This is a genomic window from Paenibacillus terrae (genome assembly GCF_000943545.1).
Lineage (GTDB): Bacteria > Bacillota > Bacilli > Paenibacillales > Paenibacillaceae > Paenibacillus > Paenibacillus terrae_A.
This window is the reverse complement of record NZ_JTHP01000058.1, coordinates 1-42,508: the sequence shown is the minus strand read 5'-3', so window position 1 is coordinate 42,508 and position 42,508 is coordinate 1. Positions and strand designations below refer to the sequence as shown.

General features: G+C 45.0%; 45 protein-coding genes, 2 pseudogenes and 1 riboswitch. Of the genes and pseudogenes, 39 read left to right on the top strand and 8 right to left on the bottom strand.

The annotated features are described in order from the left end of the window. Positions 1-380: 380 nt before the first annotated feature. Complete coding sequence (locus QD47_RS22840) at positions 381-665, bottom strand: helix-turn-helix transcriptional regulator (protein WP_082067274.1); 285 nt, start codon at positions 663-665, stop codon at positions 381-383. Between the two features lie 43 nt (positions 666-708). Here QD47_RS22840 and QD47_RS32210 point away from each other — a divergent pair, with 43 nt between their 5' ends. From QD47_RS32210 to QD47_RS22825, 6 genes and pseudogenes are all read left to right on the top strand, one after another. Beyond that, on the top strand, positions 709-870 hold the full coding sequence (locus QD47_RS32210; protein ID WP_161797193.1) for a hypothetical protein: 162 nt from the start codon (positions 709-711) through the stop codon (positions 868-870). A gap of 764 nt (positions 871-1,634) precedes the next feature. Continuing rightward, positions 1,635-1,759: pseudogene (locus tag QD47_RS33400) on the top strand (group-specific protein); the annotation flags it as partial. A gap of 145 nt (positions 1,760-1,904) precedes the next feature. Next, positions 1,905-2,537: a hypothetical protein gene (locus QD47_RS22835; RefSeq protein WP_044648286.1), complete on the top strand. Its 633-nt coding sequence runs from the start codon at positions 1,905-1,907 to the stop codon at positions 2,535-2,537. Beyond that, positions 2,515-3,051, top strand: coding sequence for an accessory gene regulator ArgB-like protein (locus tag QD47_RS22830; protein ID WP_044648285.1), 537 nt, complete (start codon positions 2,515-2,517; stop codon positions 3,049-3,051). The genes QD47_RS22835 and QD47_RS22830 overlap by 23 nt, the downstream gene beginning before the upstream one ends. Next, positions 3,048-3,194 (top strand): cyclic lactone autoinducer peptide, encoded by a 147-nt coding sequence (locus QD47_RS31075; protein WP_014281452.1) that lies wholly within the window; start codon positions 3,048-3,050, stop codon positions 3,192-3,194. Before QD47_RS22830 ends, QD47_RS31075 begins: the two co-directional genes overlap by 4 nt. Before the next feature lie 17 nt (positions 3,195-3,211). Then, positions 3,212-3,610 carry a LytTR family transcriptional regulator DNA-binding domain-containing protein gene (locus QD47_RS22825; RefSeq protein WP_044648284.1) on the top strand — a complete coding sequence of 133 codons (399 nt, stop codon included), beginning with the start codon at positions 3,212-3,214 and terminating at the stop codon, positions 3,608-3,610. A 698-nt stretch (positions 3,611-4,308) separates the two neighbouring features. Here the strand turns inward: QD47_RS22825 and QD47_RS32625 are convergent. The 3 genes from QD47_RS32625 to lexA all read right to left on the bottom strand — a co-directional run bounded on the left by QD47_RS32625 (position 4,309) and on the right by lexA (position 5,934). Next, on the bottom strand, positions 4,309-4,485 hold the full coding sequence (locus QD47_RS32625) for a hypothetical protein (RefSeq protein ID WP_162833922.1): 177 nt from the start codon (positions 4,483-4,485) through the stop codon (positions 4,309-4,311). Positions 4,486-4,748: 263 nt separating this feature from the next. Continuing rightward, positions 4,749-5,051 (bottom strand): hypothetical protein, encoded by a 303-nt coding sequence (locus tag QD47_RS22820; protein ID WP_044648283.1) that lies wholly within the window; start codon positions 5,049-5,051, stop codon positions 4,749-4,751. A gap of 256 nt (positions 5,052-5,307) precedes the next feature. Continuing rightward, positions 5,308-5,934 carry a transcriptional repressor LexA gene (gene lexA / locus QD47_RS22815; protein WP_013310545.1) on the bottom strand — a complete coding sequence of 209 codons (627 nt, stop codon included), beginning with the start codon at positions 5,932-5,934 and terminating at the stop codon, positions 5,308-5,310. Between the two features lie 191 nt (positions 5,935-6,125). Here lexA and QD47_RS22810 point away from each other — a divergent pair, with 191 nt between their 5' ends. The 4 genes from QD47_RS22810 (at position 6,126) to QD47_RS22795 (ending at position 8,434) form a co-directional block, all read left to right on the top strand. Further along, positions 6,126-6,494, top strand: coding sequence for a LysM peptidoglycan-binding domain-containing protein (locus tag QD47_RS22810; RefSeq protein ID WP_044648291.1), 369 nt, complete (start codon positions 6,126-6,128; stop codon positions 6,492-6,494). 107 nt (positions 6,495-6,601) lie between these two features. Further along, positions 6,602-6,808 (top strand): DUF896 domain-containing protein, encoded by a 207-nt coding sequence (locus QD47_RS22805; protein ID WP_044648282.1) that lies wholly within the window; start codon positions 6,602-6,604, stop codon positions 6,806-6,808. A gap of 129 nt (positions 6,809-6,937) precedes the next feature. Beyond that, on the top strand, positions 6,938-7,447 hold the full coding sequence (locus tag QD47_RS22800) for a hypothetical protein (protein ID WP_044648281.1): 510 nt from the start codon (positions 6,938-6,940) through the stop codon (positions 7,445-7,447). Positions 7,448-7,639: 192 nt separating this feature from the next. Continuing rightward, the gene (locus tag QD47_RS22795; protein ID WP_200893495.1) at positions 7,640-8,434 is read left to right on the top strand and encodes an HAD family hydrolase; all 795 of its coding nucleotides are present in this window, start codon (positions 7,640-7,642) and stop codon (positions 8,432-8,434) included. Between the two features lie 111 nt (positions 8,435-8,545). Here the strand turns inward: QD47_RS22795 and QD47_RS22790 are convergent, their stop codons facing one another. Then, positions 8,546-9,088, bottom strand: coding sequence for a cupin domain-containing protein (locus QD47_RS22790; RefSeq protein WP_044648279.1), 543 nt, complete (start codon positions 9,086-9,088; stop codon positions 8,546-8,548). 231 nt (positions 9,089-9,319) lie between these two features. Between QD47_RS22790 and metH the strand changes: the two genes are divergently transcribed. The 26 genes and pseudogenes from metH to QD47_RS22655 all read left to right on the top strand — a co-directional run bounded on the left by metH (position 9,320) and on the right by QD47_RS22655 (position 37,023). Beyond that, positions 9,320-12,760: a methionine synthase gene (metH, locus tag QD47_RS22785; protein WP_044648278.1), complete on the top strand. Its 3,441-nt coding sequence runs from the start codon at positions 9,320-9,322 to the stop codon at positions 12,758-12,760. Between the two features lie 79 nt (positions 12,761-12,839). After that, positions 12,840-13,772: a ribonuclease Z gene (rnz, locus tag QD47_RS22780; protein ID WP_044648277.1), complete on the top strand. Its 933-nt coding sequence runs from the start codon at positions 12,840-12,842 to the stop codon at positions 13,770-13,772. A gap of 507 nt (positions 13,773-14,279) precedes the next feature. Continuing rightward, the gene (locus QD47_RS22770; protein WP_082067273.1) at positions 14,280-15,086 is read left to right on the top strand and encodes a TIGR01457 family HAD-type hydrolase; all 807 of its coding nucleotides are present in this window, start codon (positions 14,280-14,282) and stop codon (positions 15,084-15,086) included. A gap of 74 nt (positions 15,087-15,160) precedes the next feature. Beyond that, positions 15,161-15,979 (top strand): Fpg/Nei family DNA glycosylase, encoded by an 819-nt coding sequence (locus tag QD47_RS22765; protein WP_044648275.1) that lies wholly within the window; start codon positions 15,161-15,163, stop codon positions 15,977-15,979. After that, positions 15,969-16,817, top strand: coding sequence for a deoxyribonuclease IV (locus QD47_RS22760; protein WP_200893496.1), 849 nt, complete (start codon positions 15,969-15,971; stop codon positions 16,815-16,817). Before QD47_RS22765 ends, QD47_RS22760 begins: the two co-directional genes overlap by 11 nt. A 73-nt stretch (positions 16,818-16,890) precedes the next feature. Beyond that, positions 16,891-17,229: a cyclic-phosphate processing receiver domain-containing protein gene (locus tag QD47_RS22755; protein WP_044648274.1), complete on the top strand. Its 339-nt coding sequence runs from the start codon at positions 16,891-16,893 to the stop codon at positions 17,227-17,229. Further along, positions 17,226-17,540, top strand: coding sequence for a thioredoxin family protein (locus tag QD47_RS22750; RefSeq protein ID WP_044648273.1), 315 nt, complete (start codon positions 17,226-17,228; stop codon positions 17,538-17,540). The genes QD47_RS22755 and QD47_RS22750 overlap by 4 nt, the downstream gene beginning before the upstream one ends. Continuing rightward, a pseudogene (locus tag QD47_RS22745) lies at positions 17,537-18,311 on the top strand (ABC transporter ATP-binding protein). Before QD47_RS22750 ends, QD47_RS22745 begins: the two are co-directional and overlap by 4 nt. 22 nt (positions 18,312-18,333) lie before the next feature. Beyond that, on the top strand, positions 18,334-19,392 hold the full coding sequence (locus QD47_RS22740; protein WP_044648272.1) for an SAM-dependent methyltransferase: 1,059 nt from the start codon (positions 18,334-18,336) through the stop codon (positions 19,390-19,392). A 185-nt stretch (positions 19,393-19,577) separates the two neighbouring features. Further along, positions 19,578-21,071: a serine/threonine protein kinase gene (locus QD47_RS22735; protein ID WP_044648271.1), complete on the top strand. Its 1,494-nt coding sequence runs from the start codon at positions 19,578-19,580 to the stop codon at positions 21,069-21,071. 38 nt (positions 21,072-21,109) lie between these two features. Then, positions 21,110-22,096 carry an SAF domain-containing protein gene (locus QD47_RS22730; RefSeq protein WP_044648270.1) on the top strand — a complete coding sequence of 329 codons (987 nt, stop codon included), beginning with the start codon at positions 21,110-21,112 and terminating at the stop codon, positions 22,094-22,096. A gap of 22 nt (positions 22,097-22,118) precedes the next feature. Beyond that, entirely contained in the window at positions 22,119-22,832 is a 714-nt protein-coding gene (locus QD47_RS22725; RefSeq protein ID WP_044648269.1) for a hypothetical protein, read from the top strand. Further along, a complete protein-coding gene (locus tag QD47_RS22720) occupies positions 22,829-23,686 on the top strand; it encodes a hypothetical protein (RefSeq protein WP_044648268.1) in 858 nt (285 codons plus the stop codon). Before QD47_RS22725 ends, QD47_RS22720 begins: the two co-directional genes overlap by 4 nt. Further along, complete coding sequence (locus QD47_RS22715; RefSeq protein WP_044648267.1) at positions 23,687-25,522, top strand: ATPase, T2SS/T4P/T4SS family; 1,836 nt, start codon at positions 23,687-23,689, stop codon at positions 25,520-25,522. Continuing rightward, positions 25,512-27,596, top strand: coding sequence for a hypothetical protein (locus tag QD47_RS22710; protein ID WP_044648266.1), 2,085 nt, complete (start codon positions 25,512-25,514; stop codon positions 27,594-27,596). Before QD47_RS22715 ends, QD47_RS22710 begins: the two co-directional genes overlap by 11 nt. A 49-nt stretch (positions 27,597-27,645) precedes the next feature. Further along, the gene (locus tag QD47_RS22705) at positions 27,646-28,125 is read left to right on the top strand and encodes a hypothetical protein (protein WP_014281476.1); all 480 of its coding nucleotides are present in this window, start codon (positions 27,646-27,648) and stop codon (positions 28,123-28,125) included. Between the two features lie 41 nt (positions 28,126-28,166). Continuing rightward, a complete protein-coding gene (locus QD47_RS22700; RefSeq protein ID WP_044648265.1) occupies positions 28,167-28,562 on the top strand; it encodes a hypothetical protein in 396 nt (131 codons plus the stop codon). A gap of 1 nt (position 28,563) precedes the next feature. Further along, positions 28,564-29,118: a hypothetical protein gene (locus QD47_RS22695; RefSeq protein ID WP_044648264.1), complete on the top strand. Its 555-nt coding sequence runs from the start codon at positions 28,564-28,566 to the stop codon at positions 29,116-29,118. Then, positions 29,105-30,094 (top strand): hypothetical protein, encoded by a 990-nt coding sequence (locus QD47_RS22690; RefSeq protein ID WP_044648263.1) that lies wholly within the window; start codon positions 29,105-29,107, stop codon positions 30,092-30,094. The genes QD47_RS22695 and QD47_RS22690 overlap by 14 nt, the downstream gene beginning before the upstream one ends. Positions 30,095-30,299: 205 nt before the next feature. Further along, positions 30,300-31,853 (top strand): ABC-F family ATP-binding cassette domain-containing protein, encoded by a 1,554-nt coding sequence (locus QD47_RS22685; protein ID WP_044648262.1) that lies wholly within the window; start codon positions 30,300-30,302, stop codon positions 31,851-31,853. Between the two features lie 88 nt (positions 31,854-31,941). After that, positions 31,942-32,050: riboswitch (TPP riboswitch) on the top strand. A gap of 281 nt (positions 32,051-32,331) precedes the next feature. Then, positions 32,332-32,946 carry a thiamine phosphate synthase gene (locus tag QD47_RS22680; RefSeq protein WP_268794269.1) on the top strand — a complete coding sequence of 205 codons (615 nt, stop codon included), beginning with the start codon at positions 32,332-32,334 and terminating at the stop codon, positions 32,944-32,946. Between the two features lie 64 nt (positions 32,947-33,010). Further along, positions 33,011-34,159, top strand: coding sequence for a glycine oxidase ThiO (gene thiO / locus QD47_RS22675; RefSeq protein WP_044648261.1), 1,149 nt, complete (start codon positions 33,011-33,013; stop codon positions 34,157-34,159). Further along, positions 34,156-34,359, top strand: coding sequence for a sulfur carrier protein ThiS (thiS, locus tag QD47_RS22670; protein WP_044648260.1), 204 nt, complete (start codon positions 34,156-34,158; stop codon positions 34,357-34,359). Before thiO ends, thiS begins: the two co-directional genes overlap by 4 nt. Positions 34,360-34,361: 2 nt before the next feature. Further along, complete coding sequence (locus tag QD47_RS22665; protein WP_044648259.1) at positions 34,362-35,129, top strand: thiazole synthase; 768 nt, start codon at positions 34,362-34,364, stop codon at positions 35,127-35,129. Next, positions 35,126-36,184, top strand: coding sequence for a thiazole biosynthesis adenylyltransferase ThiF (locus QD47_RS22660; RefSeq protein WP_044648258.1), 1,059 nt, complete (start codon positions 35,126-35,128; stop codon positions 36,182-36,184). Before QD47_RS22665 ends, QD47_RS22660 begins: the two co-directional genes overlap by 4 nt. 143 nt (positions 36,185-36,327) lie before the next feature. After that, positions 36,328-37,023, top strand: coding sequence for a response regulator transcription factor (locus tag QD47_RS22655; RefSeq protein ID WP_044648257.1), 696 nt, complete (start codon positions 36,328-36,330; stop codon positions 37,021-37,023). A 71-nt stretch (positions 37,024-37,094) separates the two neighbouring features. Here QD47_RS22655 and QD47_RS22650 read toward each other — a convergent pair whose 3' ends face one another. Further along, complete coding sequence (locus QD47_RS22650) at positions 37,095-37,592, bottom strand: C40 family peptidase (protein ID WP_044648256.1); 498 nt, start codon at positions 37,590-37,592, stop codon at positions 37,095-37,097. A gap of 280 nt (positions 37,593-37,872) precedes the next feature. Then, on the bottom strand, positions 37,873-38,514 hold the full coding sequence (locus QD47_RS22645; protein WP_044648255.1) for a thiamine diphosphokinase: 642 nt from the start codon (positions 38,512-38,514) through the stop codon (positions 37,873-37,875). A 149-nt stretch (positions 38,515-38,663) separates the two neighbouring features. On the opposite strand from QD47_RS22645, the gene QD47_RS22640 reads away from it, so the two are divergent. Next, a complete protein-coding gene (locus QD47_RS22640) occupies positions 38,664-39,128 on the top strand; it encodes a low molecular weight protein-tyrosine-phosphatase (protein ID WP_044648254.1) in 465 nt (154 codons plus the stop codon). A 156-nt stretch (positions 39,129-39,284) separates the two neighbouring features. On the opposite strand, the gene QD47_RS22635 is transcribed toward QD47_RS22640, so the two are convergent. Continuing rightward, positions 39,285-40,019, bottom strand: coding sequence for an alpha/beta hydrolase (locus QD47_RS22635; protein WP_044648253.1), 735 nt, complete (start codon positions 40,017-40,019; stop codon positions 39,285-39,287). A 255-nt stretch (positions 40,020-40,274) separates the two neighbouring features. Between QD47_RS22635 and pdhA the strand changes: the two genes are divergently transcribed. Next, entirely contained in the window at positions 40,275-41,342 is a 1,068-nt protein-coding gene (gene pdhA, locus QD47_RS22630; protein WP_044648252.1) for a pyruvate dehydrogenase (acetyl-transferring) E1 component subunit alpha, read from the top strand. A gap of 110 nt (positions 41,343-41,452) precedes the next feature. Next, positions 41,453-42,433 carry an alpha-ketoacid dehydrogenase subunit beta gene (locus QD47_RS22625; protein WP_044648251.1) on the top strand — a complete coding sequence of 327 codons (981 nt, stop codon included), beginning with the start codon at positions 41,453-41,455 and terminating at the stop codon, positions 42,431-42,433. Positions 42,434-42,508: the final 75 nt, after the last annotated feature.

Sequence of the window (42,508 nt, the reverse complement as noted above, 5' to 3'; positions counted from 1 at the left end):
GTAGCCGATCCACAAAATTGAAACAGATATATTCGGAGGTTCAGTTCACTTCACTTCAAAGGATCTGAATTCATCTGCTCCATGTCACACAATAAACTCAAAACACTTAAAAAGCTGTGGAAATGACCCGTTAATTTTGCGGGTCATTTTTACTATCACATTTAAGATTGAGAGTCAATAATCAGTTAGACTAGGATAAACCAGATGAATTCGATGAATTTCGACATATTATCTGTTTTTATTTATTTTTTATATGGTAAAGTTGGGAAACAAGTAGAACTTATGGATAGAAAAAAGGGGGCTGAAGTATTGGAGTTTATAAAAGTAGATTGGTGTGTATAGTCCAGACTATACAACATGCCCAGAAGAGATGCCTGTGGTCAGGCGAAGTGCCACTCATACAAATCCTCAGCATGGCATCCTAGGACGCGGCATATAAGAACTGCTGCTTCGTAAGACATCTTTTCTCTGTTGTTTGCCCAATTGGATAATTGTTGGCGCGAGTATCCGATTTTTCGGGCAAGCTCGGATTGAGTAGTACCAGCTTCATTAATACGGACCTTTAACAGGCATCTCCCCCGGACAATATTAGACACTGTCTTGGTCTCCTTTTTAGAAGGAAGGGGGAAAAGTATTTCGTTCGGAGTATACAGGATAATGGTCATACAGTAAAGATAAACACACCATAGTTTACGGGGGAGAACGGACATGAAAAAGCATTTTTTTGAATTTACTCAGGATTGGGATTTAGATGAAGAGAATACGAAAATGTTTATCAGATCGGTGATTATTACACATGGAATAGATGTGCCAGTTACAGTCGAAGTTTCGATCAATTCTAGAGTCGACACATTTGTTATTAATGAATAAAAAAGACTCAATGCGCCTATCAATCGCATTGAGTCTGCCCACAAAAACACCCACAAATTACCCACAAATAGCATATACGTTATGCTATTTCGGAAAAATTAATTATCTTTTATTATTTAATTATCGGTGTTTAAGTACCACATGATAATTTAGAAATCCATAGAACTTAAATCGCACCCAAGTACATCAATGGGAACGTGATCAATATCTGACGCTTTACTAAAACATAGAATTCCTTGGCGCTCTAAGCGTTGAGGGATTTTTAGTTTGGGGACAGTGAGTAAATATTATAAATCCGATATATAGTTGCCCCCAAAATGTCCCCAAACTTTTTATGGATTTTGGAATTGGTCTACCATCAGTGCGACACATTACCAGATTTAGATCGTACCTATACCTTTTGTCCAAACAAGTGGAATCCCATCACATCAGTAACCCATTTTTCATTCGGGGTGCCATCGCATTGAAAGAGTAATTGCCAATGAAAGAATTACATTGAGGACATTGCCCGAAATTTTAAGTGCAGCAGATATTGCCAATATTTAGGTATTTCAAAAAGATCGTGTATATGAATTACTCAAGATAAAAGAGGATACCGAATTTTTCAATTGGAGGTACTAAAAGAATTGCAAAGGAAGAGTTTGTGAATTGGATCGAAGCCCGTAAGCAAGAACATCGGTGTATTAATGCCATGTTGTCTTGTCTCTTTTGGCTGATTGTGTTTGATGATTTTTTTGATCGTTTGTAACATCCTAAATAATCATTGGGGCACGATATTGGACACGTTTTTCCATGATTCCAGGTTTTCGAAAAGAAAAATTGGCGGTAAATGGTATTTTCCAGCTCGTGAAATAAGAGCTTTTTTGAAAAATGGCTCTTAGAGCAATAAACACATTGTAAGGAAAAGAGCGAAAAATATTTACCTAATATAATACATAAAATATTCCAAATAAACAGGTAATTGTATTGCTATACTGTTATAGCAAATATAGAATTATAGTGTTGGTTACAATGAAGTGAAGGGGATATGTGTTATGTGGGAGCCTATACGGTTCTTGCTATTTTCTAATGTTGAAACATTTGCGGCGTTTGTTTTAATGCTTACTATTTTCAGAATCCGAGCTTTAGATTTTATCTGGCCTGCATTGTTTATCGGCCTGATCATGAATTTGCAAAGTCTGGTGTTAAGAGAAGAAATGTCGTTGTCTTTTTTTGCTCCGACTATAAACATTATATTATTCACATTATTGATAACTACTGTTGTAAGGATGCCTATTATTTGGTCAGCTATTATATCCATTACAGGTACGTTTTTGTATACGCTGTTCCAAGCAATAATTATAGTAATGCTCTTTGGTACATTGACATCAGACATGGAGACCTCTCCAGAGGGATCGTTAGCTCAAGCGGTAACCAGTGCATGGGTATTAGCTATATCATGGTTACTATTTAAATTCAAAATAGGCTTTACAGCAGATTATGAAAGCTTGCGTTTTAGGTGGGAACATGTACTTGTTGTTATTTTAATAATTGGGATACTAGCCGCTAGCACATTTATGTTCTACGTCAATAATTTTCCTTTGAGTATTTTATTTATAGCTTTGGCATCTGGAATGTTCCTGTACTATGCGCTAAAAACGGAGCGTGATTATTATAAAAAATCTTGATTCTATCGCTCTTGATATTGCAACTCATATCAAAACAGTTGTACCGGATCATCCAGCTTCTATTGCGGTTTTAAAACATGGAATAGCCGTTGTGATTAATACAGTTTCAATCATTTTGTTAACTATTGGTATTTCATTTATTACGGGTAAGGTGCAGGAAACTGTACTGGCGATGATATCTTTTTCTATACTGCGTCAAGTTGTAGGAGGAATACATTTAAAGAGCAATATAGTATGCATTGTTGTATCTACAGCTTTACTTACCGCCCTGTCCTTTGTGAATCTAAACTATAATTGGATAGTTATTACTTCGATATTAAGTATAATACTTGTCTTAGTTTATGCTCCGTCTAGAATAGACGGGAAGACTCGTATACCTAAACGGTACTATCCATTGTTAAAAATTTGCGGAGTTGCAATAATAACACTTAATTTGTGGCTGGCTTTTCCGGTGGTAGCGGCTAGTTTTTTTGTTCAGAGCTTAACATTAATAGAGAGGAGGTGCGAAAAATGAAAAGTCCTAAATTTAGTAAATTTAAGATTGGCATGTACTACAATGCTGCCATATTACTAACTTCACTTGCAGTTGTATCAGTGAGTACAGCGAGTTTGTCTTGGATTCACAGTCCCGAACCACCTGAAGAACTGTTGAAATAAAGTGGGAGATATATGAAATGCTAAACTTAACTGTCTCAGCTGATGATTCTCGAGGTATTAACAAGGGCGAAAACATACCAGTGGACAAGGTTCTTTTCATATCTAAAGGACGTAAGAGGGATCAGATTCTAGTTCACACATTCGAAAAAACATATTACATGATCGGCACCCTAAGGCATTGGGAAAGCTTCCTAAATAATAATGGGTTCCATTTCTTGAATGTGGACAGAAGCAATACTCTGAATGTGGAAAAGGTGAAAATTGTTAATGGCATTTTCAAAGACGCTTACTTTGAATGTGAGATAACAAAAACATCGAAGAGGTGTCCGATCTCTTATCACCGATTTGACGAGGTTATAGAGGAAATGGGTTTCATTAATTCGAACATAATCTTCACTGGAGTTGCTACTAGATAGCGGCTCTTTTTTTGTCAAAAATACTCGGCTTATATTGTCGAATCATAAGAGACATTCAGCACCCTGATTTTTGTTCATATGTCCCTAATTTTAGGAATTGATATAGGTAAGAGTTTCGAATTTCATAATCAAGGGAAAAAGAATGGGAGAAGGTGATGGGTTGTGTTGAGTTAACATTTTCGCTCCTTATATTTATAAAACGAGGAAAAGTATTTCGTTCAGAGTACATAGGATAAATGATCATACAGTAAAGATAAAGACACAATAGTTCACAGGGGAGAATAGACATCAAAAAGCATTTTTTTTGAATTTTCTCAGGATTGGGATTTAGATGAAGAGAATACGAAATTTTTATCAGTATTCACTTACTTCAAATGTTAAAATTCTGTTGAAAATGATAAAGTCCTACTGACTGCTAAAGGGCCCCTTATTATTGGTTCAATTTCCGTTTTACACTATAATGCGGCACAAAAAAGCGGGAAGAAATCCTTCCCGCTTTTCGCTTAAAAACAATCATTAACGTCTGCGTTGTCTATCATTTACGCTAAACAGATTAATAGCCAGTGCATTACCTCTAGCGCGCGCAATGGCTCTTTGATTTGAACGGATCGATAATCCTCTTCTTCTCACATGACGTTTGAAATGTTTTTTACACATGATATCACCTCCTTTCACAGGAAAAGAAGGTACGATGAATCTTAGAAGCGTTTATGATTCCGCTTACGGTTGCGCTTGGAAATTTTGATGTTCAATGCATTGGTGGCTAGTGCGTTACCGCTTCTTGTTTCGGCAGCAGCGGCTTGGAAGACTTTTACGACCAGAAATTTGTTCTTACCAATACGATGCTTATACGTTTTGACTCTATTTTTGATCATCTGCATATCTCCTTTGCTAAGGTCTACTTTATTCATATGTCAGTAGCACTAACAATGTATCAGCATAAATCTATTAAAACCAAAAAGAAGCTATTACCTATGACCCTGATATTCAGAAACTAATAAAGTATAAAGGTAAGGAATGCAAAAAAACTCATGCTTACCTGCCTTATCCTTACCAACTTTACGTTGTAGGAAAAGTTACAGCAGATCGGCACGAGCAAAATGATAAAAAGTGAAGATAACAAACGGGGAGAAGTATATTACTTACTATAAAGGGCTTTAAGCTTTTTCTGGTAATATGTTTCCTGCTCAAGAATGTGATTCATTTGTTCAGAAAGCTCTTTATATTCTGGACTGTCCTCTGGGTAGTTATTTCTTTCGGAAAGTACAGCTTCAAGTTGCTTTTCCAATGATTTAAAATGGATAATTATTTGTATGTAATGAATGCGATCAAAGGTTGTTCTGGTTGAATTCTCCTTAGCATACACATAATCCATTGTTGGAGCTGTAAAACCTATTACGATAAAAGTCACAATAAACACTGAAATTATAATTTTTTTCATTTAATCTCTCCTTAGTAAAACTATAAATATTAATATACCATATTTATCTAAAATAATTACAAAGTATTTTTGATCCGCCAATAAGCAGAACAGTAATTGCAGATTGCAGATATATACCGATTAATCTATGGCTATCAAAGGAAAAAGAATAGCTGTGAGGGACATTTTGTGTACATAATATTAACACAAAACCGGCTTGCCATGGGCAGCCGGTTTTGTTGTAGGGGGAAGAATAACGGGGCTGAAAAATGAAAAATCAGTGGAAGTCCCGAAAGAGTCCTACAACCTTGCCCAAAATACTGACGTGCGTCAGACGAAGCGGTTCAAAGGCCGGATTTTCCGGTTGAAGTCGAATATGATCTTTTTCCTTGTAAAAAGTTTTAACAGTAGCCTCGTCCTCGTCTGTCATGGCCACGACAATATCGCCGTTATCGGCTGTCTGCTGTTGACGTACGATGACATAATCTCCGTTGGCAATACCAGCTTCAATCATGCTTTCTCCTACAACAGATAACATGAATATTTTATCCTCACCAACAAAATGTTGGGGAAGAGGAAAGTAATCTTCAATATTTTCTGTTGCTGTAATAGGCAGACCAGCTGTAACTTTGCCGACGACCGGAACACGACTAATTGAGTAATTAATCAAGTTGCTGTTATCCGATTCGTCTTGGCCGAGTAACTCGATGGCCCGCGGTTTCGTTGGATCACGACGAATCAGTCCCTTTTTCTCCAGACGATCCAAATGACCGTGAACCGTAGAACTGGAGGCCAATCCGACAGCCTCACCTATTTCGCGTACAGAAGGGGGATAACCCTTTAGACGCACTTCATTTCGGATAAATTCAAGAATGGCCTGCTGGCGGCTTGAAATCTTAGACATACCGTATCAACCCCATTTAGTAACGTTTGGGAAAATTATAGCATAGAACCTCCGTTCGTACAAACACAAGTTCTAAATAATCCCTAAAAATAATCACGAACTTTTGTTCTCTTTTCTATTGAACAAAACAAATGTTCGTGTTATATTGTGAAAAAAACATAGGAACAAACGTTTGGAGGACGCAGCCAATGATGAAATATAGCACATATCAAAGTATTTTTCCAATGAATTTAGAAAAGATGCAAAATGTCCGGAATGAGAGAGAGGCGCAGCTTGTACGGACCATTTCCAACAGTCTCCTGCCCAAACTTCTTATTCTGGTTATCGTTGCCTGGATTGCGGGTGCAGGTGTACTGACGGTATTCGCGGCTCCTTCTGTTTCGAATGAAGAGGTGACCAAACTTATTGTACAACCTGGGGATACATTGTGGCAGATTGCCTCCAATCATAAACCGGAACGAATGGATACACGTGTATATATAGAAGGAATTGTTCGGATTAACGGACTGGAAGATCGGGGAGTGCAGGCAGGCCAAGTTTTAAAGCTTCCGCATTTCTGATCTGTCACGATTAGAGCTTGTCAGAGGACGTAATGAGGGAACCTTGACAAGCTCTTTTCTACATGTCAAAGTGTATTATATCTTTGCTTATATGGAGGGGACAGAATTTGGATATAGACAGCTTGGTACAGCGCATCAATGAATTGGCTCGCAAAGCAAAAGCCGAAGGATTGACGGAAGAGGAAACAACAGAGCGCGCCAATCTTCGGGAAATTTATTTGGATAACATTCGCCGTAATTTCCGGCAGCAACTTGATACGATTGAAATTGTGGACGAAGATACGTCGAAGGGAAATGGTGGGCTGACGCATTAATGTCGCTAAAGCGGCTTAGCCCGCGTAATTTGCTTTTCGTTTTTTTAAGGTATCTATTTTTGGTATCTATATAGATTAGGATTGGTGGCAATTGTTTTTAAGCAATATATTTGGGAAGGGAATTGAGAGATGGCCCGGTCATTTGAAAGAAAAGTTCGCAAAAACACAGCGCATTTGAATAAATCGCGCAAAAAACAAGGCATCCAAACCATTAGTGGTGCCGGTTCTGCAATGGATATTTTCCGTGGACGTAATATTACTGTGCCAATCATGCTGGCTGGACTTGCAGTTCTGTACATGCTTATGAGTTATTTTTTAACTAAGACTGGCATGCGCGGAATGGATTGGCTTGTATTCGGCTTGTACTTGATGCTGGCTGTTATCTTTTTTATCCGCCGTCCTTATTTGAAGGTAGGAAAGAGTGCTCTGTACATGCTGAAAGGCGGCAGAGAACGTCCAATGACGGCAGAGGATATGAAAGCCATCAAAATTGAAAAGGGTTACGTAACAGTTGAAAGAAAAGGTAAGGGTGGAAATTTTATTTTCACAAAATCACTGGGCCGTTATGATACGGATGGCATTGCAGAGCGGCTTGAGAAGTTTGCGCTATCTAATCAGGTTCAAGTAGACAAAAAATAACGACTTTTTTGGTACGAATCGTTTAAATTGTCTGTGGGCCTGTAGCCTCTGTAAATAAGGTCGCATGATGTTATTTCATATAACACATTGCGGCCTCTTGATTAATATGGGCACATAACGATTGGAATGCTTGTAGACGCAACAAGGCAGAACAAGCGTACATATAAAGTGGAAAGAGAGTGGATAATTCAGATGACGATTCAGGCGGTTATGTTCGATCTTGATGATACACTTCTGTGGGATGAGCGCAGCGTAGAAGAGGCATTTGACGCGACGTGCCAGACAGGTTCCCTGGAAGCAGGCGTTGATTCGAAAGCTTTGGAAGAAGCAGTCCGCAAGGAAGCGCGTGCTTTGTATGAGTCTTATGAAACCTTTAGTTTTACTCAATTGATTGGCATTAATCCGTTTGAGGGATTGTGGGCGAATTTTACGGCAGGAGAGCAGCCTGAGTTCCGGCAATTGGAACAGTTGGCCCCTGCTTATCGAAAGGAATCTTGGCGTAGAGGTCTCCAACAGTTGGGGATAGATAATGAAGAGTTAGCGCAAAAGCTGGCAACCCAATTTGCCTTGGAAAGACGTACCCGTCCCCATGTTTATGAAGAAACGTTTGAGATTCTGGAGCAATTGAAAGGGCAGTATAAGCTTCTTTTGTTGACAAACGGCTCCCCTGATCTACAGCAGGAAAAGCTGGATGGGGTTCCGCAGTTAGCTCCATTTTTTGATCACGTTGTTATTTCAGGTTCGTTTGGTAAAGGTAAGCCGGACCCGTCTATTTTTCAGCATGCTTTGGGGCTTCTCGGTATTGAGCCTGAACATGCTTTAATGGTGGGGGATAAGCTGACGACTGATATTCAAGGGGCTCTGGCGGCAGGTGTGCACTCCGTGTGGGTGAACCGCAACGCCAAAACCAATACTACAGAAATCAAGCCAAAGTTCGAAATTAAGCATCTGTCCGAATTGGATGGAATTATTCAAACGTTTAAGTAAGTGCTTTTCGGCTCTTATTATAGTAACAAGCCCAAAAAACTCCCTCCGCTCAGGTATCTCAGAGCAGAGGGAGTTGCTTTATCCACATTAGGATGGATTCGTATTATAGTATTATGCCTTAATAAACGATGGATCTTCAAACGGTTCGGCAATCCACCCATTTTCTTCGATGAACAAACGTACTGCGACGATCTTCTGATTTTCCATTAAGGTAAAGAAGTGAGGAATATTTTCTGGTACGGAAATAACGTCACCAGGTGAAAGCTCAACATTAAAATATCCGATTTCTTCAGGACCTTTAATGATGAAAATGCCTTTACCTGCTACAATAGCACGGATTTCATCTTCGGTATGGGTATGAATTTGCTCAAACTTGGCAAGCAGCTCGTCCAAATTCGGCGTTGCTTCGGACAAGGTGATAACGTCCCATATTTTATACCCACGGCGGGCGGCTAAGTCCTTGATTTCGGCTTCAAAAGTGCTTAGAACAGCCACTTTTTGCTCATCTGTCAGGGTGAAGTTTTCTTGCAGCTCCCCGGACAGCTTGGAATCATCCCAATGCTCGTACAATACCTCTTGACTCTCCAAAAATTCACGTACCTTGTCTTCATCGCTAATTCGTACATTCGTATTGCGTATTAAGATTTCAGCCATAGGTTATCCCTCTTTTCCACTTGGTTTAATGTTGTATACAGAATATCATGTCTTGAATCGTTGTACAATATAGGTTTGCAAACATTTTATACTACAAACTGTAAAAATGAATATCGAGAGTCGTTTTTGTGCAGAAGAAGCCGTATAAAACGTATGTTTTTACTTCAATCTATCTAAATGATACGGTTTCTGCTAAACTAGGATTTAACGTTTTGCGGGGGTGAAGAGATTTTGGATAAAGTTAGCTTACAGGATGCATTACAACGAAGAATACTCATTCTTGATGGGGCCATGGGCACCATGATCCAGCAAGAGGATCTTTCCCCCGACGATTTTGGCGGGGAAGAGCTGGAGGGCTGCAACGAGATGTTGGTCTTGACCAGACCTGATGTCATTCAAGGGATACATGAAGCATACTTGGAGGCCGGATCAGACCTGATTGAAACGAATACTTTTGGAGCGACATCCGTTGTTTTGGCGGATTACGATATACCGGAGCGTGCCCGTGAGATTAATCTCGTTGCAGCTAGATTGGCGCGTAACGCAGTGGATAAGTACAGCACACCGGACAAGCCTCGTTTTGTTGTAGGAGCCATGGGACCGACGACGAAAACATTATCCGTGACAGGTGGTGTTACGTTTGCGGAGCTGATCGAGAGCTATGAAGAGCAAGCCTTGGCGCTAATTGAAGGCGGCGTGGATGCCCTGCTTTTGGAGACCTCGCAGGATACGCTTAATGTCAAAGCCGGAAGTATTGGAATTCGGCAGGCTTTTGAGAAGACGGGTATGGAGCTTCCCATAATGATTTCGGGAACGATTGAACCGATGGGAACGACGTTGGCAGGGCAAAATATCGAATCCTTCTGCATTTCGCTGGAACACTTGCACCCGGTGTCAATCGGGCTGAATTGTGCTACAGGACCGGAGTTTATGCGGGATCACATTCGTTCTCTCTCCGATATGTCCTCAGCAGCGATTAGCTGTTATCCGAATGCAGGTCTGCCCGATGAAAACGGTCAATATCATGAATCTCCTGAATCATTGGCCCGTAAAATGGCTGCTTTCGCCGAAAAAGGCTGGCTGAATATCGCAGGGGGCTGCTGCGGTACCACGCCTGAGCATATCCGGGTTATGAGTGAAAGTATGGCTCAGTTTGAACCGCGTCCGCTGGAAGGCCATCACCCACCGGCTGTATCCGGTATTGAGCCTGTATATATTGAACAGGAAAATCGTCCCTATATGGTTGGTGAGCGAACGAATGTACTAGGCTCCCGCAAATTCAAGCGTTTGATCGTGGAAGGCAAATATGAAGAGGCATCTGAGATTGCCCGGGCTCAGGTAAAGAGCGGAGCACATGTCATAGATATTTGTGTACAGGACCCGGACCGAGATGAAATGACGGATATGAAAGCCTTTTTGAAGCTGGTAGTGAATAAGGTAAAGGTTCCTCTCGTAATTGATACGACGGATATCCAGGTCATTGATACCGCCTTGCAATATTCGCAAGGGAAAGCGATCATTAACTCCATTAATTTGGAGGATGGTGAAGAGAAATTCGAGAAAATGGCACCTCTTATTCATAAATACGGCGCGGCTGTTGTTGTTGGAACCATTGATGAACGTGGTCAGGCTATTTCACGTGAGGATAAGCTTGAGGTGGCCAAGCGTTCTTATGATCTGCTGGTGAACCGTTACGGTCTGGCACCCGAGGATCTTATTTTTGATACGCTCGTATTTCCCGTAGGAACAGGTGATGAGCAATACATCGGTTCGGCTAAGGAAACGATTGAAGGTATTCGGATTATTAAAGAAGCTCTTCCAGGAGTTCACACCATTTTGGGTATCAGTAACGTGTCCTTTGGTTTGCCGGAGGCGGGTCGTGAAGTGCTCAATTCCGTTTATCTATACGAATGTACCAAAGCAGGCTTGGACTATGCGATTGTAAATACGGAGAAGCTCGAACGTTATGCTTCGATACCCGAGCATGAACGGAAGCTCGCCGAAGACCTGATTTATAAAACGAACGACGATACTTTATCCGCTTTTGTGGCTGCTTTCCGTAATAAGAAAGTGGAGAAAAAAGAGAAGGTGTCCAATCTCTCGCTCGAAGAGCGGCTGGCTTCCTATGTAGTAGAGGGCAGTAAGGAGGGACTGATTCCGGATCTGGAGCAAGCGCTTGCCAAATATTCTTCGCTGGAGATTATTAATGGACCGCTGATGAAGGGGATGGGAGAGGTAGGACGTCTCTTTAACAACAACGAATTGATCGTTGCAGAGGTGCTGCAAAGCGCTGAAGTTATGAAGTCGTCGGTTACTTTCTTGGAACCGTATATGGAAAAAAATGAATCCTCGGTAAAAGGAAAGATTTTGCTGGCTACGGTCAAAGGTGATGTGCATGACATCGGTAAAAACCTGGTGGAGATTATTCTATCCAACAATGGTTACCATATTGTGAATCTGGGTATAAAAGTACCACCAGAACGCATTATTGAGGCTTACCGTGAAGAAAAGGCCGACGCGATTGGCTTATCCGGTTTGCTTGTTAAATCGGCTCAACAGATGGTGTTGACTGCACAGGATTTGAAAAATGCGAATATTGATATCCCGATTATGGTTGGCGGAGCTGCTTTGACGCGTAAGTTTACGAAAAACCGTATCCGTCCCGAGTATGACGGAATGGTTGTCTATGCGAAGGATGCAATGGATGGTTTGGATATAGCTAACAAGCTGATGAATCCTGAGTCCCGCAAGAAAATGGCTGAGGAAATGGAGGCTGAACGGGAAGCGGAAGCCGCAACGGTCGTGGAAGCCAAGCCGTTGCCTAAACTTACCCGGGCTGTTCGCTCTAAAATCGCTCAGGATTTGCCCGTCTATATTCCGCCGGATACGGATCGTCATGTACTGCGTAACTATCCGCTCAATTATATTTTGCCTTATGTGAATATGCAGATGCTGATGGGGCACCATCTTGGATTAAAAGGAAATGTAGAGCAATTGCTGGCTTCGGGGAATCCGAAAGCGACTCAGTTGAAGGAAACCGTAGATAGCATCATGTTTGAAGCCGTTACGGATGGAATTATTCAGGCACATGCTGTATACCGTTTCTTCCCGGCGCAGTCACAGGGAGATCAGATTTTGGTTTATGATCCATCAGATGTGAGCAAGGTACTGCACACATTTACGTTTCCGCGTCAACAAGTAGAGCCTTATTTATGTCTGGCTGACTTCTTGAAATCGGTGGAATCTGGAGTTATGGATTATGTAGGTTTTATGGTTGTTACGGCGGGTCATGGTATTCAGCAGCTTTCCACGCAATGGAAAGAAAAAGGGGATTACTTACGCTCTCATGCACTTCAGTCGGTAGCGCTGGAAGTGGCAGAAGGACTCGCCGAGCGACTTCATCATATTATAAGGGACAGCTGGGGTTTCCCGGACTCGGCAGACATGACGATGAAACAGCGGCATGGGGCTAGATATCAGGGCATACGGGTATCTTTTGGCTATCCGGCATGTCCTGATCTGGAGGATCAGGGACCATTGTTCCAGCTGTTGAAACCTGAGGATATTGGCGTTGAGCTGACGGAAGGGTTTATGATGGAACCGGAGGCTTCTGTATCAGCCATGGTGTTCAGTCACCCTCAGGCCCAGTATTTTAACGTCGAAAAGGTATAACGCCTTTATCAGATGGGATAGCAAAGACCCTCCGAGCTTCGGAGGTTTTTTGCTGGTCAGCAGGAAGAAGGTTAAAGTCATGGAATTTTATTTTCTCGGCACGAATGCAGGTGTGCCTACGATCCAGCGAAACGTGACGTCCATCGCACTCCGTTTGCTGGAGGAACGAAGAAGCATGTGGTTGTTTGATTGCGGCGAAGGAACTCAGCAGGAGGTACTACGTTCGCCGCTTAAGCTAAGCAGGCTTGAAAAAATATTCATTACCCATTTGCATGGAGACCATCTCTTTGGTCTGCCAGGCCTGCTGTCGAGCAGGGCGTATCAGGGAGGTACGACACCGTTAACGGTATACGGGCCGCCTGGCCTCAAACAGTACATCGAATTATCGCTGGGAATCAGCCAATCCCGTATCAACTACCAACTACATATTGTGGAGCATACGGGAGGACTATTGTTTGATGACGGGCAATTCCGTGTGGAGTCGGCTCTGCTGGATCATCGTATTGACAGCTACGGTTATCGTATTGTAGAGATGGATAAGCCCGGCAAGCTCAATCAGGAGCTGCTGGAGCGATACGGAATCAAGCCCGGCCCGGTGTATGGTAAGCTGAAACGTGGAGAAAGCGTAGAGGTGGAGGGGGGAGTCATGCTTCATCCCCAGGATGTATTGGGTGCACCGAAAAAAGGACGTATCATCACCATTCTCGGTGACACTCGACCTTGCCTGAATACCGTAGTACTAGCTCAGGATGCAACGGTTGTCGTTCATGAAGCCACTTTTCTGCATGAGCTGGCAGATACGGCGTATGAATATCATCACAGTACAGCGCTCCAGGCAGCGGAAGCAGCAAAAGCGGCAGGTGCGGGTCAGTTGATCATGACGCATTTTAGTTCCAGATATAAAGATCAGGAGCAGCTCCAGCCGTTGTTGGAGGAAGCACGGAGTGTATTCCCTAATTCATTGCTGGCGGAACAGCATGTGTTGTTACCAGTGCCCGATATCGGTTCTTAAACGGTAGTTATAGAAGATAGACGTGTATGGGTGCCGGGGCTTGCTCCGGCGCCTTTGTTTTTCCTGTGAAATTATTTTCCGGGAAAGCGCAGGATGCGACAAGAGATGAGGACGACATATGGGTGGGACCGAATGAATTTGTAATACCACATGTGGAGGCGTGTCATATCCGGTTTTCTATATATCGAATTTTAAGGGGGTTGTATTTTGAGCAGGCTCAGGCAATACAGGAAATTTCCTTTGAAGACTAGGCATCTTCGATGGATTTCGACGGAGATGTAAGCTTATTCCCTGGGAAAGCGACGGCTTTTAGCGAGGAATGGCATTATTTTGAACGGTTTATCAGCAATTCATGGACTTCATACGTATTTTTGACTTAAGATAGATAAGATGAAATGGAAGGGCCGACTTATTTTATGACCTGAATGATTAAGGTGGTTAAATAAGAAGGTGAACATCATTCATGGGATGAATTATAATTTCAATGTTATGATGAATTGATTTGAAGTGCGGGAGGGAATTACGATAAAATCGTTACTGATTGATCTGGATGGAACATTGTATCATGGGGACCGGATGATCAAGGGTGCGGATCTGCTCATATCCCAATTGCGCACGAACCAGATACCATACGCTTATGTTACGAACAATGCTTCACGCACACCCGAGTCGGTAGCTGAGCATTTGGTAAGTATGGGAATTGAAGCGGTTAGTGATGAAGTATGTACTTCGGCGCTGGCTGCTGCACAATATGTTGCACAGCAAGGTCCTGGAGCACGAGTATATTGTATTGGTGAAACGGGATTACGTCAGGCACTCACGGATGCTGGATTGCAGCTTGTTGAGGATCATCCTGATTATGTGGTTCAGGGGATAGATCGCCAATTTACATATGATAAGCTGGTTGCTGCTATGCGATGGATTCGGGAAGGAGCCACTTTTATTTTGACAAACCCGGATCTCCAATTACCTTCACAAGATGGACTCACGCCGGGGGCAGGAACGATTGGAGCTGCGATTGAGGCGGCATCACAGGTAAAGCCCATCGTCATCGGCAAACCTTCAAGCGTGTTAATGAACTATGCGCTGGATCGCTTGAACATTAGAGCGGATGAAGCCCTGGTTGTGGGCGATAATATGCTTACCGATATTGCGGCAGGTGCGGCGGCAGGTTGCAAAACAGCTCTGATACTATCGGGTGTTTCGACCCGCGCTAATATGGACGGACATATGCGTGCCGTTGGAGTAAAACCTGACCTGATATTTGACAATCTGGATGAATTGCAGGATTGGCTCCAGGAAGAGTTTAAGTAATAGTAAATATACATTTTTAAAAAAATCTGCAAGAATCAAAAGTGATTTGCAGCTACGAAAGGAAAGATGTTGACATGCCGGAACTTCCTGAGATGGAGAACTACAGAACGCTATTGTCAAAACAAATTTTGGACATTCCGATTACCGGAGTGACGGTTAACCGTGTGAAATCCATTAATACCGAAGTGGAAACGTTTGAAAAGCAATTGCTGGGAACAACCGTTGTATATATGGAGCGTCGAGGCAAGCACTTGATTTTTCATATGAACACGGGTGGGCGGCTTGTGCTGCATCTGATGCTGGGAGGACTGTTGTATCTGGGAACGGAGGAGCAGCGTCCTGATCGCACGGTTCAAATTGAACTGGATTTCAGTGGAGTAAAGCTTTATTTTATCGGGCTGCGCTTGGGTTACCTGCACTTGCTGACGGCTAAAGAAACAGAAGAGGCGATGTCAGACCTCGGACCTGATCCGCTGGATCGTCGTATGACATTGGAAAAGTTCACAGCACGTCTGAAGGGACGTCGGGGTATTTTGAAAACAACGCTGGTGAATCAGCATGTTTTTTCCGGTATCGGTAATTGTTATTCGGACGAAATTGCTTTTATCGCCGGATTTACACCTGGTTCCAAAGTACAAAACATCGTACAATCGCCAGAAAAAGTGGAAAAGCTGTATCATGCTACGCAATCCGTGCTTCGTGAAGCTACTGCGGAAGGCGGTTATATGGAAATGCCTCTGATGGAGGGAGATACGCTAACGGGCGGCTTTGATCATCAGTGTCGGGTATATGACCGTGAGGGAGAAGAATCTCCAAGTGGCGGGAAAATTGTGAGGGTTGAGCTGGCGGGAAAAAAAGCATTTTATTGCCCGGTACAGCAGCATGATGCCTAAACTGCTGATCGGCTCTCATGTTAGTACGCGAGGTGGTTTTTCCAAAGCCGCTGTACGTGCACGAGAGCAGGGTGGACGTTCTTTTCAATATTTTCCGAAAAATCCACGTAGTCTTAGGCTGAAGGAATGGAATGCTGCTGATGCGGCTGCTTGCAAAGCTTACTCTGTAAAGCATGAAATCCAATCTATTGGCCACTCGCCATATCCTGTTAATCCAGCTCACGAGCGCGAACGCGGGCAGGAGCTTTATGAGCTGACAGTTGCTTCATTGCGAAACGATCTGGATATCGCTGAAGCCTGTGGCTCAAAGGGGATTGTCGTTCATTTTGGGCATACCCATGCGTCTGATCCGCTGGAGGGCTATCGAAATATCATTGGTTGTCTTGATGATGTGCTGGAAGGATGGCAGGGAAAGGCTAAAATACTGATTGAAAATCAGGCAGGGGATCACGGTCCGATGGGAACCACGTTGGAGGAAATGGTGCAAATTCGCCAGTTGTGTCAATATCCTGATAGCATCGGCTTTTGTCTGGATACCTGTCATGCGTATGCAGCAGGATTGTGGAACGGTGGACGTGATGAGGCGTTGATCGAAAAAGGGGATCGTATGGGCTATTGGCCAGCCCTGTGTGGAGTTCATTTAAACGATTCCAAATACCCGTATGGCTCTAAAAAAGACAGACATGCGCGTGTCGGGCAGGGTTGTATTGGTCTGGAGGGCATGCGTTGGATGACGGAACAGGAGCCTGTAAGGGGCATTCCAGTCGTTTTGGAAAGTGAAACGGGACCTGATGGGACCCATCGCGAAGATATTCAATTAATCCTAAGCTGGCAGTAATACAGTTTGGCGGATGTTCTTCATCTTTAAGGCTTAGGAAGCTTGCATCCTTGGGAAAAAGGAGGAGACGTTAATGCATTTGTTTATGGACGATTATCGGCCTTGTCCTCCGGGTTTTAAGCTGGCAAGGGATGCGGAGGAGTGTTTGTTACTGCTTCATGAATACCCGATTTCGGTGCTATCGCTGGATTATGATTTGGGACCGGGTCAGCCAACAGGGAAAGATGTGGCTGCTGCCATTGCAGGGAACCAGTTGTATCCCCGTGAAATTTATTTACATTCTTCCAGTGCGGAGGGCCGACGAGTCATGTATGAGCTGCTATATGTCAATAAGCCGGAAGGAGTCACCGTACATAACGGGCCGATACCGGAGGAACGCATGCGCGAGATCCGAAAAGAGTCGGAACGATGAAGGAGTTGGGACAAAAGGAGGTGAGTCGCGCCATATGGGAGGGGTGCAAGCTGGCTTTGTTTGTGTACACTCCCATGTGCGGAACCTGCGCGGCTGCCCGGCGGATGCTGGAAGTGGCAGAGCATTTGCTCCCCGAAGGAGTCGTGGTGCAAAGCAACATTAACTATATTCCTGAACTGGTACAGGAGCACCGGATTTCCAGTGTTCCTGCGCTTCTTTTATATAACGGTGAGAACGGAAGTCCTGAAATCATCTACAAAATGGAATCTGTGGAACACTTGCTGAGCAGGATAAGGAGCGTGGTGGAATGATATCCATGAAGAACATCACATTGCAGCGGGAAGAAAGCCGAATATTGGACGATGTGAATCTTGAAATACGGGTAAATGAGCACTGGGCCATTCTGGGGCGTAACGGCTCTGGTAAAACAACATTGCTGGAAATGATGACAGGCTATATGTTTCCAAGTCGCGGAACGGTCAAAGTTGCTTGGGCAAACATATGGTCAATGTGACGTACGGGAAGTACGCAAGCAGATTGGATATATCAGCCAGACGTTGCTGGAAAAATTGGCTTTAAAAGATCCGGTATGGGAAGTAGTTGCTACTGGAGCGTATGCTTTTTTGCGTTTTTATCAGGAGATTCCGACAGAGACAAAGGAAAAAGCCGTATCTCTGCTGGAGGGGATGAATTTAGGTGCGCTGATGAATCATCCGTTGGGTACTTTATCTCAGGGGGAACGCAAAAAGGTAATGCTCGCTCGTTCGTTGATGGCGGAGCCTCGTTTGCTGATTATGGACGAGCCTTGCGCGGGACTGGATCTATTTGAACGGGAAAAAATGCTGGTTGAAATTGATCGGCTTCGCAAGCGGGATTTGTCAGTGGTCTATGTAACCCACCATATTGAGGAGATAGTTCCCCTCTTTACCCATGTGGCACTTATTCGTGATGGCAAGGTGGCAGCAGCCGGACCGAAAAAAGAGGTTTTAACGAAAGAATTGATTATGCATACCTATGAAGTTCCAGTTGAGCTGGATTGGGATGGAGACCGTCCCTGGATTCGGGTGTGCACTGGAGGATAACGTTATTTTGGAGGAAATATATATGAGTACAGATGAACAGGGTGGAACCGCTTTGTCATCGTCAAGATTTGTTTGCACGGCCAACCATGGTTTTGCACCCTATGCCCAGGAAGAGCTTAGAAGAATGTTTGGCTCGGTGAAAAGCACAATACTTTTACCTGGTGAAATTTTTCTGGCTACATTACCTGCGGATGCAAGTGAGGCTGTGGGAACGATTACGGGTCAGCCGCCAATGTTTTTGCGTCACTTATTTCCTGTGCATTTTCAGGAGGAAGGTACGGATTTGGCTCAGGTGCTGGAGCGTTTGGTTGCTTTTATCCGTAACCGCCGAGAACTGATAGATCAGCGCGTTTCTTTGCAGGTGCGCAAAGGAGCTGACAGTAGTTGGGCTGAAAGCGCAGGTGCGCTCAAGCAGGCTTTAAGTGAGCAATTAAGTGATCTTCCTATGGAGCTTACGGTGCAGGGAGCAGAGGTTATTGTGTCCGTTTTTGCGGATACGGATACATGGTATGCAGGTGTGTCGCATCCTCAGGATAATCTATCGGATTGGAGCGGAGGCGCAGTTCGTTTTCAAAAAGAGGACGGGCAAATCTCTCGTGCCAAATTCAAGCTGCTGGAAGCAGAAGCGACGTTTGGCATTGATTTTAGCGCTTTTCATCAAGGACTGGATATCGGGGCGGCGCCGGGTGGATGGACTTCCTTTTTGCTGGAGCGTGGACTCAAAGTAACGGCGGTTGATCCGGCAAAGATGGAGCCTTCGTTGATGAAGTATGCCAATCTGACTTTTTTGCGTAAAAATGCGAGTGAGGTCAAATTCAAAGAAAATACATTTGATCTGCTGGTCTGTGATATGAGTTGGAGTCCAAAGCAGATGGCAAGGCTTGTCACTGATTTGCTGTATAGTTTACGCAGCGGCGGTACTGCCATCGTAACGGTCAAGCTAATGCATAAAAAGCCTTTGGCGCTTATTCATGATGTGATCGCTTCGTTCGAGCAGTCCGGCATGCAGATCCAGCGGGCCAAGCAGCTATTCCATAACCGGGATGAGATTACATTGTATATGATCAAGTATGGAAAATAATGCTTTACAATCGGTATAGGTGTGCTATATAATAAACCCAAATTGTTCCTTAAAATATAATAACCACGTTTAAATAAAGGGAAAGCATCCCGCGAACATCGTTTTCATGGTGACATGAAGATTGTGTTTTTGCGGTAGGCTTTCCCTTTTTTGTGTTGTTTGCTTATAGAAAGGAGGCAAGAGAGATGAAAAAACAATCGTATTTGGAATACGGTTCGGTTGTGGGTGAGCGTTACCGGATTGTCCGCACATTGGGTACGGGAGGGATGAGTAGCGTGTTTATGGCAGAGGATCTGAAGCTGCCAGGTAAGCAATGGGCTGTGAAGGAGTCCGTTGCCGACCCGCAAATGATGAAGCTTGTACGCGCGGAGGCTGAGATGCTGATTTCGCTGAGCCACCCACGATTACCGGGAATTGTTGACTTCTTCGAGCATCCGCCATCCGGGGCGGTATATCTGGTTATGGACTATATTGAAGGAATTACACTGGAAGCGTATATGAAGGGTTACCAAGGCCATATTCCGCAGGAGCAAATTGTTCCATTAGCTTTGCAGTTGCTGGATGTGCTGGATTACTTGCACACTCGCCAGTCCCCTGTCATCTACCGGGATCTGAAACCAACGAATATTATGCTGACACCGGAAATGGAATTTAAGCTGATTGATTTTGGCATAGCGCGGAGCTATAAGGCTGAGATGAATCAGGATACGGTAAAGCTGGGCACAGTGGGCTTCGCAGCCCCGGAGCAATATGGAGCAGGCCAAACGGATGCCCGCTCGGACTTGTACAGTTTGGGAGCGTTGTTGTTGTATCTCTGTACAGGTGGCAAATATAGCGAGTGGACGGCCGGAGTAGAAGGATATATTCGTGGAGAATTACCTCGTCATTTGATCCCGGTGATTCGTAAGCTGCTGCGTCATCATCCAGGGGAGCGATTTCAGTCTGCCGGAGAGGTGATTGGGGAGCTTCGACGCAGTGCAGATTTTCAGTCAGCTCAACAAGGAGTGTCCGTTGGCGATGCTTCTATCGAATATGGAGGTACAAGGGTTGTAGCTGTGCTGGGCGTGTCTTCTGGTTCCGGTGCAACGCACACAGCGATTGCGGTGAGCCACTATCTGGCACGAAGGTCCCGTTCAGTGGCTTTGGTCGAACTGCATAGTACAGCCAAAGCATTTGCCCGGCTTCAAGAAGTGGTAAACGGAGTACCCGTTGGGCGAGCGAGTTCAAGTCGGCGCTTTGAGGTAGATGGAGTACATTATTGGCGGCAAACATCCCGTGCGGATGTCATTGCGTTACTGGGTGGCTCTTACCAATTTATCGTGCTTGATTTGGGGAGTGGGCAGGACAATGAGCGGCTGGAAGAATTTTTGAGAGCGGATTACCCGCTAGTGGTCGGTTCTGGAGCCGAGTGGAGAATTCAGGATATAGCCGGGCTGTCCCGCTCACTTCAGCGCCACCCACAGCATAAATGGAATTACTGCTTGCCGCTGGCAGCATCGGAGGCTGTACGCAGGCTACGTAAGGAATTAGATCACGACCAAGTATTTGCTTTACCGTTCCATTCCGATCCATTTGAGCAGGAAGAAGAGATGGATCAGGTGCTGGATGAGATGTTTCGTGGGGCCATTCCCGATACCCGAAAGAAACGCTTCGGATTCCTCAAACGCAGTCACCGCTAGATAAAAGGTATATATCAAAAAGGCAGGGGAGAAGTTGTGTGTCCAAGCTAAGAAAAAGCAGTAAGCAAAAGCTTTACGCTGGTTGTATTGGTGCGGGTATTGTTGGCGTTGTCTTCGCGAGCTACCTTATAATTAACACCCATCAATTAAATGATGTCAGGAAACAGGCCGAAGCAGAGGCAGCACAAAAATGGAAAGGTTATGAGCAAGAACAACGAACCGCGAAAAAGGGCTGGATTGTTGTTCGTGACATTTCTCCGGGTGAACAGATTACGCCTAGTGATTTGAAGGGAATCACGGTTCCTGGCTCTCAGGCTCCAGCCAATTTGGTTTCGGGTAAAAATGAAGCTTCCGGCACCACGGCTAAAATTGAGCTGAAAAAAGGGTCCGTGCTTACATCAGCTATGATTACTGCCAAAGAACCTACATCTAAAGACTTACGTAATCGGGAGCTGAAGGTGGTGGTCCTCCCAAACAGCCTCAAAGCCGGAGACGAAGTAGATATTCGTATTCAATTTCCAACGGGCCAGGATTATATTCTGCTAGCCAAAAAGAAAATTTCCAAGCTGGAAGGTCCGGTCATCTGGGTTACGTTGAATGAGCAGGAGATATTATCGCTTTCGAGTGGGATTGTTGACGCCTATCTGCATAAAGCATCTATCTATGCATTAACCTATGTCGATTCGCAATTCCAGCCGAAGGCGATTCCAACATATCCACCCAATTCGAAGGTGATAGAGTTAATGAATAGTGATCCTAATTTGATTCGCGTTGCTGAACAAAAGCTGACCAAGCAGTTGCGTGGTTCTCTTGAAAATGCACTTAGTGCGTCAAACAATGTTATATCGACACCTATAGAAAGGAGCCTGAGTGAGGAAGTTGCGGCACAGCATGCGGGAGCGAATTCAGGTGGAGCTTTGAATGAGAACACAGGTACAGGGGACGGATTTGAAAACGGACAGGATGCCAAAGAACAAGCAGATATCTTGACGCAGAGCGGAAGCTCTGATCCATATAGTAAATAAATCAGAGAAAAGGGACAAACGTATGAAAACTTGGATATTTGCCGGGCTATGTGATAAAAGCGATACCTTGTTATACATCAGCAGTATATTGGCAGCATCCGGTCAACAGGTATTACTTGTGGATGCTACGCTGCGAGGACAGTATCGATACAGCATAGGGATGCTCGACAAACCACTTCCCATTGTGCAGTTTGGCGATTTTGATGTCGCCACGGGTTTTACATCTTGGGATGATCTGCATATCGCTATGATGGCTGATCGGAAAGCAGGTTTGACTTATGACATTGTTATTCTGGATGTAGAGTCACCTGATTTCTTCCCCGTATCTGTTTGGCAAGAGGCAGAACAGCGGGTTTGGGTCAGTGACTATAGCCGGATGTTAATGGACAACGGACAGGTGTGGCTTGAGCGTTTGTTTAGTCAACCTGAATTTCCGAAGAATCTTGTATTTCACAAGTTATTTATACAGGCTGTAGATTGTGGCGTGGAGGAGCCGTATTTGTGGGAATACATGAACCGCTTTCCGGCCTCTTGGCAGCAGGAGCCGTATATACTGCCATGGGATGAAGGGCATCTTGCCCTGAAGCTGGAAAATGAGCACAAACAACAGCTGAAGCTTAAGCCATTGTCCAGAATGTATAAGAAAGAACTGAGTCGTTGTATTGGAGAATTAATGGGTTGGGAACCCAAAGAGAGCCGTCATGCGTTAAAGCGTGCGGAGAGGAGGAAAGCATGAGTACCATTTTGTTTTGGAGCCCGGTTAAGGGAGCGAGTGGAAGCAGTTCTTTGGCGGCATCCATAGCTGTTACTATAGGTAATCTTTATAGAGGGCGACTGCTGCTGACCCATTTGGGGCGCAGACATAGCGGGATTGAGTCGGGATTTCCCATACAAGAACATCGGATGGACAATCCAAGCTTACAGCTTCAGGAGGGAGGTTGGGATGCTCTTGCACGATTAGCTCTGCGAGGGACATTATCCAGAGAAAATATTCGCAATTATACGACGCCTGTACTGGAGCAGACTCTCGATGTGCTTGAGGGAACCTCAAGCTTTGGAGCCGCTCCGCCCCTGTTATCCTCTGCTCTTGTACGAGCAGTGATGGATACGGCGGATCAGTATTATGATTTGACGCTGGTTGATGCAGGGAGTGGAGCAGGATGGGGAGCTGTACAGCATGAAGCATGTGTGCGATCCAAGCTGGCGGTTCTTTCGCTAACTCAAAATATGAGGGAGCTGGATGCCTACTTTGAATCTGTGTCTCCATTATCTACTTACTCGGAATTGCCGCTATTGATCGTGCTTGGGAAATATGATGTCCATTCTCAAGCAAATGTGACGAATATTCGCAGGAGATATGGCTACAAGGGAGCACTCCATACCGTTCCTTATAGCACCGAATTTATGGATGCGTGGAACCGCAGAGACGTGATAGGTCATGTGCAGCGGGATGTACGAAGCGGGAAAGAGAAGGACCGTAAGCTTTTTATGCCAGTGGGATGGGCACAGAGCATACGGCAGATTAGCAAGGCTATTCTGGAGGCGGCAGAGTCCGATCTTCGGCTCAAGGCTTTGGAGAGGGGCGCTTAAATGCTCTCCCCTCAAATGATCAACGGGCTAATTCTTACTTGCATCATTCTGTTGTGTATCATACTGGTTATCGTTAAATACCGAGGAAGCCTTCGCTTGCGGCATTCAACTATTCGAGTAGCTCCAGAGAGTGAAGATGCCACATTGGAGGTGCTGATGGAGTATATCAAAAATGCGCTGCACGAGCTAAGTCATAGTCAGATGGCGGATGCCGGATTACATGAGGAGGAATACAGGCGGCGTATCCATCAAAGGGCCGAACTGCGCAGGGCGTTAAAGGACTGTGCCAATGGCAGCAGTGGAGACAAACGTTTTGTTAAAAATTTGATGGCTGAGCTGCTGATTAACGGTTATGGCTTGAATGAAAAGATCGTTGATACCGTTATGCCATTCTCCAGACCAGAGTTGTTTAGCGTACAGGACCAATTCGAAATTGTATTTTACCAATATCAGCAAAAGTTTGGTGTCGATGCCCTGTCTCGCTTGCTGGATACTTATGATTTGGCGGAAATGAGATATTCGCAGCAAGATGAAGAGGATGGAAGCTATCATATCACGGCAGAGGATATCCGCTATATCTATGACTGTGAGCATCGCCCTCTCTCCTTTCTGGAGAAGGTAGATATTATTGTGCAGCGGATTTATCAGCACTATAAAGGCTTTTCCGTCATTGATGATATTCGTGACCAGCGGATCGACGGTGTCAGTGGGGGCGTTAGCGGTGTGCCGGAAGGCGGAATCCCTGTATCGGCCGATTGGCCTCAGGATCAATATGCATTCGAACCAACATCTGAACCGATAGCGAATGGTTATGAGAGTGTATGGATTTTTTATAAAGGCAAGACCATTCACCTTTCATTCCTTTCCTTCGGTTCAGAGCGGGAGCTTAAAAGGGTGTGCCAAAATATTTACAAATACAATTACCCGGGACAGCTTTCCGAAGCAAATGGGTATAAGGTGAACGAAATGAAGGATGGGTCACGGGTTGTTGTGGTACGACCTCCTTTTTCAGAATCGTGGGCTTTCTTTGTCCGTAAATTTGATATTCAAAGCGCATCGCTTGGGCAATTAATTAAGGGAGAAAATGCCGAGTTTCCGATACAGTTACTTTCTTATTTAATGAAAGGCAGCCGCATCACAGCAATCACCGGAGCGCAAGGTTCAGGTAAAACGACGTTGCTGATGGCGATGGTCAAGCATATTTACGCTTCGTATACGCTTCGTGTGCAGGAAATGGCCTTTGAGCTGCATCTGCGTAGCATTTACAGCCGCCGTAACATTCTGACCTTTCGGGAAACGGATCATATTTCAGGGCAACAAGGGCTCGATTTGCAGAAAAAGACAGATGGAACCGTCAATATCCTTGGTGAAGTAGCGAGTGACGAGGTAGCCGCATGGATGATTCAAATGTCGCAGGTTGCCAGTCTGTTCACCATTTTTACCCATCACGCCAAAACCTTTCGCGATCTTGTGTTCTCTCTTCGTAATTCACTGCTTAAAACAGGAGTGTTTCAGCATGAAGGTATTGCTGAGGAACAGGTCGTTCATGTCATTAACTTTGATGTGCATCTCAAGCGTGATGCTGAGGGACGGCGATATATTGAACGGATTACAGAATGTGTGCCGCACGATTCCGATCATATAGATTCAGGCTCCAGCTCTGCGTCGAGTTATAGCTATCGTCATGTTATGGAATATCGGAATGGGAGATATATGGCAATCGAGCCTCTAACAGTCAAAAGCGCAGAAGAAATGTGTGAGCAGATGAACGTCAAGGATGCCGGAGATTTTCGCAGATTCCTGACTCGCTATTGGGAGGAAGCCTATGAGTCTTAAAGTAATTTTACTGTGGGTTTTGCTCTTTTCGGGTGGATGTTTTGCGCTCCTCTATGTGGCTTTGTGGTGGCTGCGTAAGCGCAATGGTCATGCACTCCGCGGAGGGCGAATTCATTCTGTGCGAGAGGGACGGAAGGGAAAAGCAGTGCTGCAACGGCACATGCAATCTGGAATGCACAAGTTGTACACGCTAGGCATGAGATTCCCTGTTACATCCGGGTATATCACGAGTGTACGCAAGCGATTATCCGGTTTGCACGCTTACGATGAATATAAGCTTCGCCTTGAGACGATGAAAATGACGCTGTTCATCTGGGTGGCTTTTGCTTGTAGCGGCGTTGTGTTGCTTATGATGAAACCGGGGCTAGAGTTTGCCGTACTGGCTCTGTTATGCGGAGTGGTGATTAATAGTCTCATTTTGGATATGGCGATTAGCCGGATGGAAAAAAGGCTGCTTGCACAGATGATCGAATTGTTCGCCAATGTACGCCATCATTATCATCAGCACGGCATGGTGGAAGAGGCAATATCCGAGGCGGCCGATTTGGCAGGGGCTGAGGCTGGAAGGCATGCGCGACTTATTCATGAGGCGCTGACGGACGCTGATCCGCACGAAGCGCTGGAAAGATACTATGAGTCCGCTCCTAATCGGTTTTTAAAAGCATTTGCCGGTATTTCATATATGGTAATGGAGTTTGGTGACCGGATTGAAGAGGGAGGCTCCATTTATTTAAAGGGACTTGGCAGTCTTGCGCGCGAAATCCAACTGGAACTGCTGCGGAGAAATAAACTGGACTACCTGCTCAAAAGTTTAAATGTGATCGCACTTGCACCTGTTTTCTTTACAATGCCAATCGAAAGATGGGCAAGGTCCAGCTTTCCATCTATGGATGAGTTTTATCAGGGGAAATGGGGCTTTATCACAAAATTGTCCGTCTATATTGTAATTATAGTATCTTACTTCCTGCTCCAAAAGCTGCAACAGACCGATGAGACTGGATATCGTTCGGGCAAAGGACGGCGGGTCTGGGAGCAAAAGCTGTACCGTTTCCCCATTATTCGTAATGTGGTGGATGCTTTAATTCCGCAGCAGCATATGCCTTCTTATTTCCAACTGACCCGGCTGCTAAAGGAAAGCGGTGCAGAGGTCAAGCTGGAGTGGCTGTACATACGCAGAATCACTCTTTTTATCGCAGGATTGGTGCTCAGCATTAGCATGGTATTTATTTTACATCAAGCTGAGGAAACACATATTCTTCACGCTCCGGTTCAATCGGGACAAATGTTTGGGCGTTTGGGTCCAGCGGAGGAAAAAGAAGCTTTCAAGCAGAGTGAGATTGACCGCAAAATGATGCATGCGCTAAACATGAGGGCAGACAGCACCTATGAGCAGACGTATGCAGCATTGAAGCAGGTTTCTGGTAGCAGATATACTCCGGAGCAGCTTTCCGAAAATACGCGTCGTATCCTGCAAAAGCTGGAAGCGTGGAACGCGGAATACATCAAGTGGTGGGAAGTACTGATCAGTTTGGTTGCCGGGTATGTAGCCTATCAGATGCCTATGCTTTTATTGTACTTGCAGCGAAAAATGCGGCGCTTGGATATGAGGCATGAGGTTTACCAGTTTCAGACGGTCATTTCGATTTTGCGAGCCATGGAACGAATGTCTGTTGAGGAAATATTGGAATGGCTAAACCGTTTTTCGGTTATTTTCAAAAGACCTTTACAAAAATGCTTGCTTCATTATGAGCACGGGCCTGAGGCAGCACTTGACTTGTTGAAAGAAGAAGCGCCACTGCCCGAATTTCAACGCTTGGTGGACAAGCTGCATCTGTCTTTGGGCAAAATTACGATTCGAGAGGCTTTCGACGATTTGGATTCCCATATGTCCTACTATTTTGAACAAAGAAAACAGGAGTATGAAAAAATTATAGATAGCAAGGCCATTTGGGGAAGGTTGATCGGTTTTGCTCCGATGTACGGTCTTATCTTTTTATATTTGGTCATTCCTTTGATCGGTATGAGCTTTGTCCAAATGGATAGCTATTACGAGCAAATACAAAAGATTCAATAGCAGTTCTAATACGAATATTACGATATTACAAGCTAAGGAGAGAAAAATAATGAATAACGCATCAACAGCCTTAAAAGTAGCTGCTGGCATATTTTTGACCATTGCACTGATCACAATTGTAGTTATTTTGTTTATTTCAGCACAGGAGGCAACCAAAACGGCACAAAACAATTTTGCCGATATCCAGACCGAATTGTCTCAAGCCTCTTTTACGGTATATGACGGTACAACGATCAGCGGGTCCCAAGTGACCAATGCGCTACGGAAGTTTCAAGGTAAGGACCAATTCGGAATTCAGATTAAAACCGGAAAAAACATGACGGGTCAGTGGTATGGTAATGCTCTGAACATTAGCCCAGACAGTGAACAGTATGGAGCGGTGAATGGTGGAAGCGACAAGACTGGGAAAATAACGAATACGCTGAATGAGAAAGAAAACGAATATGTAAATCCAAGTGGTAAATTCAAGGCCGAGATCGTCAAGGATAAATCGAACGTTGTACGCGGGTTGTTGTTTACCCAATCCTAGGAAGCAGAATAAGGATATCAATTGTAAGGGAGATGGGTAGCATGTCTGATCACGCTTCAAGTATGCTGCGGCTTGGTGTGTCAGTTACGCTGTTTATAACCGCATGTGCATCGGCAGCAGAACTGTCCAGTCAGATGGGCACTACACTGGAATTAAGATCGCAGCAGGAGGAGCATTCCGAGGGGCGTATCAATCGTACTTTAGAGGTGAGTATGCCAGAACGGGTCAAAGGAACTCAAGTTATGCAGGCAATCCGTATGAACTTGCAGGAAGGCATTCCTGTTCAAGTCGATGGTACGGTGTACGATATGTATTCTGAACCGTTCGAGCCCGATGTATCAGCCCTCGAAGCTTCCTCTTTATATTCCATGCATCCACAGCGTGATCAGTATGGAGATATACAATCCATACGTTTTGAGAAATTGGGGGAGGACTGAAGTGGTTCAATCTATATCCAAGCTGTTGGGGGCACTGCTCGCTGTATTGCTCTTGTACATAGTGCCCGCCGCTCAAGCCGCTGAACGACAGGACGATATATCCGGGTTAAATACGTATCATTCAACTGTACGTTTTGTTGATATGGTGAGAACCAAGGGATATATTACACCGACGATGTATAACGATTTTATGCGTGAGCTAGAGCTGACGGGAAATACGTATGAGGTTGAATTGGAGCATATGCACAAAAAATATGTACCTGACTATGCAGATTATGCGAAGCCGGACACCTTTCTTGGCTACTATGCCTCCGTATATGATGGATACTATAACCCGCAAATCTTGCCTGTACTGTTTCCTGACAATCAGCAGCCAAAGTCAGATCAAACACGTCGGTATAGCATAATGTCAGGAGATTATTTTACAGTGCGGGTGCACAATACGAATCGCACTCCTGCGGACTTGTACAAATCATGGCTTCTTGGTGGGGCAGATAGCGGCAAACCGGCGGTTACAGCTTCTTACGGGGGCATGGTTCTGAATGAAGATTACTGATTTTGCAGTTATATTTATCCTGCTGTTTTTGCCCTTTGGCGTAGTTAGTGACCTGCGGGTGCAGAATCAGCGCGAAGTACAACAACTGGAAATGAAATATACCTCGGCCCTCCGTACCGCAGTTCAGGGTGCTGGTGTCGTGCTTTCACAGAATGAACGTCAGGAACGAGAGGCTGGGTATGGCTCGGACAAGTTTTTTCGTGTAGATAAAGAAGAAGCGCTGCACACCTTTCTGCATAGCCTTTTTCTTAACATGGGAATTGATGGGGATACAGTGGCACAACGTGCACTATTGGATTATATGCCTGCTCTTATGGTTCTGGACTATGACGGCTATTATGCGTTTGCTTCCGAATCTTACACAGATGAGCATGGACAAGCTGTCCAAGGACCCAAATGGAGTGAAAAAAAACCTTATGCCTACGTTGATTCAGTAGGTAACAGTGTTGGATTTACTTTGGACAATTATGTACATGCCTATGATGCTCGGAATCACAGGTGGGTAGAGGGCTTTCAGAAGGAGCTTCAGGGACAGACAACGATCTCGTTGCTTAATGACCCGGAAGCTTTTGAGCAAGTACGACGTTCCACCATTGTCCACAGCATTCAGGAGGATTTGAGCCGACTCATTAATCTCCATAACGAAAAGGCAGCACATAATGGTGTATCCTATACTTTCACGCTACCGCTCATCTCACAAGAGGAATGGTATAACACGGTAGATGATGTGGGGCTGATGGCGTTTATTCAGGGAATCCCGGTTGGAGACAGGTACTATAATAACTATGGGTTTGGTGGCGGGAGAGTCGTCAGGAAACAAGCCGTGATCGGCGGCGTAGAGTCGGATACCGGAATGAAATATTTTTACAGAGAGTCCTGCCCAGCCCCCTTTAAAGCGGAAGAGCGTTTTACAGATGAAAAATCTGCGGCAGCCGCAGGGTATTTTGAATACAAATGTGATAATGATAATAAATAAAATCTTTAAACAATCTTTAAATAAATCACTCCTACGAGTGGTTTTTCTTTTTTTATAAGCAGACAATATCAAAATCCTTCAAATTCACCCATTTTCAATATTCCGATAAGGCTACTGGATGTGCTACAATAAGGCTTTGAAAGAAATGCATATGAAATAAGAACAGTCGGCATCGCCGATGACAATAAGGAGCCAAAAACAGCTTATGAGTTTATTGACTGTAGAAAATGTATCCCATAACTTTGGGGACCGCGCATTGTTTAAAAATGTATCCTTCCGATTGCTTGGAGGGGAACGTGTAGGTTTGGTGGGAGCCAATGGTGTTGGTAAATCGACACTGATGAACATCCTGACCGGAAAATTGCTTAAGGATGAAGGCAAAGTGGAATGGACTCCACGTGTACGTTATGGGTATTTGGATCAGCACACCAAGCTGACACCTGGTAAAACGGTGCGGGATGTACTGAAGGACGCCTTTCTCCCATTGTTGGAATTGGAAAAGGAAATGATGCAGATCACTGACAAGATGGGGGAAGCTTCTCCTGAAGAACTGGAAGTGCTGCTGGAACAGATGGGTGAAATTCAGGAACAACTGGATATGGGGGACTTTTACCTCATCGATGTGAAGGTTGAAGAAATGGCGAATGGATTGGGCCTTTCCGCAATAGGACTGGAGCGGGATGTTTCCGCACTTAGCGGTGGACAACGGACGAAGGTCCTACTTGCCAAGCTGCTGCTGGAAAAGCCGAATGTGTTGCTGCTGGATGAGCCTACCAACTATTTGGATGTAGAGCATATTGAATGGCTTACACGTTATCTGAAGGATTATCCATATGCGTTTATTCTTATTTCTCATGATACTGAGTTTATGAATCAGGTCGTGAATGTCATCTATCATCTTGAATTTGCTAAGCTGACCCGTTATTCAGCCAACTATGAAAAGTTCCTTGAAATGGCAGACCTGAACAAAAGCCAGCATATTGAAGCTTATGAGAAGCAGCAGGATTTTATTAAGAAACAGGAAGATTTCATTCAACGCAATAAGGCGCGCGCCTCTACGTCAGGTCGGGCGAAGAGCCGTGAGAAGCAGCTTGATCGAATCGAGCGTATTGATAAACCGGAGGAAGCGGCTAAACCAACATTCCAATTTAAAGAAGCACGTGCGAGTGGGAAAACGGTATTTGAGGGTATTGATTTTGAAATTGGTTACACCCATGCCCTGTTGCCTAAAATGACCATGACGATTGAACGTGGTGATAAAATTGCGATTGTGGGCTACAATGGTGTCGGTAAATCGACATTGCTCAAAACCATTCTGGGAAAAATTCCGCCGATCAGCGGCAAGACCTATCAAGGGGATTTCTTGCAGCCAGCTTATTTTGAGCAAGAAGTACGGGCAGAGAAAGTTACACCGATTGAGGATGTGTGGAATGAATTCCCGCACTTGAACCAGCATGAAGTAAGAGCGCATTTGGCGCGTTGCGGTTTGAAAAATGAGCATATCACCCGTCCACTATCCGCGCTCAGTGGTGGTGAGCAGGCCAAAGTCCGCCTATGCAAACTGCTAATGCGGGAAAGCAATTGGGTGCTTTTCGATGAACCTACCAATCATTTGGACATCAAAGCGAAGGATGAGCTGAAACGTGCCTTGAAGGAATACAAAGGAACGGTGCTGCTCGTATCTCACGAACCGGACTTTTATGAGGATTGGGTAACCAAAACGTGGAATGTGGAAGAATGGACAAGTAAAGTCAACTAAATATCCAGTTCTGTACCAAGCTTCACAAGAAGCAGGGTTTGCAGGATTAGGAAATTATGCTAAGCTATCTTTAGCTGATACAATTAAATAGTTACACTAGGGGAGCCGCCCATGCGGCTGAGACGGAATAAACGGATTTCGGACCCTTTGCACCTGATCTGGGTTATGCCAGCGTAGGGAAGTGAGCGCCGTACAAACGAGGTAACGAATTTATTACTTTGTTTGTACGTGGGACGATATACGTATACGGATATAATGATCCGTTTGGTTATTGGACGTACGTTTAACCACTTCCTTCGGGAAGTGGTTTTTTTGCGTTTTCATTCGTGTTCATATATTTGTATTCATATACCGTACCCCTTCATTTTTTTGCTGGTAAACGTGGCTAGTCCATACCGTATAGCACGATATGAGACTGTAAAGATACAGGGTCAGCTTACAAACATTTAGTCCATTGTGAGGTGAGAATAAGATCGAATTGCACGTAATTACGATGGAAGGCGATTCCAGTGCACATGCACATACTGCCCAAGTGGCTGCTGCTATTCATCCGTATGTTCATTATGTACACGTGCGCTTGAAGCAGAAGGGCGCATCTGAATTGCTTGCTTTAACCCGCAGTATGGTGAATCGAGGAGTTCCTTTACAGCAAATTGCAGTAAATGACCGGGTGGATGTTGCTATGCTTACCTCCGTCGGAGCTATCCAGCTACCGGCTAACGGATTACCTGTTATGGATGTCAAAAGTATACTTCCAGAGGGTACGCGGTGCGGGGTGTCGGTGCATTCTTTGGAGGAGGCACAGGCTGCCGAACAAGCAGGAGCGGATTATGTACTCTATGGCCATGTATATGAGACTCACTGCAAGCCTGGTGTTACTCCGCAAGGTTTAGTACAGCTTGAGCGCATAAGCAGGTTATTGAGCATTCCTGTGATTGCTATAGGCGGCATACAACCACGCCACATTCACGAGCTGTATACTGCGGGTGCAAGCGGAATTGCGGTGATGTCCGGCATCTGGGAGGCTGAGTCCCCCGTTGCGGCTGCGATGGCGTACAAGCGAATGGCGGATCGGGTAGTGCACAGCCTGTAGTGGTGAAACGGAAGTAGGAGATCGTCGCAAGCAGAATCGTTAGTGGAGAGGAGAGATGGAACATATGCCAGAGATAAAAACAAAGTCACCAGCTATTGGACACGCTGAATGCTTGATCATTGGTGGAGGTGTCATCGGTAGCTCCATTGCTTATCATATGGCCAAGGAGGGGCGCAGTACGATATTGGTGGAGCGATTCATTCCGGGCGAGGGAGCCTCAGGGGCTGCGGTTGGGATGCTGGCAGCAGAGAGTGAAGAATTCACCGACCCGGAGTTGGCACAGTTCGCTCGCACAAGCCGGGATGCATTTCCCGAGCTGGTTCGTGACCTAGAGCGTTTGTCTGGTGTTTCGGTGGAATTCCGTACAGAAGGATTTGTGACTCCCTTCCGTTCGGAAGCAGAGGGGCAAAAACGCTGGAATGCGGCTATTGCGCAAGAGGTTGATCATCCTGTGTGGTGGGATTCCAGAGAATTGGCCCGCAGAATTCCAGGTTTGGATGGTCAAGTGATCGGGGCTATATACCGATCAAAGGAGACGCAAATTTCTCCTGCCCAGCTTTGTCGTGCTTATACGGGGGCAGCTGTCGAACTGGGAGCAACAATATGCTCCGGTACACAGGCGGAGCAACTCGTAGTAAAGAATGGGCGAGTTTGTGGCGTACAAACAGACAGTGGCTTTTTTTCCTGCAAACAGGTCATTATTGCTGGAGGCTTGGATAGTATGAGACTGCTGGAGCAGGTGGGTTTTGAATATCCGCTTAATCCGGTCAAGGGTGAGGCTGTTGCAGTCTCCTTGAAGGATCATCCATTGGAATATACTATTTACGCCGATGATATTTACTTAGTGCCCAAACGGAACAACGAGCTTTGGATTGGAGCGACGAGTCTGCCGCATCAACATGACAAAGAGGTGAGCATTGGAAGCCTGGAGGGGCTGCTGGCCCGTGCTTCTGCCTGGTTGCCTCGTGTCCGTGAAGCTTCTTTTATACGCACTTGGGCGGGCTTGCGTCCCCAGGCAGTAGCAGGGCGACCTTGTATTGGGCCTGTTCCCGGCGTAAAAGGGGTATATGTCGCGGTCGGGCACTACCGGAACGGCGTGTTGCTGAGTGAAGCTACCGGGCGTGCGATAGCAGCTCTGTTAAAAGGGGCTGGTGTGGCTGAGCTTGGAATAAGCGGCTTTTCTCCTGAACGTATAAAGGAGGCGAGCAAATGAAGCTGACGATTAACGGTCAGAACATGACCTTTTCCAATCGGATCATTCATGTGGATCAACTGCTGAAAGAGCTGGATTTGAAAGTGAAAACTGTAGTGGTGGAGCTGAATCGTCACATATTGACTCGTGAAGATCATGATGAAGCGGTACTGAAGGATGGAGATAGATTGGAAATTGTACATTTTGTGGGAGGCGGTTAATCATGTTAACGATTGGTAAAGCATCTTTTACGTCAAGGCTGTTATTGGGTACAGGAAAATTCCCCGATCTGGATATTCAATCCAAAGCTGTGGAAGCTGCGGAGACCGAAATATTAACATTTGCTGTGCGGAGATTAAATTTGGAGGAACGGGATAAGCAACATTTTCTGGATACACTGGATTTGAGTCGTTATGCGCTGCTTCCCAATACGGCAGGAGCGACAACGGCGAATGAGGCAGTGCGTATCGCTAAGCTGGCGAGAGCCTCAGGTCTGTGCGACATGATTAAGGTGGAGGTCATTGGGGATAGCAAGACATTGCTGCCTGATCCTTTTGAAACGCTCAAGGCCAGCGAAAAACTCCTGGAGGAAGGTTTTATCGTGCTGCCTTACATATCGGATGATGTGATTCTGGCCAAAAGGCTGCAAAATCTTGGTGTACATGCCGTTATGCCTGGAGCTTCACCCATTGGTACAGGACGCGGCCTGCTAAACCCGTTCTCATTGGAACTCATTATTGAACAAGCGGAGGTTCCGGTTATCGTCGATGCCGGCATTCGCTCACCTGGAGATGCGGCAATGGCGATGCAACTGGGGGCAGATGCCGTGCTGTTGAATACAGCTGTATCTGGAGCTCAGGACCCTGTGAAAATGGCTGAGGCGATGAAGCTGGCTGTTCGCGCGGGCAGATACGGTTTTGAGGCGGGCCTGATTCCTGTAAAACGTTATGCCTCGGCAAGTAGCCCGACAGAAGGCTTGGTTCAGGCATGAAGTCGACTGAAAAAGCTGGTGTACAAATACAACAAAATGATCGTTATTCCAGACAGGAAAGATTCACCCCTTTCGGGCCGGAAGGACAACGCCGACTGGCTTCGTCCCACGTACTGATCATAGGCGCTGGAGCGCTAGGTACCGGAATTGCGGAAACGCTCGTTCGCGGAGGCGTAGGCACTGTGACCATCGCAGACAGGGATTATGTGGAATGGAGTAACTTGCAGCGCCAGCAGCTTTTTCAGGAGAATGACGCCGCAGAAAGGTGCCCCAAAGCAGTAGCTGCACAGCGAAGACTAAAGGAAATCAATTCGGAAACGATCATACACGCACATGTACTGGATGTTGGAGTAGAGGAATTGGAGGAGCTGATTCAGGGAGTGGACCTCATTATGGATGCCACCGACAACTTTGATACCCGGCTACTTATGAACGATATGGCACAAAAGCATCGCATTCCCTGGATTTATGGGGGATGTGTTGGCAGCTATGGGGTAACCTATACCATTTTACCAGGGAAAACGCCTTGTCTTCATTGTCTGCTTGGAACTGTACCGTTCGGCGGAGAAACCTGTGATACCGCGGGAATTATAGCACAGGCGGTGCAGATGGTCACGGCCAACCAGACCACAGAAGCCTTCAAGCTACTTGGTGGATACCCGGAGGATCTTAGGGGGAAGCTGCTTTCGTTTGATCTGTGGCAAAATGAGTATGTAGCGATAGCAGTAGACAGTGTCAAAAAAGCGGATTGTCCTTCTTGTGGCACTCATCCGACCTACCCTTATTTGTCGGCAGCCCATCGCCAGAAAACAGATGTACTGTGCGGCCGGGATACCGTTCAAATTAGACCAGCGAAGCCGATACAGGTGAATCTTAAAGAAACAGCAGACAGACTAGCTTCTTTGGGAGAGGGAAGAGTGGAGCAAAATCCGTTTCTGGTTTCTTTTAGTGTAGGGACGCACCGTTTGGTTATTTTTGCAGATGGGAGAGCATTAATACACGGAACAAAAGATGTCACAGAAGCAAGGAAAATCTATCACCGCTATTTAGGCTAAACCGTAAAAGCAGGAAGTCTTCCTTCGTGGAATGATTTCACTGCTTTTTTGTTACAATATAATAAATAGGTTCGAATCGTTTGTATCAAATACGTCTGTATCCATATTGCAGTCCTATGTCCAAACACAGGTGGGTGAGAAGAATGAACCCGTTAATTTTACTCGTGGATGGGAATGAAGCATCTGCTACTACGTATACACGTCAGTTGAAGCAGGAAGGCTATCAGGTGGTTTACGCCCGCAATGTAGCGGAGGGAGAGTCCTATTTAGACGAAAATTCTGTGAATTTGCTGCTACTTAATATGGAGAATGAGCAGGCCAATACACAAGGCTTGATCCGCATCATGCAGCAAAATGATCCCACTGTTCCCATGTTCGTAATGACCTCATCAGACGATGAGAACCATATTGTTTCCTGTTTTGAGCAGGGAGCACACGATGTGATTGTCCAACCCTTTTCCCCTAAAGTGTTTCAAGCCAGAGTGGCCAATTTATTGCGGATTTTTGGTACTGAACGTGATGTGAAAAGGCCGATACAGGCGGGTGATTTACATATTGATAGTGGAAGTAGACTGGTAAGCAGAGGCGGACAGAAGCTGGAATTAACTCCGAAAGAATTTGATCTTTTGTTTCATCTGGCTATTCATCTAAATCAGGTTTGCAGCAGGCAGCAAATTTTGAAGGATGTCTGGAAGCATGATTATATTGTTGATACGAACGTAGTAGACGTGTATATCAGGCATTTGAGAGTCAAGGTAGACAAAGGACAAAGATTCAAAATGATTCGCACGGAACGAGGCATCGGCTATTCACTCAGAACACCCCCTGAAGTAGAGTAGTAAAGTATGGGGAAATATAAAAAAAGCCGAGACCCAGAGTCCCGGCTTGAAAAGGCTAAATCAAATGAATGCTACAGCACGCGGCGTGCTTTGATGTATGTTCTTTTCCAGTTGCTGGAGTTCAAATCGGAGAAAGTAACCCCAGGTCTGCCGTATGTGTGTAAAATTTTACCTCCGCCTACATAGACCGCTACATGGGTAATGTTGCGACCTGTGGCGCGACTACCGCTCGAAAAGAACACAAGGTCACCCTTTTTCAGATTGGACTTGGATACGGCATGTCCAACATTGGATTGTGCAACAGAGGTACGAGGCAAGTCGACGCCGTATTTCTGAAATATGTGCTTCATGAAGGAAGAGCAATCGAAATTGCGTGTTGTGCTTGTGGAAGCACCAAATTTATAGGGAGTCCCCAGATATTTTTCACCGTAGTTAATTACTTTTTGACCTGCAGAAGTAGCGGTGGCAGCTTGAGCCGTATTTGTTCCCTCTAATGCAAACGTTCCAAAGCCGATAGTGGCTGCCATTCCTGTGATAATTGCCTTTTTTATGATTTTATGCATGTTCATGTTGTAAGTACCTCCAGAAATTGATTTGTATAATATTTTGCTGAGCTGCTAACTAACTGACAGCGTTGAGTATAACAGCTTTGAAGCCGCCTAATAGTTGGAAAAATACTCTCAAATGCTTGAGGGACAAGGCTTACACGCCAATTATTAAAAAACGATTAAAAATTACAATTTGTAAAAAATATCGAATCTCAAAAATCGGGATACATGATAAAACTCTTTATTATCAAGGGTTTCAAACGAAAAAAGTTCTTTTTCAAAGGTTACAATAATGTCATAATTAATCTTTGCTTTGGATCACAAGCAGCAGTCCACTTTCGATGGAAATCGTTCCTTTTGGAGCGATCAGCTGGTTGCTGACACCGCGTGATTGTCCCATTTTAAGTGTGGCATTATGCAGTGGGTACATAAATCCATCCAGCTCTATACCGGTTACTTCGGCAGTCATAGGAATTAGCGATGTATATGTATAGCCCATAGGCTCAATCTCCAGCGTTGATCCAGTGAGTTCAATATAATTATGGGCGTCCATAATGGCACAGCCTATATGATGCTGCATCGCACGCACCAATATTTGAACATTAGCCAGCGTATGATCCATCCGCGTACCCGTAACGCCAAGCATAAGCACATGCTCTGCCTGCTCATCCATGGCAATTTCCAGAGCAAGCTCTGTATCTGTCAGGTCCTTGAGTACCGGATCGCACGAAAGCATACGTTTACTTGCAGATTCAACCCGTGACTTTTCCTCAGGTGTTACTGAATCAAAGTCTCCTACAGATACGTGTGGCGTAATGCCGTGTTCGATCAGGAAAAGGGCGCCTTTATCTGCACCAATAATGAAATCCCCGGGTTGTATTTGTTGTAGATCTTCCTCGCCAAGACGACCGCCGGAAAATACAATTGCGCGCTTCTTCGTCATATCCAACATCCTTTCTTCTGCCATACGTCTACATAGCTCATCAGCTTTTAAGTATAACGCGTTAAATATGGCTTGCACAATTTTGGAGGGCATAGCTACAATGGAACAGAAAAAAGGAATTGTAATGTGTAATTAGGAAGGAGAGCGAAATGATTAACGTTTTGTTTGTGTGTTTGGGTAATATTTGCCGTTCCCCTATGGGAGAGGCGGTACTGAGACATAAAGCGCAGGAACGGGGACTAGGTGCGAAAATTCGGGTAGACTCGGCAGGAACAGGAGACTGGCATATCGGAAATCCCCCGCATGAGGGAACGCTAAAGCAGCTCAAGCTGCACGGAATTAGTGAACAAGGTATACAGGCGCGACAGATGAAAGGCCATGATTTTGAAGCGTTTGATTATATCGTGTGTATGGATGATTCCAATGAGCGAAACATGCGCAAACTCGCGGGCGGAGCGGAGGCTGACATTTTAAAATTCATGGACCTGCTGCCACAAGAAAAGCTGAGAGAGGTGCCGGACCCGTATTTTACCGGAAATTTTGAAGAAACATATCGATTGATGGACGCGGGATGCAATGCCTTGCTGGACAAAATCATAGAAGAAAAGCTATAATGTGAACGACAGAAGACGGCAAAAAATGCCGTTTTTCGTTACAATTTTGAAAGCGTATCCAACATTCGGAGAAAAAAGAGGAAAGAGCGTAACGACCTAATCTGGTCAACAAATGCCCAATCCCCGGTAATCTCTGTAGCTTTGGAAAAGCTTCACTCAGGCGCGATCTAAAAAATACATTAGTGCGTCAGGCAGCTCATTTTGCCAAAAGCCCCACAAATGCTTGCCGTCCTTTTCTCGATAGGAAACCTCGGCGTTCCGTTCGCGTAGCAAATCTGCGCATTGGCGGTTAAGTTCTACAAAATTGTAAATGCCGGTGTCGCTCTCAAACGCATCTTCTTGAAGACCAACCGTCATCCACACCCGCAGATGGGACAGATCACGCTCACGAGCGATAATTTCTTGTGAAGCTTCATAGTAAGCACCGGACAGGCTGATAATACGATTGAACAGTTGGGGATATAGCAAGGCTAAATGCAGAGACACACTGCCTCCCAGTGAATCTCCAGCCAGAATCCGGGACGATGCATCTCTTCTTATAGGATACTTCTGTTCCACATAGGGAATAATCTCTTCTGCAAAACAGGCGGTGTACGCCTCAAAGCGATTGCCAAAGGGAGCATACTCCTGAGTTCTGATTTTCGTGTTGACTTCAACGCCGACGATGATGAAAGGCTCAACACCTTCGTCCAGAATGAGACGGTTTGCCTGTGTTGCTATACGGCCAAAATTGAAAAATTCCTCTCCGTCCTGACAGTACACGACCGGGTAGCTCAAAATTTCATTATAGCCGGGCGGTAAATAAATACGGAGTGTTCTGGTTTCGCCAAGAAAGCGGCTGTTTATTTCGTCTTTTAGGATGGTTCGTTTCAAATACCGGGAATCCGTCATTATTTGTCACCTTTCTGGGGTATAATTTTGCATTCGGGATCACAATAAGTTAAGATTACCCTGATTGCAATAGATGTTTAAAATTTCAATCATGTACTAAGCTGTTATAGTAAAAAATGTTCCCTGTTACACAAACAAAAATGTGGCGAACTCAAAAAAAATAACTAAATCTTTGACGCAAGCAATATAACAGGTGTATAATAATCCTATAACAGCGGAACTTGATATTCAAATTTTTTTGTTGAGGTGAAGAAAATGAGCAAGGTTCCTTATGAAGTGTACACAGAGGAAGTTGAGGCTCTGTCCGTACTTTCTCCGGATGGTGAAATTATCAATAAAGATATGTTGCCTAAACTTACAGATGATCAATTGAAAGAAATTATGTATCGAATGGTATTTACACGTACTTGGGATGACCGTGCCGTTAACTTAGGGCGTCAAGGACGTCTCGGCTTCTACGCTCCGGTATCCGGACAAGAAGCAACCATGATTGGTAGCGAATATGCGCTCCAAAAAGAAGATTTTATTGCTCCAGGCTACCGCGATATTCCGCAAATCGTTTGGCATGGCCTGCCATTATACCAAGCTTTCTTGTATTCCCGTGGTCATCAACACGGCGGCCAAGTGCCAGACGGTGTTAATGTACTGATGCCGCAAATCATCATTGGCGCGCAAATCTTGCATGCTATGGGTATTGCAATGGGTTACAAACTGAAAAAACAAAAACAAGTCGCCATTACATATACAGGTGACGGCGGTTCTTCCGAAGGTGATTTCTACGAAGGCCTGAACTATGCCGGTGTTTACAAGTTGCCAGTTATTTTCTTTGTGCAAAACAATGGCTACGCAATCACAACTCCATTTGCGAAGCAAACGGCTGCTCTTTCTATCGCTCACAAAGCCGTTGCTGCCGGTATCAAAGGCGTGAAAATCGACGGAATGGACGTACTCGCAGTTATCAAGGCTGTTCAAGAAGCTGCTGAACGCGGACGTAACGGCGAAGGCGCGACATTGATCGAAGCTGTAACTTACCGTTTCCGTCCACATTCCCTGTCTGACGATGCAAGTAAGTATCGTTCGAAAGAAGAAGAGGGCGAATGGAATGCGAAAGATCCGATTGCCCGTTTTGCGAAATATCTTGAGAAAAAAGGTCTTTGGACTGAAGAAGATACAGCTCGCGTAAAAGAAGAAGCTAAAGCGAAAGTGAACGAAGAGATCAAAAAAGCCGAGAAAACAGAAAAAATGACCATTTCCGGTCTGATCGACAGCATGTTCGAATCTACGCCTAAGCATCTGGAAGAACAAAAAGCTGATTTTAAATAATTGAGCTTGAAATAAATCAGAGAGACCGGGCGGCATCCCGATCCGGTCTGTCTTTCAATTGGACCTGAACTGAAACTGATCTGTCAATGTTTAAGGAGGAAATGAAGCAAATGGCACAAATGAACATGAAAGAAGCGATTCGTGACGCACTGCGCGTAGAGTTGAAACGCGACCCTAACGTCCTGCTTTTCGGTGAAGATGTAGGTCATGTAGGCGGTGTATTCCGCGCAACAGAAGGTCTGCAAAAAGAGTTTGGCGAAGAACGTGTATTTGATACTCCGTTGGCGGAATCCGCAATCGGGGGTCTTGCTGTGGGGCTGGGTATCCAAGGTTTCCGCCCTGTAGCTGAAATCCAGTTCGTAGGCTTTATCTTTGAAGCACTCGACCAAATGGCAATTCAAGCATCCCGTATGCGCTACCGTTCCGGTGGACGCTACAATTCTCCAATCGTATTCCGTACGCCTTTTGGCGGCGGGGTTAAAGCGGCTGAGCTGCATACAGATTCCCTGGAAGGACTTTTGGCTCAAACACCTGGTATCAAGGTTGTTGTTCCTTCCAATCCTTACGATGCAAAAGGTCTGATGATCGCGGCTATTCGCGATAACGATCCAGTATTTTTCATGGAGCATTTGAACTTGTACCATGCATTCCGCGCTGAAGTTCCTGAGGATGATTACACAATTGAGCTGGGTAAAGCGAACGTAGTTCGTGAAGGTTCCGATGTTACAATCATCACTTATGGTTTGATGGTACACACTTCTGTCAAAGCTGCTGATGAACTGGAAAAAACAAAAGGTATTAAAGTCGAAATTATTGACCTGCGTACCGTTAGCCCAATTGACATTGATACAATCGTGGCTTCCATTCAAAAAACAAATCGTGCCATCGTTGTTCAAGAAGCGCAAAAGAGCTCTGGCGTAGCTGCTGAAGTGATTGCACAAATTAACGAAAAAGCAATTCTGCATCTGGAAGCACCAGTTCTGCGTGTGGCAGGTCCAGATACCATTTATCCTTTTGCTCAAATTGAAGATACTTGGTTGCCGACGCCAACACGTATCATTGATGCGGTTAATAAAGTACTGGAATTTTAATTAAAGCACACCGTAAATTTGGGAGGTTTTAAACGTGGCTAAATTTGAATATAAATTCCCGGAGCTGGGTGAAGG

Coding starts and splice junctions, on each gene's coding strand:
- QD47_RS22825 (WP_044648284.1), top strand. CDS start 3,212: ATGCTAAACTTAACTGTCTCAGCTGATGATTCTCGAGGTATTAACAAG.
- QD47_RS22660 (WP_044648258.1), top strand. CDS start 35,126: ATGAAGTCGACTGAAAAAGCTGGTGTACAAATACAACAAAATGATCGT.
- QD47_RS22760 (WP_200893496.1), top strand. CDS start 15,969: ATGATGCCTAAACTGCTGATCGGCTCTCATGTTAGTACGCGAGGTGGT.
- QD47_RS22720 (WP_044648268.1), top strand. CDS start 22,829: ATGAGTACCATTTTGTTTTGGAGCCCGGTTAAGGGAGCGAGTGGAAGC.
- QD47_RS22705 (WP_014281476.1), top strand. CDS start 27,646: ATGAATAACGCATCAACAGCCTTAAAAGTAGCTGCTGGCATATTTTTG.
- QD47_RS22735 (WP_044648271.1), top strand. CDS start 19,578: ATGAAAAAACAATCGTATTTGGAATACGGTTCGGTTGTGGGTGAGCGT.
- QD47_RS22835 (WP_044648286.1), top strand. CDS start 1,905: ATGTGGGAGCCTATACGGTTCTTGCTATTTTCTAATGTTGAAACATTT.
- thiS (WP_044648260.1), top strand. CDS start 34,156: ATGAAGCTGACGATTAACGGTCAGAACATGACCTTTTCCAATCGGATC.
- pdhA (WP_044648252.1), top strand. CDS start 40,275: ATGAGCAAGGTTCCTTATGAAGTGTACACAGAGGAAGTTGAGGCTCTG.
- QD47_RS22820 (WP_044648283.1), bottom strand. CDS start 5,051: ATGAAAAAAATTATAATTTCAGTGTTTATTGTGACTTTTATCGTAATA.
- QD47_RS22810 (WP_044648291.1), top strand. CDS start 6,126: ATGAAATATAGCACATATCAAAGTATTTTTCCAATGAATTTAGAAAAG.
- QD47_RS22750 (WP_044648273.1), top strand. CDS start 17,226: ATGAAGGAGTTGGGACAAAAGGAGGTGAGTCGCGCCATATGGGAGGGG.
- QD47_RS22635 (WP_044648253.1), bottom strand. CDS start 40,019: ATGACGGATTCCCGGTATTTGAAACGAACCATCCTAAAAGACGAAATA.
- QD47_RS22655 (WP_044648257.1), top strand. CDS start 36,328: ATGAACCCGTTAATTTTACTCGTGGATGGGAATGAAGCATCTGCTACT.
- QD47_RS22715 (WP_044648267.1), top strand. CDS start 23,687: ATGCTCTCCCCTCAAATGATCAACGGGCTAATTCTTACTTGCATCATT.
- thiO (WP_044648261.1), top strand. CDS start 33,011: ATGCCAGAGATAAAAACAAAGTCACCAGCTATTGGACACGCTGAATGC.
- QD47_RS31075 (WP_014281452.1), top strand. CDS start 3,048: ATGAAAAGTCCTAAATTTAGTAAATTTAAGATTGGCATGTACTACAAT.
- QD47_RS22795 (WP_200893495.1), top strand. CDS start 7,640: ATGACGATTCAGGCGGTTATGTTCGATCTTGATGATACACTTCTGTGG.
- QD47_RS22690 (WP_044648263.1), top strand. CDS start 29,105: ATGAAGATTACTGATTTTGCAGTTATATTTATCCTGCTGTTTTTGCCC.
- QD47_RS22640 (WP_044648254.1), top strand. CDS start 38,664: ATGATTAACGTTTTGTTTGTGTGTTTGGGTAATATTTGCCGTTCCCCT.
- QD47_RS22755 (WP_044648274.1), top strand. CDS start 16,891: ATGCATTTGTTTATGGACGATTATCGGCCTTGTCCTCCGGGTTTTAAG.
- QD47_RS22645 (WP_044648255.1), bottom strand. CDS start 38,514: ATGACGAAGAAGCGCGCAATTGTATTTTCCGGCGGTCGTCTTGGCGAG.
- QD47_RS22790 (WP_044648279.1), bottom strand. CDS start 9,088: ATGGCTGAAATCTTAATACGCAATACGAATGTACGAATTAGCGATGAA.
- lexA (WP_013310545.1), bottom strand. CDS start 5,934: ATGTCTAAGATTTCAAGCCGCCAGCAGGCCATTCTTGAATTTATCCGA.
- QD47_RS22765 (WP_044648275.1), top strand. CDS start 15,161: ATGCCGGAACTTCCTGAGATGGAGAACTACAGAACGCTATTGTCAAAA.
- QD47_RS22725 (WP_044648269.1), top strand. CDS start 22,119: ATGAAAACTTGGATATTTGCCGGGCTATGTGATAAAAGCGATACCTTG.
- QD47_RS22840 (WP_082067274.1), bottom strand. CDS start 665: ATGACCATTATCCTGTATACTCCGAACGAAATACTTTTCCCCCTTCCT.
- QD47_RS22625 (WP_044648251.1), top strand. CDS start 41,453: ATGGCACAAATGAACATGAAAGAAGCGATTCGTGACGCACTGCGCGTA.
- QD47_RS22700 (WP_044648265.1), top strand. CDS start 28,167: ATGTCTGATCACGCTTCAAGTATGCTGCGGCTTGGTGTGTCAGTTACG.
- QD47_RS22685 (WP_044648262.1), top strand. CDS start 30,300: ATGAGTTTATTGACTGTAGAAAATGTATCCCATAACTTTGGGGACCGC.
- QD47_RS22740 (WP_044648272.1), top strand. CDS start 18,334: ATGAGTACAGATGAACAGGGTGGAACCGCTTTGTCATCGTCAAGATTT.
- QD47_RS22710 (WP_044648266.1), top strand. CDS start 25,512: ATGAGTCTTAAAGTAATTTTACTGTGGGTTTTGCTCTTTTCGGGTGGA.
- QD47_RS22665 (WP_044648259.1), top strand. CDS start 34,362: ATGTTAACGATTGGTAAAGCATCTTTTACGTCAAGGCTGTTATTGGGT.
- QD47_RS22800 (WP_044648281.1), top strand. CDS start 6,938: ATGGCCCGGTCATTTGAAAGAAAAGTTCGCAAAAACACAGCGCATTTG.
- rnz (WP_044648277.1), top strand. CDS start 12,840: ATGGAATTTTATTTTCTCGGCACGAATGCAGGTGTGCCTACGATCCAG.
- QD47_RS22650 (WP_044648256.1), bottom strand. CDS start 37,592: ATGAACATGCATAAAATCATAAAAAAGGCAATTATCACAGGAATGGCA.
- QD47_RS32210 (WP_161797193.1), top strand. CDS start 709: ATGAAAAAGCATTTTTTTGAATTTACTCAGGATTGGGATTTAGATGAA.
- QD47_RS32625 (WP_162833922.1), bottom strand. CDS start 4,485: ATGATCAAAAATAGAGTCAAAACGTATAAGCATCGTATTGGTAAGAAC.